The 57,671-nt window shown below is 65.7% G+C and carries 33 protein-coding genes (1 of these 33 only partly in view); 11 read left to right on the top strand and 22 right to left on the bottom strand.

Annotation, left to right across the window (positions count from 1 at the left end):
* The 6 genes from ACQ4WQ_RS05365 to glpD all read right to left on the bottom strand — a co-directional run.
* A protein-coding gene (locus ACQ4WQ_RS05365) for a DUF2160 domain-containing protein (RefSeq protein ID WP_034779613.1) crosses the window boundary here: on the bottom strand, window positions 1-119 show its 5' end (the start). Its footprint begins 157 nt before the window's first position; 119 of the gene's 276 nt are visible here — the first part of the coding sequence; it begins with the start codon at window positions 117-119; its stop codon lies off the left edge, out of view.
* Between the two features lie 31 nt (window positions 120-150).
* On the bottom strand, window positions 151-957 hold the full coding sequence (locus tag ACQ4WQ_RS05360; protein WP_414654679.1) for a carbohydrate ABC transporter permease: 807 nt from the start codon (window positions 955-957) through the stop codon (window positions 151-153).
* A complete protein-coding gene (locus tag ACQ4WQ_RS05355; protein WP_034754965.1) occupies window positions 954-1,838 on the bottom strand; it encodes a carbohydrate ABC transporter permease in 885 nt (294 codons plus the stop codon). Before ACQ4WQ_RS05355 ends, ACQ4WQ_RS05360 begins: the two co-directional genes overlap by 4 nt.
* Window positions 1,838-2,938: an ABC transporter ATP-binding protein gene (locus ACQ4WQ_RS05350; protein WP_326456290.1), complete on the bottom strand. Its 1,101-nt coding sequence runs from the start codon at window positions 2,936-2,938 to the stop codon at window positions 1,838-1,840. The genes ACQ4WQ_RS05355 and ACQ4WQ_RS05350 overlap by 1 nt, the downstream gene beginning before the upstream one ends.
* A 1-nt stretch (window position 2,939) precedes the next feature.
* Window positions 2,940-4,034 (bottom strand): ABC transporter ATP-binding protein, encoded by a 1,095-nt coding sequence (locus tag ACQ4WQ_RS05345; RefSeq protein WP_436495173.1) that lies wholly within the window; start codon window positions 4,032-4,034, stop codon window positions 2,940-2,942.
* A 74-nt stretch (window positions 4,035-4,108) separates the two neighbouring features.
* Window positions 4,109-5,656 (bottom strand): glycerol-3-phosphate dehydrogenase, encoded by a 1,548-nt coding sequence (gene glpD / locus ACQ4WQ_RS05340; protein ID WP_436495171.1) that lies wholly within the window; start codon window positions 5,654-5,656, stop codon window positions 4,109-4,111.
* Between the two features lie 194 nt (window positions 5,657-5,850).
* Here glpD and ACQ4WQ_RS05335 point away from each other — a divergent pair, with 194 nt between their 5' ends.
* Window positions 5,851-6,612 carry a DeoR/GlpR family DNA-binding transcription regulator gene (locus tag ACQ4WQ_RS05335; protein WP_175444698.1) on the top strand — a complete coding sequence of 254 codons (762 nt, stop codon included), beginning with the start codon at window positions 5,851-5,853 and terminating at the stop codon, window positions 6,610-6,612.
* Window positions 6,613-6,634: 22 nt separating this feature from the next.
* Here the strand turns inward: ACQ4WQ_RS05335 and ACQ4WQ_RS05330 are convergent, their stop codons facing one another.
* Window positions 6,635-7,639 carry a zinc-dependent alcohol dehydrogenase family protein gene (locus ACQ4WQ_RS05330; protein ID WP_436495169.1) on the bottom strand — a complete coding sequence of 335 codons (1,005 nt, stop codon included), beginning with the start codon at window positions 7,637-7,639 and terminating at the stop codon, window positions 6,635-6,637.
* Window positions 7,640-7,761: 122 nt separating this feature from the next.
* Here ACQ4WQ_RS05330 and ACQ4WQ_RS05325 point away from each other — a divergent pair, with 122 nt between their 5' ends.
* The 3 genes from ACQ4WQ_RS05325 (at window position 7,762) to ACQ4WQ_RS05315 (ending at window position 10,552) form a co-directional block, all read left to right on the top strand.
* Window positions 7,762-8,640, top strand: coding sequence for a LysR family transcriptional regulator (locus tag ACQ4WQ_RS05325; protein WP_326456286.1), 879 nt, complete (start codon window positions 7,762-7,764; stop codon window positions 8,638-8,640).
* 408 nt (window positions 8,641-9,048) lie between these two features.
* On the top strand, window positions 9,049-9,549 hold the full coding sequence (locus ACQ4WQ_RS05320) for a MarR family winged helix-turn-helix transcriptional regulator (protein WP_326456285.1): 501 nt from the start codon (window positions 9,049-9,051) through the stop codon (window positions 9,547-9,549).
* 85 nt (window positions 9,550-9,634) lie between these two features.
* Complete coding sequence (locus tag ACQ4WQ_RS05315; protein WP_326456284.1) at window positions 9,635-10,552, top strand: pyridoxal-phosphate dependent enzyme; 918 nt, start codon at window positions 9,635-9,637, stop codon at window positions 10,550-10,552.
* A gap of 3 nt (window positions 10,553-10,555) precedes the next feature.
* Here ACQ4WQ_RS05315 and ACQ4WQ_RS05310 read toward each other — a convergent pair whose 3' ends face one another.
* From ACQ4WQ_RS05310 to ACQ4WQ_RS05280, 7 genes are all read right to left on the bottom strand, one after another.
* Complete coding sequence (locus ACQ4WQ_RS05310) at window positions 10,556-12,556, bottom strand: diguanylate cyclase domain-containing protein (protein ID WP_436495166.1); 2,001 nt, start codon at window positions 12,554-12,556, stop codon at window positions 10,556-10,558.
* Window positions 12,556-13,086, bottom strand: a complete 531-nt coding sequence (gene cysC / locus ACQ4WQ_RS05305; protein ID WP_436495164.1) for an adenylyl-sulfate kinase — start codon at window positions 13,084-13,086, stop codon at window positions 12,556-12,558. The genes ACQ4WQ_RS05310 and cysC overlap by 1 nt, the downstream gene beginning before the upstream one ends.
* A 63-nt stretch (window positions 13,087-13,149) precedes the next feature.
* The gene (locus tag ACQ4WQ_RS05300) at window positions 13,150-15,819 is read right to left on the bottom strand and encodes a molybdopterin-dependent oxidoreductase (RefSeq protein WP_436495162.1); all 2,670 of its coding nucleotides are present in this window, start codon (window positions 15,817-15,819) and stop codon (window positions 13,150-13,152) included.
* A gap of 11 nt (window positions 15,820-15,830) precedes the next feature.
* Complete coding sequence (locus ACQ4WQ_RS05295; RefSeq protein ID WP_436495160.1) at window positions 15,831-17,057, bottom strand: NAD(P)/FAD-dependent oxidoreductase; 1,227 nt, start codon at window positions 17,055-17,057, stop codon at window positions 15,831-15,833.
* Entirely contained in the window at window positions 17,054-17,416 is a 363-nt protein-coding gene (gene nirD, locus ACQ4WQ_RS05290) for a nitrite reductase small subunit NirD (RefSeq protein ID WP_436495158.1), read from the bottom strand. Before nirD ends, ACQ4WQ_RS05295 begins: the two co-directional genes overlap by 4 nt.
* Before the next feature lie 3 nt (window positions 17,417-17,419).
* A complete protein-coding gene (gene nirB, locus ACQ4WQ_RS05285) occupies window positions 17,420-19,972 on the bottom strand; it encodes a nitrite reductase large subunit NirB (protein WP_436495156.1) in 2,553 nt (850 codons plus the stop codon).
* Window positions 19,973-19,982: 10 nt separating this feature from the next.
* Window positions 19,983-21,275, bottom strand: a complete 1,293-nt coding sequence (locus ACQ4WQ_RS05280; RefSeq protein ID WP_436495154.1) for an MFS transporter — start codon at window positions 21,273-21,275, stop codon at window positions 19,983-19,985.
* A gap of 335 nt (window positions 21,276-21,610) precedes the next feature.
* Here ACQ4WQ_RS05280 and ACQ4WQ_RS05275 point away from each other — a divergent pair, with 335 nt between their 5' ends.
* Together ACQ4WQ_RS05275 and ACQ4WQ_RS05270 are read left to right on the top strand one after the other, a co-directional pair.
* Entirely contained in the window at window positions 21,611-23,320 is a 1,710-nt protein-coding gene (locus ACQ4WQ_RS05275; RefSeq protein WP_436495152.1) for a CehA/McbA family metallohydrolase, read from the top strand.
* A 214-nt stretch (window positions 23,321-23,534) separates the two neighbouring features.
* On the top strand, window positions 23,535-25,640 hold the full coding sequence (locus tag ACQ4WQ_RS05270) for a prolyl oligopeptidase family serine peptidase (RefSeq protein WP_436495150.1): 2,106 nt from the start codon (window positions 23,535-23,537) through the stop codon (window positions 25,638-25,640).
* 130 nt (window positions 25,641-25,770) lie between these two features.
* Here ACQ4WQ_RS05270 and ACQ4WQ_RS05265 read toward each other — a convergent pair whose 3' ends face one another.
* A complete protein-coding gene (locus ACQ4WQ_RS05265; protein ID WP_326456272.1) occupies window positions 25,771-26,394 on the bottom strand; it encodes a glutathione S-transferase family protein in 624 nt (207 codons plus the stop codon).
* A 254-nt stretch (window positions 26,395-26,648) separates the two neighbouring features.
* Here ACQ4WQ_RS05265 and ACQ4WQ_RS05260 point away from each other — a divergent pair, with 254 nt between their 5' ends.
* Window positions 26,649-29,342, top strand: coding sequence for a M1 family metallopeptidase (locus ACQ4WQ_RS05260; RefSeq protein WP_436495148.1), 2,694 nt, complete (start codon window positions 26,649-26,651; stop codon window positions 29,340-29,342).
* Between the two features lie 500 nt (window positions 29,343-29,842).
* Here the strand turns inward: ACQ4WQ_RS05260 and ACQ4WQ_RS05255 are convergent, their stop codons facing one another.
* On the bottom strand, window positions 29,843-30,721 hold the full coding sequence (locus tag ACQ4WQ_RS05255; RefSeq protein ID WP_436495146.1) for a LysR substrate-binding domain-containing protein: 879 nt from the start codon (window positions 30,719-30,721) through the stop codon (window positions 29,843-29,845).
* Between the two features lie 111 nt (window positions 30,722-30,832).
* On the opposite strand from ACQ4WQ_RS05255, the gene ACQ4WQ_RS05250 reads away from it, so the two are divergent.
* Window positions 30,833-31,735 (top strand): alpha/beta fold hydrolase, encoded by a 903-nt coding sequence (locus ACQ4WQ_RS05250; protein ID WP_436495144.1) that lies wholly within the window; start codon window positions 30,833-30,835, stop codon window positions 31,733-31,735.
* On the opposite strand, the gene ACQ4WQ_RS05245 is transcribed toward ACQ4WQ_RS05250, so the two are convergent.
* The 3 genes from ACQ4WQ_RS05245 to ACQ4WQ_RS05235 are packed head-to-tail and all read right to left on the bottom strand — an operon-like array spanning window position 31,732 to window position 47,802.
* Entirely contained in the window at window positions 31,732-32,769 is a 1,038-nt protein-coding gene (locus tag ACQ4WQ_RS05245; RefSeq protein ID WP_436495142.1) for an OmpA family protein, read from the bottom strand. The genes ACQ4WQ_RS05250 and ACQ4WQ_RS05245 overlap by 4 nt on opposite strands.
* Window positions 32,770-32,810: 41 nt before the next feature.
* Window positions 32,811-36,116 carry a hypothetical protein gene (locus ACQ4WQ_RS05240; RefSeq protein ID WP_436495140.1) on the bottom strand — a complete coding sequence of 1,102 codons (3,306 nt, stop codon included), beginning with the start codon at window positions 36,114-36,116 and terminating at the stop codon, window positions 32,811-32,813.
* 52 nt (window positions 36,117-36,168) lie between these two features.
* On the bottom strand, window positions 36,169-47,802 hold the full coding sequence (locus ACQ4WQ_RS05235) for a hypothetical protein (RefSeq protein ID WP_436495138.1): 11,634 nt from the start codon (window positions 47,800-47,802) through the stop codon (window positions 36,169-36,171).
* A 589-nt stretch (window positions 47,803-48,391) separates the two neighbouring features.
* On the opposite strand from ACQ4WQ_RS05235, the gene ACQ4WQ_RS05230 reads away from it, so the two are divergent.
* A complete protein-coding gene (locus ACQ4WQ_RS05230) occupies window positions 48,392-49,129 on the top strand; it encodes a YceI family protein (RefSeq protein WP_436495136.1) in 738 nt (245 codons plus the stop codon).
* Here ACQ4WQ_RS05230 and ACQ4WQ_RS05225 read toward each other — a convergent pair.
* Window positions 49,092-49,721, bottom strand: a complete 630-nt coding sequence (locus tag ACQ4WQ_RS05225) for a LysE family translocator (protein ID WP_326456293.1) — start codon at window positions 49,719-49,721, stop codon at window positions 49,092-49,094. The genes ACQ4WQ_RS05230 and ACQ4WQ_RS05225 overlap by 38 nt on opposite strands.
* Window positions 49,722-49,960: 239 nt before the next feature.
* Between ACQ4WQ_RS05225 and ACQ4WQ_RS05220 the strand changes: the two genes are divergently transcribed.
* A complete protein-coding gene (locus ACQ4WQ_RS05220; protein WP_436495134.1) occupies window positions 49,961-52,777 on the top strand; it encodes a hybrid sensor histidine kinase/response regulator in 2,817 nt (938 codons plus the stop codon).
* Here ACQ4WQ_RS05220 and ACQ4WQ_RS05215 read toward each other — a convergent pair.
* Together ACQ4WQ_RS05215 and ACQ4WQ_RS05210 are read right to left on the bottom strand one after the other, a co-directional pair.
* Window positions 52,762-53,673, bottom strand: a complete 912-nt coding sequence (locus ACQ4WQ_RS05215; RefSeq protein ID WP_436495132.1) for an alpha/beta hydrolase — start codon at window positions 53,671-53,673, stop codon at window positions 52,762-52,764. The genes ACQ4WQ_RS05220 and ACQ4WQ_RS05215 overlap by 16 nt on opposite strands.
* Window positions 53,674-53,675: 2 nt before the next feature.
* On the bottom strand, window positions 53,676-56,813 hold the full coding sequence (locus tag ACQ4WQ_RS05210) for an NAD(P)-binding protein (protein WP_436495130.1): 3,138 nt from the start codon (window positions 56,811-56,813) through the stop codon (window positions 53,676-53,678).
* Window positions 56,814-57,015: 202 nt separating this feature from the next.
* On the opposite strand from ACQ4WQ_RS05210, the gene ACQ4WQ_RS05205 reads away from it, so the two are divergent.
* Window positions 57,016-57,564, top strand: coding sequence for a phosphohydrolase (locus ACQ4WQ_RS05205; RefSeq protein WP_436495128.1), 549 nt, complete (start codon window positions 57,016-57,018; stop codon window positions 57,562-57,564).
* The last annotated feature ends 107 nt before the right edge of the window (window positions 57,565-57,671 follow it).

The raw sequence follows: 57,671 nt of genomic DNA, 5'->3' as shown, positions 1-57,671 counted from the left end.
AAGCCCTTGCGTTCGATGCTGGGCGAACGGATTTGCCACACCGTCATGCCGGCCAGCATCAAGCCGATGCAGATGAAGAAGATGGCCACTTCCGGCGTCCACGCCATCCAGCCGAACAGGCTGGATGTGCTATCGGTATTATTTTCCATGTCACACCCTCCCCATCGCGAAACCCTTGGCTATGTAATGCCGTACGAACCAGATCACCAGCGCGCCGGGCACGATGGTCAGCACGCCCGCCGCCGCCAGCACACCCCAGTCCATGCCGGCCGCCGAGACGGTGCGCGTCATGGTAGCGGCAATGGGCTTGGCATTGACGGAGGTCAAGGTGCGCGCCAGCAGCAATTCCACCCAACTGAACATGAAGCAGAAGAACGCCGTCACGCCCACGCCCGATTTAATCATCGGCAAGAAAATGCGGATGAAGAAGCGGGGAAAGCTGTAGCCGTCGATATACGCCGTCTCGTCGATTTCCTTAGGCACGCCGGACATGAAACCTTCCAAAATCCACACGGCCAGCGGCACGTTGAAGACCATGTGCGCGAGCGCCACGGCCAGATGCGTATCCATCAGGCCCACCGTCGAATACAGCTGGAAGAACGGTACGAGGAAGACGGCGGGTGGCGTCATGCGGTTGGTCAACAACCAAAAAAATAAATGTTTATCGCCGACAAAGTTGTAGCGGGAAAAAGCGTAGGCTGCCGGCAAGGCGACCGTGACCGACATGACCATGTTCAAGGCCACGTAAATCATGGAATTGATGTAGCCGCTGTACCAGGAACGGTCGGTAAAAATCGTGTGGTAGTTGGCGAACGTCCATTGCTGGGGCCACAGGCTCAAGACCCCCACGATTTCCTCGTTGGTCTTGAGCGACATGTTGAGCATCCAGTAGATGGGCAACAACGACGCCAGCAAGAAGACCACGAGGATGGTGCTGCTCATTTTCTTGTGCATCATTTCTGGTCTCCCGTGCCGACGCGCTGCATCCACGTGTACAGCACAAAGCAGAACAGCAGGATGATCAGGAAGTAAATCAATGAAAACGCCGAGGCCGGCCCCAGGTCGAACTGCCCCACGGCCTTTTGCGTCAGGTATTGCGACAAAAAGGTGGTGGCATTGCCCGGCCCGCCGCCCGTCAGCACGAACGGTTCCGTGTAGATCATGAAACTGTCCATGAAGCGCAGCAAGACGGCGATCATCAGCACATTGCGCAGTTTCGGCAGCTGGATGTAGCGGAACACGGCCAGGCGCGAGGCGCCGTCGATGCGCGCCGCCTGGTAATACGCGTCGGGAATGGCGCGCAAGCCCGCATAGCACAGCAGCACGACCAATGGCGTCCAGTGCCAGATATCCATCACCATCACCGTCAGCCAGGCGTCGAGCGAATTGCCGTTGTAGTTGTAGTCGAATCCCAATTGATTCAGGGTGTAGCCCATCAGGCCGATGTCGCCGCGGCCGAAGATTTGCCAGATGGTGCCCACCACGTTCCAGGGAATCAAGAGGGGCAGCGCGATCAGCACCAGCGCCAGCGATGCCTTCCAGCCATCGGCCGGCATGCACAGGGCGATCAGGATACCCAGCGGAATCTGGATGGCCAGCACGGAGCCGGAAAACAGCAGCTGGCGCAGCAAGGCGCTGTGCAGGTCGCCGTCGAGCATGACCATGCGGAACCACTCGGTGCCCACAAACACCTTTTGCGTGGGGCTCAGGATATCCTGCACGGAATAATTGACCACCGTCATCAGGGGCAGGATGGCGGAAAAGGCCACGCACAGCAGCACGGGCAGGATCAGTAGCCAGGCGCGGCGGTTGTTATCGGTTTTACCGTTATGTATCATCAGGCCACCCGCTTATCGTTGACATAGAAAAGGGTGCGTTGCGGCGGAAAGCGCAGCCGCACAGCATCGCCGGCGACGGCATCGATGGCGCGCAGCTTGGCCGCCACCGTCGCGCCGCCCAGCTGGAATTCCGCCAGGTAATGCGTGCCCATGTTGCGCACGGCCGTCACCGTGGCGTCCAGGCAATGGTCGCTACCCGCGCCGCCCTCGCCCGCCGGCAGGCATTCGACGAATTCCGGCCGCACGCCCAGCGTGATTTTCCCTTGCGCGCCAGCCAGGGCCGCGCGCGCGGCGGCGGACACGGCCAGTAGCTGTCCCGCCACGCGCAAGCCGCCATCGTCCAAGGTGCAATCGAGCAAGTTCATGCCCGGGTTGCCGATGAAATAGCCGACAAACGTGTGCTCGGGTTCCTCGAACAGCGCCTGCGCGCTGCCCGTCTGCACCACTTCGCCCTGCGTCATGACGACCACCTGGTCGGCAAAGGTCAAGGCTTCCACCTGGTCGTGCGTGACGTAGATCAGGGACAGCTTCAGCTCGTGGTGGATTTCCTTGAGTTTCCTGCGCAGCAGCCATTTCAAATGCGGATCGATCACCGTCAGCGGTTCGTCAAACAGCACGGCCGCCACGTCGGGGCGCACGAGACCGCGGCCCAGCGAAATCTTTTGCTTCGCGTCCACGGACAAGCCGCTGGCGCGCAGCTTCAAATCGCCCGTCAGCTCCAGCATCTGCGCCACCTGCTGCACGCGCTTTTTCACCTCGCTCTCTTTCCAGCCGCGATTACGCAGCGGAAACGCCAGGTTGTCGTGCACGGTCATGGTGTCGTAGATGACGGGAAACTGGAACACTTGCGCGATATTCCGCGCCTCGGTCGGCAACTGCGTCACATCCTTGCCGTCGAACAGCACCTTGCCATGCGACGGTTTCACCAGGCCGGAGATGATATTGAGCAAGGTCGTCTTGCCGCAGCCGGACGGCCCCAGCAAGGCATACGCGCCGCCGTCATGCCACTCCATGCTCATGGGCCGCAGCGCATAGTCGGCGGGGGCCGACGGGTTCGGTTTGTAGGCGTGGGCCAGATCCACCAGTTCGATGCGCGCCATGTCAGACTCCTCCCTGCGCAGGAGCGAACAGCAGCCCGCCATCGTCGGCGAACATCAGCAAGGCATGCGGCTGGCAATACACGGTGCAGGCGCTGCCGATCTCCAGATTGTGCACGCCGCCGAGCTGCGCCACCAGGGCCAGGTCGCCGCGGCGCGCATGCACATAGGTTTCCGAGCCGCTGATTTCGGCCAGGTCCACCTGCGCGGCGATGGCCACGTCGCCTTCGGACTGGGGCGATAAATGCAGGCTGTGCGCGCGCACGCCGAGGATCACGTCGCGCCGCTCGCCGAGGCGGGCGCGCTGCGCGCCGCTCAGGTGGATGGCCAGGCCATCGGCCGCCTGCGCCACGCCATCGGCGCTCACGCGGGCGGGGATCAGGTTGATCGGCGGGTCGCTGAAGGTGCGCGCCACGGCTATGGAATTGGGCGCGTTGAAGACCTCCAGGGTCGGCCCCTGCTGCAGCAGGCGTCCCTCGTGCAGCACGGCCACGTGGCCGCCCAGTTGCAGCGCTTCCAGCGGTTCCGTGGTCGCGTACACGACCGTCGTGCTACCGCTGGAAAACAGTTCCGTCAATTCGCGGCGCAATTCCTCGCGCAGTTTGTAGTCGAGGTTGACCAGGGGCTCGTCGAGCAGCAGCAACGATGCATCCTTGATCAGCGCGCGCCCCAGCGCCGTGCGCTGCTGCTGGCCGCCGGACAATTCTCCCGGCGTGCGCTGCAGGTAGGGCGTGATGTGCAGGCGCTCGGCCAGCGCCAGCACTTTCGTGCGGATCTGCTCCTCGGGCACTTTGCGCAAGCGCAAGGGCGAGGCGATATTGTCGTAGACGGTGAAGGCTGGATAATTGATGAATTGCTGGTACACCATGGCCAGGTTGCGTTTGCTAACGGGCACGCCCGTCACGTCGACGCCGTCGGCCGTGACCGTGCCCCCACTGGGCTTGTCCAGCCCCGCCATCACGCGCATCAAGGTCGTCTTGCCGGCACGCGTGGTGCCCAGCAAGACGTTGATGGCGCCCGGCACCAATGCCAGCGACATCGGATATAAAAAGTCGTCAGCCCCCTGCTTCCTGCTGATCTTGTCCAGTACCAGTTGCACGCGCTTCTCCTCCAGTGATGTGTTCTTATTCTTCGCCGCGCCCTCTGCGGGGTGCGGTCGCCAGCACAGTCTTTCTACGGCAATACAGGATGTTGCAACAGCCAGGCATCGAGCTTGCCCGCCGTCTCGCGCGGCAGGTGCAGGCCCAGCTTGGAGCGCCGCCACAGGATGTCGGCCGCGCTGACGGCCCACTCACGGCGCCGCAGATAATCGACTTCCGCCGCGTACAGGCCGGCGGCGATTTCCTCGCCCATGGCCGCCGCGTCCTTCCGCCCGGCCAGCAGCATATGGATGCGCGTGCCGTAGGCGCGTGCATAGCGGGCCACCAGCGCCGCCGGCAGCCAGGCATATTCGCGTTGCAAGCCTTGCACGAACTGGCCGAACTCGCGCACGGACCGGTTCTGCGGCGTGCTGCCGAACACATCGCCGCCGGGCAGGCAGGCGTTGGCCGTCCAGGCCGGCCGCGCATTGCCTAGCACCGGCGCCAGCAAGTCCATCGCTTCCTCGGCCAGCTTGCGGAACGTGGTGATCTTGCCGCCGAAAATACTGAGCAGCGGCGCGCCTTCCTGGTCCAGCTCGAAGCGGTAATCGCGCGTGACGGCCTTGGCGTCGGCCGCCGCGTCTTCCACCAGCGGGCGCACGCCGGCATACGTCCACACCACGTCGGCCGGCACAATGGGCTTGCTGAAATAGTAACTGGAAAGCTCGCACAAGTAACGAATTTCCTCGTCGTCGATTTCCACCTTGCCGCTGTCGCCGTGGTAGTCGAGATCGGTGGTGCCGATCAGGGTGAAATCGTGCTCATACGGAATGGCAAACACGATGCGCCCGTCCGGATGCTGGAAGATGTAGGCATGATCATGCTCGAACAAGCGCTTGACGACGATATGGCTGCCCTTGATCAGGCGCAAATGCCGGCCCTGTCCGCCCGGCGCCGCCTGCTGCAGGAATTCGGCCGTCCACGGCCCGGCCGCATTGACGACGCTGCGCGCGCGCACGGACACCTCGCGCCCGTCACCTTGCAGCAGAGTAGCCTGCCAGCCATTGCCATCGCGCCGCAAGGCCGTGCAGCGCGTCTGCGTCAGGATGGTCGCGCCCTTGTCCGCCGCGTCGATCGCGTTCAGCACCACCAGGCGCGCATCGTCGACCCAGCCGTCGGAATACACGAAGCCGCGCTTGAACTGGGGTTTTAACGGTGTGCCGGCCGCATGGCGCGCCAGGTCGATGCCCTGCGAGCCAGGCAGGATTTCCCGCTTCGCCAGCATGTCGTAAAGGAACAGGCCGGCGCGTATCAGCCAGGCCGGACGCTGGCCCTGCGCATGCGGCATGACGAAGCGCAAGGGCCACATGATGTGCGGCGCCGAGCGCAGCAGCACTTCGCGCTCGATCAGCGCCTTGCGCACGAGGCCGAATTCATAGTATTCGAGGTAGCGCAGGCCGCCGTGTATCAGCTTGGTGGAAGCGGACGAGGTGTGGGCGGCCAGGTCGTCCTTTTCGCACAGCACCACGGACAAGCCCCGCCCGGCCGCGTCGCGCGCAATGCCGGCGCCATTGATGCCGCCGCCGACCACCAGCACGTCGCATGCCATCGTTGTCTCCACACCTTGCTGTGCTGCGGTCATCGGGACTCCGTGTATGTCGGGGAAAGGCCGGCGAGGAAAGACTAGGCATCGCCGGCGACTGTCGTTAAGATCAATACAGATGCATTTCGAATGCAATATGAATAAGGTTACGTCAAAATACGAACCTATAGCAACATATTTTTAGTACTATTTGTTCGTTTTTGTTCGTTTGTGATTTTTAAAGAGACAAGCCCATGATTTTGAATCCCCGCCAGCGCCGCCTGCTCGAAGTGGTGCGCCAGAAGGTCACCATGTCCGTCGAAGAGCTGGCGCAGCAGCTGGACGTGACGCCGCAAACCGTGCGCCGCGACGTCAAGCAGATGGAAGAAGCGCGCCTGCTGGCCCGCTACCACGGCGGAGTCGGCTTGCCCTCGTCCGTGGAAAACATCGATTACAGCCAGCGGCAAGTGTTCAACAGCGACGCCAAGCGGCGCATCGCGGCCGCCGTCGCCGCGCAGGTGCCGCACGGCTGTTCGCTGCTGATCAATATCGGCACGACGACCGAGGAAGTGGCGCGCGCGCTGGGCCGGCATACGGGCTTGCACGTGGTGACGAACAACCTGAACGTGGCCGCCATCCTGGCCGACAACGCCGCCTGCGAAGTCATCGTGGCCGGCGGCGTGGTACGCGGGCGCGACCGCGGCATCGTCGGCGAAGCCACCATCGACTTCATCCGCCAGTTCAAGGTCGACATCGGCATCATCGGCATTTCCAGCATCGACGAAGACGGCAGCCTGCGCGACTTCGACGCGCGCGAGGTCAAAGTGGCGCAAGCGATCATCGAGCAGTCGCGCGAAGTATGGCTGGTGGCCGACCAGCATAAATTCGGCCGCAAGGCGCTGGTGCGCCTGGCCGACCTGGCGCAAGTCGACATCCTGTTTACGGACGCGCCGCCGCCGCCCCGCTTTGCCGAAGTATTGCGCGACGCCAACGTGAAAGTGCACGTCGCCGCCTGACGGCGACAGTGTCCCGGCCGGCTCAGTGCGCGATGGCAAGCTTGCCGAAATGGCGGCCGCCGGCAGCCAGCTGCGCATACGCTTCGGCCGTGTCGCCGAGGCCGAACACATGGTCGATGACGGGCACGATGCCATGCGCGGCGATGGCCTGGGCCGCCTGCGCCAGGTCCGCCACGGAACCGGTGTTGTTGCCGACGATGCGCAAGGCCTTGACGATGACGGGCAGCAAGTCGATGCTGGCGGCCGTGCCGCCGACAAAACCCACCGTGAAGACCGTGCCGCCCACCGCCGCCGCGTTGAGCGAGCGCACGATGGTGGCGCCGCCCACCGTCTCGACCACCAGGTCGGCGCCCCGCCCGCCAGTCAGTTTCAGCACTTCCGCATCCCAGGCCGGGGTGGCCTGGTAGTTGATCAGGTAATCGGCGCCCAGCTGGCGCGCCCGCTCCAGCTTGTCATCGCTGGACGACGCGAGGATCACCGTGGCGCCCGACGCCTTGGCGAACTGCAAGGCAAACAGGCTGACGCCGCCCGTTCCCAACAGCAACACCACCGATCCGGGGCGCACTTGCGCCGAACGCACGGCATTCCACGCCGTCGTGGCCGCAATCGGCAGCGCCGCGCCCTGGACAAAATCGAGGTGGGCCGGCAAGGCGACCAGGCTGGCGGCGGGGACGGCCACGTATTCGGCCAGCGAACCCGGCAAGGTGACACCGCGCATCGCGCCCACGTTGTGCGGCGTGATGGCGCCGCCCTGCCAGCGCGGCATGAAGTGCGGAATGACGCGGTCGCCGACGGCCAGGCCGCTGACGCCCTCGCCCAGCGCCGCCACTTCGCCCGCGCCGTCGGCGACGGGAATCAGCGGAAAGGTCGCGCCGGCAAAGCTGCCGGCCGCAATGGCCACGTCGAGGAAGTTCAGCGTGGCGGCGCGCAGGCGCAGCAGCACCTCGCCCCGGCCGGCCTGCGGCTCGGGCAGCTCGGTCTGGCGAAACGCGGTGAGGGAAGGAGCGGTCAGTTGTATCGCTTGCATGGTCTGTTCTCGGGCAATGTGTCAGGGTGGCCGCGCGCTGGCGGGACAAACAGCAGTGTCATTTAAAATCAATAATAGATAAACTATGGTTTGATTCAATGATTTGACACCAGGGATTGCCAATGGATTTGCTCGACAGCATGAAGGTGTATGTATTGGCCGTGGAAAAAGGCAGCTTGAGCGCTGCCGCGGCCGCCTGCGGAATCTCCGCGACGATGGCCGGCAACCACCTGCGGACGCTGGAAAAGCGCCTGGGCATGCAGTTGCTCCAGCGCACTACCCGGCGCCAGCACTTGACGGCCTTCGGCGAGGATTACTATGCGCGCTGCAAGGAAATCCTCAGGCTGGTGGCCGAAACCGATGTCCAGGCGCAAAACCTGCAACTGGCGCCCGCCGGCAAGCTGCGCATCACGGCGCCCCTCACCTTCGGCGCGGAAGCGCTGATGCCCGCCATGGCCGCGTACCTGGAGCGCTATCCCGATGTGAGCATCGATGTATCGCTGAGCGACCGCGTGGTCGACCTGGTGGAGGAAGGTTTCGAGGCCGCCATCCGCATCGGCCAGTTGCCCGATTCGTCGCTGATCGCCAGGCCGCTGGCCCCCTACCGGCTGATGATCTGCGCCTCGCCCGACTATCTGGCGCGCAGGGGAACGCCGCGCCTGCCGGCCGAGCTGAGCCAGCATGAATGCCTGTCCTTCTCGCCCGCCGCACTGGCGCACTGGCGCCTGACAGGCCAGGACGGCGTCTGCAGCGTGCCCGTCTCGGGCCGCCTGCAAGTCAACCACGGCCAGGCGCTGCGCGTTGCCGCATTGCATGGCATGGGCATCGTGCTGCAACCGGCCTTCCTGCTGGAAACGGACGTGCGGGCGGGCCGCCTGGTCCAGCTGTTTCCCACGCATGCGTTGCCCAGCCGCCCCTTGCACGTGGTCTACCTGCCGGACCGCTATCGCTCGCCCAAGTTGCGCAGCTTCGTCGATTTTCTCGTGGAACGGTTCAGCTAAGAGCCTATCCCAGTAGGGAGCGTCTTTTGCAAGCAGCACATCAGGAGCGCTTGCAAGAGATGTATTCATCTACTGGGATAGGCTCCAAGTAGCGCCGGCAACACAGCTGTGCCTTTCGACACTGATCGCCATTGAAATATTTATCAATTCGGCAAAATTCATGTTACCATTGATGCAACATGAGTTATTTTTTTAATCTTCCTCTCTAGCAATACGATTATTTGCTTGATATTGCTTTTTATCCATATAGAGCAAGAAAAAAGGAAAAACTTTTTGCCGGTAAGTGATTTCCTGTGAAAACAGTGTTAGAAATACCTCAAGCACGACGATAGTTCCCCAACAAACCACTCGACAGCAAGCGTGAAGGCCTTAACCATGCCGGCAACGCCGCCCAGTGAAGGAAGAGAAATGAGCCATAATTTTGAATCGGCCGCCACGCAAGCCGCCCATCCCAACAGCGCCCCCGTCAGCGAGCTGGAAGCCCATCTCGGTTACTGGCTGCGTTTCGTTTCCAACCATGTTTCCCACAGCTTCCAGAAAAAAGCCGAAGCCAATGGCGTGACGGTGTCCGAATGGGTGGTGCTGCGCGAAATGTTCCGCCTGGGCTGCACCTCGCCCACGGTGCTGGCGCAAGTGTCCGGCATGAGCAAGGGCGCCGTGTCGAAACTGATCGACCGCCTGGAAAGCAAGGGTATGGTCAGCAAATCCATCCTGCTGGCCGACCGCCGCCAGCATTCGATCGAACTGACCACGGAAGGCGAGGCGCTGGTGCCCGTGCTGGCCGAGATGGCCGACCAGAACGACGAGGAATTCTTCGGAAAGCTGCCGCGCCAACTGCGCGACGACCTGCTCGAGGCGATGAAGGAAGTGGCGCGCACGCATCAGCTCAAGAGCGCGCCGCTGAACTAGCTGCCGCCATATTCCGGGCAAGGGTGACACGGTGGCGCGGGCGCTTCGGCTATGATGCTGGCCTGACTGTTTACCAGGAACACGCATGGCCCTGCACATCGAAACTCCCTTGCTCAACTCGCGCGCCCTGAGCCTGCACAGCGAACGCGCCATCTGGCTCAAGCTCGAAGCCTTGCAGCCGCCCGGCTCCTTCAAGATCCGCGGCATCGGCCTCGCCTGCGAAGAATACGCGCGGCGCGGCGCCAGCCGCTTCATCTCCTCTTCCGGCGGCAATGCCGGCATCGCCGTCGCCTATGCGGGACGCCAGCTGGGCATCCCCGTCATCGTCGTCGTGCCGGAAACGACGAGCGAACGGGCCAAGGCCCTGATCGCCCAGGAAGGCGCCGAAGTCATTGTGCACGGCGCCGCCTGGCAAGAAGCCAACGCACTGGCGCAATCGATGCTCACGCCGCAAGACGCCTTTCTGCACCCGTTCGACGACCCGCTGCTGTGGCAGGGCCATGCGGGCATGATCGATGAAGTGGCCCGCGCGGGCCTGAAACCGGACGCCGTCGTGCTGTCGGTGGGCGGCGGCGGCCTGTTGGCCGGCGTGGCCGAGGGCTTGCAGCGCAACGGCTGGGATGACGTGGCCCTGGTGGCCGTGGAAACCGAAGGCGCCGCTTCGCTGGCGGCCGCCGTGGCCGCGCGCGAACACGTGGCCCTGCCCGCCGTGAGCAGCATCGCCACCTCGCTGGCCGCGCGCCAGGTCTGCGCGCAGGCATACGCCATTAGCCAGACGCGCCTGCTGCACAGCGTGGTGGTATCGGACCGTGCCGCCGTCGACGCCTGCCAGCGCTTCATCACCGACCAGCGCCTGGTGGTGGAACCGGCCTGCGGCGCGGCGCTGGCGGCCGTCTACGGCAAGGCGCCGGAACTGGCGCCCTACCGCAATGTGCTCGTCATCGTCTGCGGCGGCGTCACGGCCACCACGCAGCAGCTCGACCACTGGAGCGCCACCCTGTAATCGCTACGGCGCCGCCTCGCGCAGCGCCACGCCATCGCGGCCCTGTCCCTTGGCGGCGTACAGGGCCTGGTCGGCCAGGTCCAGCAGCTGCGCCGGCGTCAGCGCACCTTCGCGGAAGATGGCCATGCCGACGCTGGTCGTCACCTGCAGCGGGCCGCCGGCCAGCGCAAACGGCTGGCGGATGGCCTCGACGATCTTGGCGCCGACCTGGCGCACTTCGGCCGCGCCGTTCACGCCTTCGAGAATGATCACGAATTCGTCGCCGGCCAGGCGCGCCACCAGGTCGCTGGCGCGTACACTGCGCACCAGGCGCGCGGCGAACTCCTTGAGCACCTCGTCGCCCGCCTTGTGCCCCAGGCTGTCGTTGATGGCCTTGAAACGGTCGATATCGAGATACGCCAGCGCCATCGGCGCACGCGCGGCCCGCGTGCGCTGCATGCTCAATTCCAGCTGCTCGTCGAAGCGGCGCCGGTTGGCGATGCCCGTCAGGATATCCGTGGCGGCGGCGAACTGCAGCGCCGTATGCACGGCCCTGGTCTTGGTGATTTCGTGGATCAGGCCATACACGCCTTCCACCGCGCCGCTCTCGCCCACATCAGGCACGTAACTGGTCTGGAAGGCGCGCTGGCCAGCGTCTCCGTCGCCGCCAATGGTGAATTCATAGTCGACCTCCTCGCCCGCGAAGGCGCGCCGCAGGTATTGCTCGCGCAGCTGGTAGGCTTCCTCGCCCAGCACCTCGCGCATCGACTGCATCATGCTTTCCTGCTGCGACCTGCCGAACCATTTTTCAAACGTCGCATTGATGAACTGGTAGCGGTGCTCGCGGTCGATGTAGACGATCACCACGGGCACGTGGTCCGTCAGCAGTTTCAGGCGCCGCTCGCTGTCGCGCGTCTGCGCCTCGGCGATTTCGCGCTCGGCCACCAGCGAGTAAAAATCGCGGCTCAAGTCGCCGATCTCGTCGCGCCGCCCGATCTGCAGCGCCTCGATGCCCAGGCGCTGGCGGCGGATTTCATGCACATGGCGGCGCAGCCGCTCCAAAGGCTGCAGCAGGCGCAGCACCACGCGCCAGCCGGCCAGGCCCGCCAGCGCCGCCAGCAGCACGGCGGCCAGCAGGATCTTGCTGCGGATGGCGTGCAGCGGCGCGAACGCGTCGCGCATGGGATACACGGACGCCAGTATCCAGCCCGTCGAGGCGATGCGGTGGTAGGCAAACAGCGCATCGACGCCCTGCGTGGTGGTGCCCGTCAGCCAGCCCTCGAACCCCTGCAAGGCGCGCCGCGTGGGCACGCTGATGGGGCCATGCGCCTCGATATGCTGCATGATGCGCGACTTGTCGGGATGCTCGACGATGATGCCTTCGCCGGTCATGATGTACAGGTAGCCGCCCGTGCCCGGCTTGAGGGCGCCCAGGCGGCCCAGGAAATCGGGCTGGCGCAGGTTGACGCTGGCCGCCAGCACATAGCGCATGGCGCCCTGCGCGTCGAACACGGGCTGCGTCACCACCACCAGGGGCATGCCGGAAATGCTGCCGTTGAGCGGCGCCGAGATCACGGAACGCCGGTTCGCCAGCGTCTGTTCAAAGTAAGGACGCCCCTTCACGTTCAGCCCCGCCTGCGGCTTGAAGGGACCCACGCTGGCCAGCACGGCTCCGTCGATGCCCAGCACGCCGGCCGTATAGAATTCCTTGCCCAGCACCGTTTGCGCGGCCAGGAAACGCTGCAGGCTGGCACCGTCGTGCGCGCCGCTGGCCGCCAGGCTGTCGGCGATGGCGCGCAGCACATTGCGCTTCGCGTCGAGCTCTTCATCGATGAAGACGGCGGCGCTGGCCAGCGACACGTACTGCTGGCGTCCCGTCACGTCGCGCATGCCGCGCTCGGCCACGGACAGGGTGGCCAGCGCCAGCGAAGCCACGGCAGCGAGCACGAGCAGGAAGACGACCACGCTCATGCGCGCCTTCAGGCTGGCCGGCAGGCGCCGGCGCAGCCGATTTCGCCAGTTCATCACTGGCGCAGCTGCAAAAGCCGGCAAATGCGCGCAACCGACTCGTCCAGCGCCACGGTGCCCGTGTCCAGGGTCAGCGCGGCCGCCAGCGGCGCTTCATAGGGCGCGGAAATGCCTGTGAATTGCGTCAGCTGCCCTGCCCGCGCCTTTTCATACAGGCCCTTCGGGTCGCGTGCCTCGCACACGGCCAGCGGCGTGCTGACGTGGACCTCAATGAAATGCGCCGCGCCGATGATGGCAGAGGCCATGGCCCGGTCTGCGCGGTAGGGAGAAATGAAGGCGGCGATGACGGTCAAGCCCGCCCCGTTCATCAGGCGCGCCACTTCGGCCACGCGGCGGATATTTTCATGCCGGTCTTCGGGCGTAAAACCCAGGTCGCGGTTCAAGCCATGGCGCAGCTGGTCGCCGTCGAGCACCGCCACGGCGCGGCCCTGCGCCTTGAGCCGGTGCGCCAGCGCGTCGGCGATGCTGGACTTGCCGGCGCCGCTCAAGCCCGTCAGCCAGACCGTGTCGTATTGTCCTGCCGTCATCACATTGCCTCCCTTCTTGTAGAGCTGGCAATATAACAAAGCCGCGCAGGAAAGGACAGATTATCAGGCCGCGCTGCGCGCCTCAAGCAGCAACTGTCGTATCTCCGGCACGCAGGAGCCGCAATTGCCGCCCGCCTTGACGCAGGCCGTCACCTGCGCCGTCGTCGTCAGCTTCTGCTCCACGATGGCCGCGCAAATGGTGTTGCGCCCCACGCCATAGCACGAGCACACGGTGGGCCCCGCATCGACGCCCTTGCCGATGGGCTGGCCCAGCAGCACGCCGGCGCGATCAGGCGCATCCATTTGCGCGTGCGCAAACAGGCTGGCCAGCCAGCTGCGCGACGGCAGGTCGGGACGGGGCGAGACATACACGCATTGCGCGATGCGCCCCTCGTCCAGGTGCACGGCGCGGTACACGCCGGCGCTGGCGTCCGCGTAATCGAGCCAGTCGGCATCGCGATCTGTCACGCCGAGCAGCGCGCGCGCCCAGGCGCCCAGGTCGGCGATGCGCTGGCGGCCCGCCAGTTCGTAACGCAGGAATTGCTCGCCCTGCACGCGCGTCCAGTGCGCCACGCCGTCCAGGGCCAAGGGCGTGCGGCTCAGGACAAACGCATGCCACTGCACGCGGAATTGCTCGATGCGCACAGGCGTGTGCTTGAATTCCGGCTCGCCCGAGACAGGGTCGACGACCGGATTGACGACGGCGCCCACGCGCGCGTCGGACGCATTCGCGTCGCTCCAGTGGATGGGCACGAAGACCTGGCCGCGCGCGATGCCGCCGCCATGCACGACGCGGGCCACCATCGCGCCCCAGGCGCTGGAAATGCGCGCCAGCTCGCCCTCGCGCACGCTGTACAGCAGCGCATCCTGCGGGTGGATGTCGATGAACGCTTCGGCGACGTGGCCCGACAATTTGGCCGCCTTGCCCGTGCGCGTCATCGTATGCCACTGGTCGCGCACCCGGCCCGTGTTCAGGATCAGCGGATAATCCTCGTCGGGCATGTTGCGCGGCGCGCGCGGCGCCGTCGGCACGAAGCGCGCACGCCCGTCCGCATGCGCGAAGCGGCCGTCGCCGAACAGCCGCGCCCGGCCCTGCGGCCACTGCTGCGGCGCCAGGGCGTCGTACTGCGCGGCGCCCATCGCCACCAGGTGCGACAGGTTGAACAGCCGCGCCGTTTCCGCCCCGTTGCGAAAGGCGGACAGGCGCGCGTGTTCATCAAAAATCGTTTGCGGCGTGCTGAAGTCGAAGCCGGCAAAACCCATGCGGCGCGCCACGTCGCACAGCACGTCCCAGTCGGCGCGCGCCTCGCCTGGCGCCGGCAAGAAGGCGCGCTGGCGGGAGATGCGGCGCTCGGAATTGGTCACTGTGCCATCCTTCTCGCCCCAGCCCAGGGCCGGCAGCAGCACATCGGCATGGGCATTCGTGTCCGACTGCGCGCTGATGTCCGACACCACCACCAGCTCGCACTTGCCCAGCGCGCGGCGCACCTGATCGGCGTCCGGCATGCTGACCAGCGGATTGGTGGCGATGATCCACACGGCTTTGACCTTGCCCGCCTCGATCGCGTGGAACAGGTCCACCGCCTTCAAGCCCGGTTTGGCGGCGATGCGCGGCGAGTTCCAGAAGGTTTGCACGGTGTCGCGGTGCAGCGGGTTGTCGAGATCGAGATGCGCCGCCAGCATGTTGGCCAGGCCGCCCACTTCCCGCCCGCCCATGGCGTTCGGCTGGCCCGTGAGCGAAAACGGTCCCATGCCGGGCTGGCCGATGCGCCCCGTCGCCAGGTGGCAGTTGATGATGCTGTTGACCTTGTCCGTGCCGGAGGACGACTGGTTCACGCCCTGCGAAAAGGCCGTGACGACCTTGCGCGTGGCGGCAAACGCCTGGTAAAACGCCAGCAGGGCTTGCGGGTCGACCTTGCAGATGCGCGCCACCTGCAGCGGGTCGCCGCAGTCCACGTGGGCGGCCGCCAGCGTCTCATCGAGGCCGCGGCTGTGGCGCGTGACAAAATCGCCGGCGATCGCGCCCTCCTTCGCCAGGTAGCACAGCAAGCCGTTGAACAGCCACACGTCGGTGCCCGGTTTCACGGGCAGGTGCAGGTCGGCCAGCTCGCAGGTGGCCGTGCGGCGCGGGTCGATCACCACCAGTTTTACCTCCGGCCGGGTTTCGCGGATGCGGGCAATGCGCTGGAATAAAATCGGGTGGCACCAGGCCGTGTTCGAGCCCACCAGCACGACCATGTCGGCCAGCTCCAGGTCTTCATAGCAGCCGGGCACGATATCTTCGCCGAACGCGCGCTTGTGGCCGGCGACGGCCGACGACATGCACAGGCGCGAATTGGTGTCGATGTTCGCGCTGCCCACGTAGCCCTTCATGAATTTATTCGCGATGTAATAGTCTTCCGTCAGCAGCTGGCCCGAGACATACAGTGCCACGGCGTCGGAGCCGTGCTCGTCGATGATGGCGCGCAGGCCGCCGGCCACCTGGTCCAGCGCGGCATCCCAGGAAGCGCGCCGCAGCACGCCATCGGTGCGCACCTGCGGGGACAACAGGCGCTGGTCGAGGTCCAGGGTGTCGCCCAGCGCCGAGCCTTTCACGCACAGCTTGCCCAGGTTGGCCGGATGCGTTGTATCGCCGGCGATGCGGATGGCCCCGTCGGGCAGGCGTGTCGCTTCCACGCCGCAGCCGACGCCGCAGTACGGGCAAGTGGTTTTTACGGGCGGGCAACTGGTCATGGAATGTCCTGTCAGGCGGCCTGGGCGCACAGCGCCTGACCAAACAATAAATGGGCGCGCAGCTGGCTGATGTCGCGGCGCTGCTGGATCAGGTCGAAGTACCAGGGACCGTCCTGCACGTCGCCATACAGCACGGCGCCGGCCAGGCGGCTGCCCTGCACCACGAGGCGCTTGTAGACGCCGCGCCTCGGATCGCGCAGCACCAGGTCTTCGCTGCCCTCGCCGCCGAGGATGTCGCCGGCCGAATACAGGTCGATGCCCGTCACTTTCAATTTGGTGGCGCTGGCTTGCTGCACGTAGCGGCGGTGCCCGGCGCCGGCCAGGTGCGCGCCGCACACGCGCGCCTGCTCCCAGATGGGAGCCACCAGGCCGAAGGTGGCGCGCCGGTGCTGCACGCATTCGCCCACGGCGTACACGCGCGGGTCGTAGCTTTGCAGGCAGTCGTCGACGACGATGGCCCGTTCGCAGTGCAGGCCAGCCGCTTGCGCCAGCGCGATATTCGGGCGCACGCCGGCCGTCATTACCACCAGGTCGGCGGGGATCGACGTACCATCGGCAAAGCGGACTGCCTGCACGCGGTCGGTGCCGAGGATTTCCGCCGTTTGCGCCTGCATCAAAAACCGCAGGCCGCGCGCTTCCAGCGCCGATTTCAGCAGCATCGATGCGGGCGCGTCGAGCTGCTGGTTCATCAGGGCGCCGCTCATGTGCACCACGGTCACATCCATGCCCTGGCGCTGCAGGCCGTTGGCCGCTTCCAGCCCCAGCAAGCCGCCGCCGATGACGACCGCGTGGCGGTGCTGGCGCGCCGCCCGCAGCATGGTGTCGACATCGTCGATGTCGCGAAAACCGATCACGCCGGGCAGCGCATGGCCCGGCACGGGCACGATGAAGGGCGTGGAACCGGTGGCCAGCAGCAGGCGGTCATAGCGCATCTCGATGCCCGACAGCGCCTGCACCGTGCGCGCCTGGCGGTCGATGCCCACCACGGGGTCGCCCGCGTGCAAGGTGATGCCGTTTTGGGCATACCAGTCGCGCGTGTGCAGCATGATGTCGTCCACCGTCTTTTCGCCGGCCAGCACGGGAGACAGCAGGATGCGGTTGTAATTGCCGTGCGGTTCGGCGCCGAACACGGTGATGTCGTACAGGTCCGGCGCGAGTTTCAGCAATTCCTCGACCGTGCGCATGCCGGCCATGCCATTGCCGACCACGACTAAAGACGGCCGTGCGGCGGTGTTCATATGGCCACCCACACCATGCCGCCGAACACGCGCGCGGGCCAGGCGGAGACGGAATGCTCGGGCGCTTCGATGCACTCGCCGCTGGCCAGGTCGAAGTGCTGCTTGTAGATGGGCGACGCCACCACGACGCGCTCGCCGATGCTGCCCACCAGCCCGCGCGAGAGCACAGAAGCACCCGCGTTCGGGTCGACATTGTCGATGGCGTACACGCGCGGCGCGGCATCGCCGATACGGAATACGGCCACGTGCCGGCCGCCCAGCAGCGCGCACACGCCCGTGTCGGGCACGATGTCGGCCAGGGGGCAGATCGCCGTCCAGTTGTCGGCGCTGGCGCTGTTCAATTCATTCATCGCATTCATGGCTCACGCCTCCACGGCAAGGATGGGGATCACGGTGCTGCGCCGTTCATCTGGCGTGGCGGGCCGGATCTGGCCCCGCTCCTCGACGAACACGACGTTCTCATCGTTCTTCCCGCTGTTGACGAAATGGCGGAAACGCTGGCGCACGGCGGGATTCGAGACGGCTTCCTTCCACTCGCAGGCATAGGTGTCGACCACGTGCTGCATGTCCGCTTCCAGCTCGGCGCCCAGGCCCAGGCTGTCGTCGATGATGACGCGCTTGAGGTAATCGAGCCCGCCTTCCAGGTTGTCGCGCCACACGCTGGTGCGCTGCAGGCGGTCGGCCGTGCGCACGTAGAACATCAGGAAGCGGTCGACATAGCGCACCAGGGTCGCTTCATCGAGGTCGGATGCCAGCAATTCCGCGTGGCGCGGCTTCATGCCGCCGTTGCCGCACACGTACAGATTCCAGCCCTTTTCCGTGGCGATCAGACCGATGTCCTTGCCCTGCGCCTCGGCGCATTCGCGCGTGCAGCCGGAGACGCCGAACTTGATCTTGTGCGGCGTGCGCAAGCCCTTGTAGCGGTTTTCCAGTTGAATGGCGAAACCCACGCTGTCGGCCACGCCGTAGCGGCACCAGGTGGAGCCGACGCACGATTTCACGGTGCGCAAGGATTTGCCGTAGGCGTGGCCCGACTCGAAGCCGGCCGCGATCAGCTCTTCCCAGATGGCCGGCAACTGGTCCACGCGCGCGCCGAACAGGTCGACCCGCTGTCCGCCCGTGATCTTCGTATAGAGACCGTATTTTTTCGCCACCATGCCCACGGCGATCAGGCCGTCGGCCGTCACCTCGCCGCCCGGCATGCGGGGCACGACGGAATACGTGCCATCCTTCTGGATATTACCGAGAAAATAATCGTTACTGTCCTGCAGGCTGGCGTGCACGGGCGACAGCACGAAATCGTTCCAGCAAGACGCCAGGATATTCGCCGCCACGGGCTTGCACACGTCGCAGCCCAGGCCCTGTCCATGCGCGGACAGCAGTTCGCCGAAGCTGCGGATCTTGCCCACGCGGACCAGGTGGTGCAATTCCTGGCGCGAGTAGGCAAAATGTTCGCACACGTGGTTGTTCACCATCAGGCCCTGCTTCTGCATTTCCGCCTTCATGATCTGCGTCACCAGGGGCACGCAGCCGCCGCAGGCCGTGCCGGCTTTCGTGCAGGATTTTAATGCGCCGATGGTGGTGGCGCCATCGGCGACGGCCGCGCACAACGCGCCTTTCGACACGTCGTTGCACGAGCAGATTTGCGCCGCATCGGGCAAGGCGTCCACGCCCATGCCGACTTTTTGCTGGCCGTCGGCCTGCGGCAGGATGAGGAATTCAGGGAACTCGGGCAGCTCGATTTTATTGAGCATCATCTGCAGCAGGGTGCCGTATTCGCTGGCGTCGCCCACCATCACGCCTCCCAAGAGATACTTGCCGCAATCGGAAACGACGATCTTCTTGTAGATCTGCTTGCGCTCGTCCATGAACTGGTAGGAGCGGCTGCCCGGTGCATTGCCGTGCGGGTCGCCCAGGCTGGCCACGTCCACGCCCATCAGTTTGAGCTTGGTGCTCATGTCGGCGCCCTTGAACGAGGCTTCACCCTCCTCCTGCAACAGGTGGCGGGCAGCGATGCGGGCCATCTCGTAGCCGGGCGCCACCAGGCCGAAGACCAGGCCGCCCCACAGCGCGCATTCGCCGATGGCATAGATGTCCGGGTCGGAGGTGAGGCAGCTGTCGTCGATGGCGATGCCGCCGCGCGGCCCCACGTCCAGGCCGCAGGCGCGCGCCAGTTCGTCGCGCGGGCGGATGCCGGCCGAGAAGACGATCATGTCCGCTTCCAGGTGGCTGCCGTCGGCGAACTGCATGCGGTGCGTGGCAGATTCGCCGTCAACGATGGCCAGCGTATTCTTTTGCGTGTGCACGGTCACGCCCAGTTCCTCGATCTTGCGGCGCAGGACGCGCGCGCCGCCCTCGTCCACCTGCACGGCCATCAGGCGCGGCGCGAATTCCACCACGTGGGTGTCGAGCTTCAGGTCGCGCAAGGCTTTCGCGCATTCGAGGCCCAGCAAGCCGCCGCCGATGACCACGCCCGTTTTGGAGGTGGCACCCCAGGCCAGCATGGCTTCCAGGTCTTCGATGGTGCGGTAGACGAAGCAGCCATCGCGCTCCTTGCCAGGCAGCGGCGGCACGAACGGCGTCGAGCCGGTGGCGAATACGAGTTTGTCATAGGCCAGCACTTCACCCGTGCTGGCCGTGACGGTCTTCGCCGCGCGGTCGATGGACACGGCGCGCGCATTGAGCTTCAGCACGACGTTGCCCTTGTCGAAAAAGCCGGGCGCCACCAGCGACAGGTCGTCGGCCGATTTGCCGCTGAAAAATTCGGACAGGTGCACCCGGTCGTAGGCGGGGCGCGGCTCTTCGCACAAGACCGTCACGGACAGGTGCGGCGCGTTGTCCAATGCCAGGCGTTCGAGGAATTTGTGCCCGACCATGCCATGGCCAAGGACGACGATGTTCAAGGGGTGGTTCATTGCGCTCTCCTCAGGCCGCGGCCATGGTCGGTTCGGCCGCCAGGCCCGTGAAACGGGCGGCGATGGCGCACAGGGCCGAGATCACCACCAGTGCGCTGAGGATGATCAAGGTCTGGCGGATGTCGCCCGTGCCCTTCATCAGGAAACCGGCCGCCACGGCACCCACGTTGCCGCCGGCGCCGATGATGCCGGCCACGCCGCCCAGCGCGCGGCTGTCGATGAAGGGCACCAGCGCGTAGGTGGCGCCGCACGCCATGTGGGTGAACAGGCCGAAGACCAGCATGGCGATGACGGCCCAGGTGACGCTGTCGACCTTGGCAAACCACAGCAGGCCCACGCCTTCGCCGATCATCAGCATGAACAGCAGGGTCACGCGGCTGTTCAGGTTGCCGCGCAGGGCCAGTTTGTCGGACAGCCAGCCGCCCAAAGCGCGGGCGAACAGGGCCAGCAGGCCGAAGCTGCCGGCGGCCAGGCCGGCCGATTTCAAGGACAGGCCGAAATGGTCGACGTAGTACACGGCGGCGATGTTGTGGATGAAGATTTCGATGCCGAAGCAGGCGCCGTAGGTGACGAACAGCAGCCACACGCGATAATTGCCGCTGGCAGCCTTGAAGCTGGCCCAGCCGCCCTTTTTTCCGTCGATGGCCACGCCGGCGGCGCGCAAATCCGAGTAATTACCTTCCGGGCAATCCTGCGTATAGCGCCAGTACAGGGCGGCCATGACCAGCATCAGCACGCCCGGCACCAGCAGCGCGATGCGCCAGCCCAGCGATTCGGACACGCCCAGCATCAGCACGGCACCGAGCAGCAGCGGCATCAGCGCCTGCGCCGCGCCGCCGCCCGCATTGCCCCAGCCGGCGGCGGCCGCATTCGCCGTGCCGACAACACGCGGAGCGAACATCACGGAGGTGTGATATTGCGTGATGACAAAGCTGGCGCCGACGGCGCCGATGCCCAGGCGGAAGAACAGGAAACTTTCGTAGCTTTGCGACGCGGCCACGCCCAGCACGGGAATGGCGCCCAGCAGCAGCAAGCCCGTGTAGGTCTTGCGGGGGCCGTAGCGGTCGCACAAGGGGCCCACGATCAGGCGCACGAGGATGGTGATGGCGACGGCGGCGATATTGATGTTCGCCACTTGCGCCAGGGACAGGCCGAACTCGCCCTTGATGACCGGCATCAGCGGCGCGCAGGCGAACCAGGCGAAGAAACACACGAAAAATGCCATCCACGTCAGGTGGAATGCGCGCATGGGCGGCGTGGCGAGGGAGAAGAGCGCGATGCTTGTTGCTTTTTGGCTGGCCATGATGGTTTCCCGAAGTATCCCGAAAATAACAAAGATGCAAACAAAAACGGCGCCCGCCCCCGCCGATGAAAAATCAGCCAGAGCGGACGCCGTTGTCCAGGTGGTCCCTCGTTGGACCGTTGTGCGTTGATTCAGGGGATCGCCGTTGATCCGTCCCTTTTGTTTAGCAAGCGCCGTGCCAGGCCCATCCCAGGGGGAAGTCTGCCTATTTGCACGGACTTTGCGCCAGGTCATGGCCAATGGCGGTGCAGGCACGCCTCTTCTTGGTGCGCAAAGGAACTCGAACGTGGCAATGATTATCTAATTATTATTGAGTTCATGAAGCGGAGGCCGGCATGGACGGGCAACTGCGGCAGCGGCGGCGCGGCATGGCGCGTGCGCTGGCATGCGTCTGCGTGGGTGCGCTCCTGATCGCCTGGAGTAACACTGCCGCAGCGCAAGATCGCTCTCCCGCACCGAGGGAGCACAGCGAACTGGACGCGACCGTCTTCGCACCGTTCCACGCGGCGCGCGGCGAGCGGGTCGCGCAGGCGCGCACATTCGTCGTGCGCCTCACGTATCCGGACGAAGGCCGCCCGCATGCCGTGCGCTGGACCTTGACCTTGTCCGGCCCCGGTCCGCAAGGCGCCGTGCTGCGGCGCTGGTCGGGCACGGAACAAGTCGATGCGGGCGGCAAGAGCGTGAACTTGCCCTGGGATGGCCGCGCCGATGCCGATGCGCGCGAACGGCGCATGCTGGCGCCGGACGGTTTGTACGAACTGCGCCTGCTGGCCGTGGCCGATGCCGGCACGCCGCACGAAGCGCAGGTGGAACAGCAATGGCAAATCGCGGTGCAACGGGGCGCCAGCACGGCACCCAGGGTGCCCACCTTCCAGGCCGGCTTGCAACAACTGCCCGGCCTGGAAGGCCAGCCCGGCTACCGCATCGTCTACGCCAACCTGCACAGCCAGACGCGCCACAGCGACGGCGGCGCCGCGCTCGACGCCTGCCATGGCGCGCAGGAGCCGCAAACGGCGCCGTTCGGCCCTATCGATGCCTATAAGTATGCGCAGGATCACGGCCTGGATGCCCTGCTGACGTCCGAGCACAACCATATGTATGACGGCTCGGACGGCACCAACAGCGCGGCCGTGCCAGCCGAAGCGAAGGCCCTGTATCAGACGGGGCTGGCCGAAGCGGCAGCCTATACAAACGCCCACCCGGGTTTCCTGGCCCTGTACGGCATGGAATGGGGCGTCATCAACAAGGGCGGCCACCTGAACATCTTCAATAGCGACCAATTGCTGGGCTGGGAAAGGAATGCCCAAGGCGAATTGCTGGCCGACCTGGAAACGCCGAAAAGCGACTACGCCGCCCTGTACGCGCTGATGCGCGAACGGGGCTGGATCGGCCAGTTCAACCACCCTGCCTATGCGGGCCAGTTTCTCGTCGAGGGCCAGCCGCTCGGCTACACGCCGGACGGCGACGCGGCCATGGTGCTGTGCGAAGTGATGAACACGTCCGCCTTTTCCACCAACGACCAGGAAACGGAAACGCGACGCAGCAATTACGAGGCGGCCTGCAACCGGGCCCTGGCGGCCGGCTACCACGTGGCCTTCAGCAGCAACCAGGACAACCACTGCGCCAACTGGGGCGCGGCCTACGGCAACCGCACGGCCGTGCTGGTGATCGCCGATGCGGCCAACGCACCGCTGTCGCGCGAGCAACTATTTGAGGCCCTGCGCGCGCGCCGCGTGTTTGCCACCATGGACAAGCACGCGCAGCTGCTGTTCACGGCGAATGGCAAGTTGATGGGCGAGCGTTTCGATAACCACGGCCCACTGCAGCTGGCCACCCATTTCAGCAACAGCGACGGGCGGCAGGCGGCGGCCGTCGCCATCTTCCACGGCGTGCCGGGCGGTAACGGCTCCGTCACGCAGGTATCGGACCAGGCCGAGCTCACCGTCACGCCCGCACCCGGCCCCCATTTCTATTACGCGCGCTTGACGCAGGACGACGGCAATATCGTCTGGTCGGCGCCTGTGTGGGTCAATCAGCTGCCGTGAACGCCGCGCATCAGGGCACGGCAACGGCACGGACTGGTACACCAAGTGCCGCAGATTCTACGGCCCGACTCTTTTCCAGCAAACAATATTGGAAAAGTAACTATTTTTTCAGGTAGCCGTCCATAGACACTGGTTCCTCACAGCAATCCATGGCACCATGGCTGCGCCGTTTTGCCTGCAACGCGGCCTCCACCGGACCAACCAGGAACCTTACATGTCGTCATATCGCACTCTCGCCGGCAGCATGCTGCTCGGCATGGCCGCAGCGGGCCTCGCCCATGCGCAAGCCCCCGCCCCTGCCGCCGCCAACACCGATCCCCATTTGTGGCTGGAAGACGTCCTCGGCGACAAGCCGCTGGCCTGGGTCAAGCAGCACAATGCCGTCACCGTCAAGGAACTGGAGAGCCAGCCCGGCTTCGCGGCCCTGCAGGCGCGCCTGAAAACCATCCTCAACTCGAAAGAGCGCATTCCCTACGTCAGCAAGGAAGGCGAGTTTTACTACAATTTCTGGCGCGACGCCCAGCACGTGCGCGGCATCTGGCGCCGCACCACCCTGGCGCAGTACCAATTGGCCGAACCCGCGTGGGAAACCGTGATCGACCTCGACCAGCTGGCCGCCGGCGAGCATGAAAACTGGGTCTGGGGCGGCGCCTCCTGCCTGTATCCGAAGGGCGAACGCTGCCTCATTTCCCTGTCGCGCGGCGGCGGCGACGCCAAGGTGGTGCGCGAATACGACGTGGCCAAGCGCGCCTTCGTCGACGGCGGCTTCACCCTGCCCGAAGCGAAGGGCAGCGCCAGCTGGATCGACGCCGATACCCTGTTCGTCTCCACCGATTTCGGCCCCGGCTCGATGACCAGCTCCGGCTACCCGCGCATCATCAAACAGTGGCAGCGCGGCACGCCGCTGGCGCAGGCGCACACCTTGTATGAAGCCAAACCCGACGACCTGAGCGCGGGCGCCTACAAGGACTTCACGCCCGGCCACGAACACCAGTTCATCGAGCGGCAAATCGATTTCTACAGCGGCGAAACCTTCCTGCGCGACGGCGCGAATCTGACCAAAGTGCCGAAGCCGGACGACGCGACGGCCTTCACCGTGCGCGATCAATTGATCATCACCCTGCGCTCGGACTGGAAAGTGAACGGCAAGACCTACGTGCAAGGCTCGCTGCTGGCGTCCGACTTCAAGGCTTTCATGCAGGGAAAGCAGGAGCTGGAAGTGCTGTACGCGCCCACGGCCACCTCGTCGCTGGACAATGTCACGGCCACCAAATCGGCCATCCTCGTCACCACCCTGGACAAGGTCAAGAACCGCCTGACGGAACTGCGCCACGTGAACGGCAAGTGGCAGCGCCGCGCCGTCGATGCGCCGAAGCTGGGCACCCTGGCCGTCAGCGCGCTCGACCCGGTCGACTCGGACCAGTATTTCCTGACGGTGACCGACTTCCTCAATCCGACCACCCTGTATCTAGCCACGGCGCAAAGCGACCAGCGCACGAAAATCAAGTCGCTGCCCGCCTACTACGATGCGGCACCGTACAAGGTGGAGCAGTTCGAATCGACGTCGAAGGACGGCACCAGGGTGCCCTACTTCGCCATCATGAGCAAGAAGACGAAGTTCGACGGCAGCAACCCCACCGTGCTGTATGGCTATGGCGGCTTCGAAGTGTCGCTCAAACCGAGCTACAGCGGCACCACGGGCGTGGCCTGGCTGGAAAAAGGCGGCGTGTACGTGCTGGCGAATATCCGCGGCGGCGGCGAATTCGGCCCCCGCTGGCACCAGGCGGCATTGAAGGAAAACCGCCAGCGCGCGTATGACGATTTCATCTCGGTGGCGCAGGATCTGATCAAGCGCAAGGTCACCAGCCCGCGCCACCTGGGCATCATGGGCGGCAGCAATGGCGGCCTGCTGACGGGTGCCGTGCTGGTGCAGCGCCCCGATTTGTTCAACGCCGTCGTCAGCCAGGTGCCGCTGCTCGACATGCGCCGCTATAACAAGATGCTGGCGGGCGCTTCGTGGATGGGAGAATACGGCGATCCGGACGTGCCGGAACAATGGGCTTACATCAGCAAGTACTCGCCGTATCAGAACGTCTTCAAGGACAAGAAATATCCGCGCGTGCTGTTTACCACCTCGACGCGCGACGACCGGGTCCACCCCGGCCATGCGCGCAAGATGGTGGCGAAGATGGAAGAGCAAGGCCACGACGTGCTGTACTGGGAAAACACGGAAGGCGGCCACGCGGGCGCGGCCAACAACGACCAGCAGGCGCTGATGTGGGCGCTGACCTACACCTTCCTGCACGAGCAGCTGAAGTAAGTGGTGATGTCGGATGACGCGTTCCGCTAATCCGACCTACCGGGCTGTCGGTAGACGTAGGTCGGCGTAGGTCGGCTTAGCCCAACGGGCGTAAGCCGACAACATCGTTGAAGCGGGCCGCACGCATTGCCTACTTCGCCTGCGCGCTGGGGCGTTCGGCGATGCGGTCGCGGTAGGCCTGCAGGTTGGATAAACCTTCCGCGCCGGGACGGTACTTCATCAGGCCGCGCGCAAATTCCAGCGCGCAGAAGGCCGTGATGTCGGCAATCGTAAACCGCTCGCCGGCGATGTAGGGCTGGTGGGCCAGCACCTGGTCCAGCCATTGCGCCGTCTCGCGCAGCTTGCCCGCCTGCGCCGTGGCGAAATCGGGAAACTGCGGGTTTTCCAGCGCCACCAGGGCCGGATGGCCGTGGCGCACCCAGTTGGCGGCGGCGCTGAACAGATGCAGTTCCACGCGGCGGTCGGCCATCTCGATGAAGGCGCGCTCCTCGAATCCCTCGCCCATCAGGTTCGGCTGCGGCTGCAAGCCTTCCAGGTAGGTGCAGATGGCGCGCGTCTCGGTCAGCACGCGCCCGTCGTCCAGTTCCAGCACGGGCACGCGGCCCAGCGGGTTTTTCGCCAGGAAGGCGGGATCGCGGTGCTGGCCCGCCATCAGGTCGAGCGCCACTTCCTCGATGCCGGTAATGCCCTTCTCGGCGATGAACATGGTGACGCGGCGCGGATTGGGCGTGCGGGGGCTGATAATCAGTTTCATGTGCTTGGGTCTCGTCTCGTTATGGTGGCGGCCAATCCGCTGCGGGACTGGCCTGTGGCAGTACGGTCAGGCGTCCATCATACCAGCGCACCGTCATGGTGCGGCGCCCCCGGCGCGTTGACTTTGCCCCCGTTTCGCCTTAGATTGCTGTAAGGGAACGCTGGCCGCCAGTTCCAGCGATGTCCCCCACACGTCATCGACGCCCGCAGCCTATCCGGCTGGCGGGCGTTTTATCCATGAACCAAGGGCATACCATGCATCGCACACCGACTCCGCGCTTCCGGCGCAGCCAACTGGCCGCCGCCGTCCTGGCACTGGCTTCCATCACCGCAGCCCATGCGGACAACGCTGCTCCCGCCGCCAGGTACGTCTCGGCCAGCCATGCGTCCGGCACCACCACGCAGTTGCCGCGCGGCGTCACGCCTTTGCACTATATTGTGTCGATCACGCCAGACGCCGCCGCCTCTACCTTCAAGGGCGAGGCCGCCATCAAGGTGGCCGTCGACGCGCCGACCGCCAGCATCACCTTCAATGCCTTGAACCTGACGTTTGCGGCCGCCGCCATCGAAGGCGCGGGCGGCAGCAAGCAGGTGACGCGCAAGATCGAGTTCGATGCGGACAAACAGACAGCCACCGTGCATTTTGCCGAACCCGTGGCCAAGGGCGAGTACTTGCTGCGCATCGATTACAGCGGCAAGATCGGCACGCAGGCCACAGGCCTGTTCTCGCTCGACTACGACACGCCGCAGGGCCGCCAGCGCGCGCTGTACACGCAGTTCGAAAATTCCGATGCGCGCAGCATGCTGCCGTCGTGGGATGAACCGGACTACAAGGCCACCTTCGATCTCAACGTGGTCGTGCCGAGCAACCAGATGGCCGTCGGCAACATGCCGATCATCAGCAGCGAGGAGCTGGGCAATGGCATGAAGCACGTGTACTTCGCCACGACGCCGCGCATGTCGACGTATCTGCTGTTCTTCGGCCTCGGCGACTTCGAACGGGCCACGGCCATGAGCGACGGCACGGAGATCGGCGTCATCACGAAGAAAGGCGCGCTGGCGCAAAGCCGCTTCGCGCTCGACGAGTCGGCCGCCCTGCTGCGCGAATACAACGATTATTTCGGCGTGCGCTACCCTCTGCCCAAGCTCGACAACATCGCCGCGCCGGGCCGCAGCCAGTTCTTCGGTGCCATGGAAAACTGGGGCGCCGTCTTCACCTTCGAATACGGCCTGCTGCTCGACCCGGCCATCTCGACCCAGTCGGACAAGGAAAACATCTACACCACTCTGTCGCATGAAATGGCGCACCAGTGGTTCGGCGACCTGGTCACCATGCGCTGGTGGGACGACCTGTGGCTCAACGAAGGTTTTGCGTCGTGGATGGAAAGCCGCACCACGGAGCGTTTGCACCCCGAGTGGAACACGGCCCTGTCCAACGTGGGCGGGCGCGAGTCGGCCATGAGCCAGGACGCGCTGCGCACCACGCACCCGGTGGTGCAGCGCATCGCCACCGTGGAGCAAGCCAGCCAGGCCTTCGACGGCATCACCTATCAAAAGGGCGAAGCGGTGATCCGCATGCTCGAAGCGTATGTCGGTGCCGACACTTGGCGCACGGCCGTGCGCAGCTACATGCGCAAGCATGCGTATGGCAATACCGTCTCCGACGACCTGTGGCGCGAAGTCGATGCCGCCGCCGGCAAGCCCGTCAGCGCCATCGCCCATGATTTCACCTTGCAGCCGGGCGTGCCGATGATCACGGTGGGCGAGGCCGTGTGCAGGAACGGCAATACGCGCGTGCGCCTGACGCAGACGGAATTTTCCAAGGACCAGCCGGACAAGAAACCGCTGTCGTGGAAAGTGCCCGTCATCGCCTCGACGGTCGGCAACGGCAAGCTGGCCACGGTGCTGGTCAGGGATGGCAAGGCGACCCTGAACGTGCCCGGCTGCGGCGCCCTGCTGGTGAACGCGGGCCAGAGCGGCTACTACCGCACCGTGTACGCGCCTGCCAACACGCGCGCGCTGGCGCACAGTTTCGCGCGCCTGGCGCCGATCGACCAACTGGGCTTGCTGGCGGACAGCCAGTCGCTGGGCCTGGCGGGCGCGCAAAACCTGGCCGACTTTCTGGAACTGGTGAAAGCGACGCCGCTGTCGGCCGATCCGCAGGTGCTGGGCAAGGTGGCCGCCTCGCTGGGCAGCCTGTATGAGCAGTACGCCGGCGACCCCGCGCGCCAGCAGGCCTTCGGCCGCTTTGCCGTGGCGCGCCTGGCGCCGATGATGGCGCAGACGGGCTGGGAAGCGCGCGCGGGCGAAGCCTCGAGCGTGGCGACCCTGCGCGGCCATCTGATCGCCATCCTCGGCGACATGGGCGAACCGGGCGTGCTGGCCGAGGCGCGCCGCCGCTACGCGGCCAGCGAGCAAGACCCCGCCGCCATGCCCGCGCCCCTGCGCCGCACCATCCTGGGCGTGGTGGCGCAGCATGCGGACGCCGCCACCTGGGAGCAGCTGCACGCCCGCGCGCAGCAGGAAAAGACGCCGCTGGTCAAGAATCAGCTATACGACCTGCTGGCCTCGAGCGACGATCCCGCCCTGGCGCAGCGCGCGCTGGCACTGGCGCTGACGGATGAACCGGGCGTGACCAACAGCCCGGCCATGATCTCGCGCGTGTCGCGCACGCATCCGGAACTGGCCTTCGACTTTGCGCTGGCGCACCTGGAGCAAGTCAATGCGCGCATCGACGCCAGCTCGCGCAGCCGCTACTTCCCGCGCCTGGCCGCCGCGTCGGCGCAGCCGGACATGATCGCCAAGCTGGAAGCGTACGCGCAGGCGCACCTGCCGGCCGGCGCGCGCGGCGACGCCGACAGCTCCGTGGCCGGCATCAAGTACCGCATCAAGCTGCGCGCCGAGCGGCTGCCGGCCGTCGATGCATGGCTGGCGAAACAGGCGGGCTAATTGGCTTTCCCGGCGCCGCGGCGCCGGGAACGGATGAAAACGCAGGCAAAAAAAACCGGCTTCGCAAGGTGCGGTAGCCGGTTGAAACGCTGTTTCAGAGCGCAGGGATAAAACGGGAAACACATGAAAACGTGGAAATCGTGCCGGTCATTGAGGTGTCCGGCAACCTTGCGCTCGGGGTTTCCGTGCGCCATGTATCCACTATGCCAGCCCTGCCCTGAGACAGGCTTAGGACTTCATTAAATCCCCGGCCGATTCCTGCATTTCCCCTGCCCCGCCCTGCGAGTATTGCTATAAAACAAGTTTTACATGTCTGGTGCCGATGGTTGAGCTCACCGGCTAAGCTGTTGAGTCATGCCTGCATCCTATCGCTCCCGGAGCGTAGTGATCTGCGCAATGCATGCTGTGTGCCAACAAAAGCATCATAACAGCGGCATATGACCGCCTTATGACGCAGGCTAAACTTTCATACTTTCATCGGCATTTCAGCGCCGCCGGCATCATGCGCGAAACTGCTGCCGCTGTCCCGCGCCGCGCACGGCGTCCACCAGCGCCAGCACGGCCGGCGTATTGTTGCGTGGAAAGGCATAAAAACGGGCATCGGGTAATGGCGGCAAGCCCTCTTCCGCTCCCAGGATGCGCAAGCCGTCGCGCAACTGGCTGCGCGCCACGGGCGTCACGGCAAAGCCGGCCAGCGCCGCCGCCACGCAGCCGGCCATGCTGCCGCTGTCAAATGCCAGCCGCCAGGCGCGGCCCGCCTGCGCCAATGCGGCCAGCGCCGCTTCGCGGTACACGCACGGCGAGGGAAACAGCGCCAGCGGCACGGGCAGTTGCGCATCGGGCAGGCGGCCGGCCGCATATGCCCACACCAGCGGCTCGGCCCACAGCAATTCGCCGGCCCCTTCCGTGCGGCTGCATTGCTTGCCGAAAATGACATCGATCTGCTCGTGCGTCTGGCGCCGCAGCAGGTCGGCCGTGATGCCCACCTTCAATTCGATCGACGCTTGCGGATGCCAGCGCTGGAACGTCTGCAGCACTTGCGGCAGCCACGTGCCCGCGAAATCTTCCGACGCACCGAGGACCAGCCGCCCCTGCACCGATGCACCGCTGAGCCTGGCCCGCGCCTCGCGTTCCAGGTCGACGATATTGCGCGCATACATGTACAGCAGTTCGCCGGCCGCCGTCAGCTCCAGGCTGCGCGTCGTGCGCGTCAACAACTGTTTGCCGGCGCTGTGTTCCAGGCGCTTGATATGCCCGCTGACAGCCGACGGCGTCAACGCCAGGTTTTGCGCGGCCAGCGCGAAGCCGCCCGTATCGACCACTTCCAGCAGGCTGCGCAGGAGGACGATGTCCAGGGTCATTGCCGGCAAGGCGTGCATGATAGGCTCCAATTCATCAAGATATGCTCATAATATCGATGAATTCCTCACGAATCAAATGCATTGCCGGCGCTACCATGCAGTTCTCCACTCACCTTCGTCAGGAATGCCATGCAAGACTATCACTACATCGCCACCCCGCTGCTGGACGTGGCCTACCTGGAATGGAACCCGTCCGGCAACCGCTGCGCCGTGCTGGTACACGGCTGGCCCGACAGCCCGGAAAGCTGGGCCAAAACGGCGACGGCGCTGGCCGCCGCTGGCTACCGCGTGCTGGCGCCCGCCCTGCGCGGCTTCGCGCCCACGCGCTTTCGCCATGCGGACACGCCGCGCAGCGGCCAGCTGGCCGCGCTGGGACGCGACTTGCTCGACTTTATCGATGCCATGCAACTGGATCGGCCCTTGCTGGTGGGCCATGACTGGGGCGCGCGCGCCGCCGCCAATGCCTGCGGCTTGCGCCACGACGCGGCGTCCGGCCTCGTCATGCTGTCGGTAGGCTATGGCACGAATGACCCGAGGCAAGAACTGACTTACCAGCAGGCGCGCAACTACTGGTACCACTGGTTCATGGCCACGCCGCGGGGCCAGCATGCCGTCGAGCATGACCGCCATGCGTTTGCCCGCATGATGTGGGACAGCTGGTCGCCCGCCGGCTGGTATGGCGAAGCCGATTTCGCGCAGGCCAGCCGCGCTTTCGACGGTCCCGACTGGGCCGAGGTGGTGCTGCATTCCTACCGTCACCGCTGGGCGTTTGCCGGGGGCGACCCCGCGTACGCGGCCGACGAAGCGCGGCTGCACCCGGCGCCCGTCTTGCCGGTGCCCACCCTGGTGCTGCATGGCGCGGCCGACACCTGCAACCATCCGGACAGCTCGGCCGGGCGCGAACGCCATTTCAGCGGCGCCTACCAGCGCGTGTTGCTCGAAGGCATCGGCCACTTCCCGCAACGCGAGGCGCCGCAGGCCGTGGCGGGCGCCATCCTCATGTTTGTCGATGGCCAGATAGGATCGCTCTAATCCTTGCCCACGCGCTTGATGCCCGTCAGCTCGATCTCCACGCGGCGGTTCGGCTGCAGACAGGCGATCAGGGCCGCGCGCGGCGCCGCCTTGTCGCAGGCGACGACGGGCTCGGCCTTGCCCTTGCCATACGCGCTGATGACGTTGGCGATGCCTTGCTCGCGCAACAACTGTTTCACCGTCAGCGCGCGCTTCTCGGACAAGGCCTGGTTGTAGCTGTCACTGCCGAGCCGGTCGGTGTGGCCCGTCACGGACAGCGTATCGATCTGCACATAGCCCTGCTTCAGGCGCGCCGCCAGTTCGCGGATCTTGTCGACGCCCTGCGGCAGCACGTCGGCCGGACCGGCCTTGTCGAAGCGGAACAGGGCATCCATGTCGAGCGTGAGGCGTTCGTGCTCGATGCGCGGCGGCAGGATTTCGGGCTGCGGGTCAGGCTTGGGCTGGTCGGCCGGGCACGCCGCAGCGGCGGACTGGGCCGCCGCTTGGCCATCCTCGGCCAGCTGCACGTACGGGTTCGCGTGGCGCCAGCCCAGCTGCTTGTATTCGTTGCCCGCATGCACCAATTCCACTTCGCCGCACGCCACCTTTTGCGCCGCGCAGGCGAAACCGGGCGATGCGCGCAGCTTCCCAAAGCTGGCCCACAGATCGTCGCGCAAGCGCGTGGCGTCGTTCACCAGCGGCGTGGCGTCGCCGGGATTGGGCGTGCTGCCGTCTTCCAGCGCGGCAACGATCTTCGCCGATTCCTGCAGCGCCTGCAGGGGAAAGGCCGAGCGGTCGTTGCGCGTGTACTCGTGGAAGGACACGTCGAGCCAGCATTGCGCCTTGGACAGGTAATAATCGCCCACGCGCACGCCGCCGTCGTTGAGCTTCTTGATGCGTTCCTGCAGCAGGCGGTAGGCTTGCTGGTCGGCGGAAACGGCCTGGTCGCTGATGCGCAGCTGGGGCATGGCCAGCGGCGCCGTTGACAGGGTCGGCGTGGCCGCCTGGGCCAGGCCCATGGCCAGCAGGCTGGCCAGCGGCAGGAGTGTCATCATCGGTTTCATCATCGGTGTCATTGTGGGTGTCATGGTAGTTTTCATGGCCGGACCAGGGTACGGTTGATGGTGGCGTCTTTGCCTTTGAACAGGTTTTCATCGAACTTGAAGCGCAGGCGCACATACGGGCCGCGCGCCGTGTAGTCGGCGCCCGTCAGGTCGCGGTCGGAAAAGCCCGACCAGTTGTGGCCGGCCGACAGCCACAGGTTTTGCGCCAGCAGATAGCCCACTTCGACGCCGTTGGCCCACTGGCGGCTGCCCCCTTGCGGGCTGCCCATCACGGCCGCCAGCACGCCGATATCCCAGTTCTTGCTGATGTCATACACGGTGCGCCCGGAAAACAGCCACGCCGTGTATTTCTCTTGCCCGGCAGGCAGGTTCTTGTCGTTGTTGTGCTTGGCGGCGACCCGGCCCGTGAACCACCAGGGACGGCTGGGGTGGTAGTCGAGGTGCGTGGAAACGATGTGCGCGCGGTAATTGTCGCCATCGATCTGCGACTGGTCGCGCACCGTCTTGTACTCGTAGCGGGCCAGGCCGTTGAAACGGTTGTCGTCCACGGGGCGCCAGGCAAAGCCCAGCTGTGCCCGGTCCTGCAGCACGTTGCCGACAGGCGCGCCGCTGGCGTCGTCGTGGTTGCGCGTGTACAGCAAATAATTGCGCGCGAGCAAAGTCCAATCGCGGCTCAGCTTGCGCGCCCAGGCGATGGTATTGAGCCATTGGTCCTGGCGCTGGTCGCCCGGCGCGATTTTGCTGTCGAACAGGCGCCGGTACTCGAGCTTGACGGAGCCGCGCCACAGCGGATTGACCGAGTAGTCGAAGCCTGCCGCCACGGCCACGGCTTGCTGTTGCTGGCCGTTCATGACTTTCAGGTACTCGACATTCGTGTTCGCCGCCAGCCCCTCGCCCAGGTTCCACGTGTTGCGCAAGCCGGACGCCAGCTGCAAGTCGCGCTGGTTGCTCAGGCTGTAATCCATGGCGTCGCGCATGCGGTACTCGCCAAACACGGTGCCGCCCGGCATGTAGCCCGTATCCGCGCCCGCGACAAAGCTGGTGCTGCGGTCGGCCGGATTGAGCGAATACGCGGACGCCAGCCCCGACTGATTTTCATAGCGCGCGTACAGCCGGCTGCGTTCGGCCAGCTGGTATTGCGCGCCCAGGCCGTAGCGGTGCTGGTCCGCGTCGGCGATGCTTTTTTCCACGTCGCCATTCAGGGTCCAGCGGTCCGTGGCCTTGTATTGCACGCCCAGCCGGACGGTGGTGGCGTTCAGCGGCACCGTCGTGCCCGCGCCCGCGCCCGGATTGACGGGTGCAAACGTGGTGATGCTGCCGCCCGTGACGGGGTCGATGGCCGTATTCGCCGTGCCGTTGCCGAAGAAGCCGCCCGTGGGATTCAAGCCCGTGCCCAGCGGCGAAGTGTTCGGCGCGATGCCGGCCGTCGACGGCATGCCGCCGCTCTCCTTCATGTGCTGCACGGAAATGTCGAGCAGCCAGTGTTCGCTGGCGTTCCATGCCACGCCCAGGCGCTGCGCATCGCGGCGCGCATCCGTGCTGCGCTCGTCGCTGCGGATGGCCTCGCCGTACACGGTGATGGCGGGACTGAGCTTGTAGCCGGCCTTCAGTCCCGCTTCACCGCGCCCGCCCGTGATGCCGGCCGCCGTGTTGTTGAAATCCTGGTCCGAGCGGCTCCAAAAGGCTTTCGCGTCCAGCTTGTCATCCTTGTGCTGCAGCTCGACCCTGGCCGCGTTGCCGCTGACTTCATCGCGCAGCTCGCCCGCCTGGCCCGACGGCGTCGTGTAGATATTGCCGCCCGCGCTGTAGCTGGTGGACGTGGTGCGCGCCACCTCGAACACGAGCAAGCTGTGCTCGCCCAGGCGCAGGCCAGCGTTGACGCTGTGCAATTTGTAAGGCGACAAGGGATTCCGGTCTTCCACGGCCGAGCCGCCAATCGAGACCATCTTGCCCAGCTGCACTTGCCCATCCACGCCCACGGTCCAGAATTTCTCGCCGCCCTGGTCCACCTCGTAGCTGATGCGGATCGATTGCGGGTCGCCATTCGGCGTCAGCGCGGGAATCGCTTGCTTGAACAGGATGCGCCCGCTGAACGGCTCGAAGCTGTAATCCTCGAAGCGGCGCAGTTGCGTCACTTGCACGATATTGCCGTTCTGGTTCTTGTCGCGCACCACGATCTCGATCTTTTCCGAGTTTTCGATGGCGTTGTTGTTGCGCACGGCGAACGGTCCCGAGGTGCCATTGGCCCGGTATTCCTCGACAACCTGCTTCAGGCTGTCGTTGATGGCAAACGCATTGGCGACGATGCCGTCCTTTTCGTAATGGCCGCGCCCGCCGGTCGCCGTGCGGTTGTACTGGCCCAATTTTCTCTGCTGCAAGTTGGCCACGGCGCCGCCGCCCGTCATCTGGCTGAAGCCGTCGCCGGTGGCGAAATCGCCATACAGCACATAGCTTTTCTGCTGGTCGATGCGCACGTACAGGCGGTCGCTGGAGCGGGCATCGAAATTGCGCACGGAACTGTCGCCGTACACGGGATAGAACTCTTCCGGATTGACGTCGCGCAAGAGACGCGCGCGCGTATCCTTGTCCGAGTCGTAGGCGGCCGTCAGCAAGGCGTCGCCACGGATGGTGCCTTTCAGGAACATCGCCGCGCGGCCCGCCACATTGGCCTTGCCGTTGTTGAAGGCCCGGCTCCAGCGCTGGATATCGCGTTCGAAGCCGTCATTGAAGCGCGACGGCGCAATGTCGCTGCTCGACAGGCTGCGCTTGCTGATGATGCCGTCGATCAAGCCCACGGCCAGCATGTCGCGCAGTTCCGGCAGGAAACTGATCGTGCCCTGCGCCGCCACGGCACCGGCCGACACGCGCAGCAGCACGTCCTGCGGCGTGGCCGGGGCCAGCAGGCTGAAGCTCGCCTCGCCGTTTTCCACCGTCAGCTGCGTGCCGGGCGTGACCTTGTCCACGTCGCGCCGTTCCGGGCCCAGTTCATCGGTGCGGGCGCCGGGCAGCAGGAGACGCCCCCCGCTGGCCTCGATGGTGAGCAGGGCCGTGCCCGTCAACGGCTTGCCCTGCTCGTCAAACAGTGTCACCGTCACCTTGACGGGGCTCTGGCCATCGGCCGGCGCGTCGCTGCGGTCCGTTGCGACGACGATGCGCGCCACGCCCCGGTTGATGGCGTAGTCGGCAGCGCCCACCTTGCCAGCAAAGAACGATGGCGCCGCCACGGCGGAACCTGCCGCACGGTCCGGCAAGGGCAGTTGCGCCAGGCCGGCCGCCGGGAATGCCAGCAGCGCCAGCGCGGCGGCCATGCGCCGGGGCGCGGGGGGATGTTTCTTCATGACCTGTTTCTCTTTGGCTGCAATGGCTGGCGGCAAGTGATTGAAAGGAGGCTTATTGCGCATGGCTGCCTCCTGCGGCTGGCGTAACCACGCGGGGTGCGACGACAGGCTGGTTGGCGCTGTCCGTCGCCTGGGCCGGTGCGGCGGCCGGCTGGCTGCTGAAACTCAGTCCCGGCCCCCTGCCCTCCGTTTCCACGCTGCGCACTTCGCCCTGGGCACGGCGCGCCTTGACTTGCTCGAGCACGGGATTCGAACACGACCCCTCGATGAAGTCGGCGCGCAGCAGTTCGCCGTTCTTGGTATCGAGGAACAGGCTGTGCGGATCGCCCAGGTTACGGTTCGACGCTTCCATCATGCGGCTGGCGCGCGGCAAGGTGGCGCCATCGACCTTGATCACATGGCTGTTCGGCGTGATGCCGCAATAGCTGTACTTGCCTTCCACGTCGGTGGTGAAGTTCGTGCCATCCTCCATGTACAGGCGCACGCCCGGAATGCCCAGCTCCTCGTCATCCTGCACGTGGTTGTTGTTGCAGTCGACGAAGACCTTGCCGGCGATGCAGGCATCCGTGGTGAACACGCCGCCCGTCACTTTCACCTTGGCGCGCGCCTCGTTCGAGGGCGGGCCGTTGGTGGTCGTTGCCTGGGCGCGGTTGACGCCGTCGCCCTGCAGCGAGCCCACGCCCACGCGCAGGCGGTAGCGGAAGCTGGCGCTGGCGTTCGGCGCCAGCGATTCCAGCTTGAAGCTCAGCTGCGGCCCCGGCTTGCCGGACGGATCGGGCTGCACCACGTTGTTGCGCGTGGTGGTGCCGTCGATGTAGCGGAAACCGGCCGGCAGTTTATCGAGCACGCTGACGCCGAATGCCGTCGCCACGCCCGTGTTTTTCACCTCGATCGTGTACTGCAGGCTGTCACCGATCTCCGCCTGGGCCTTGTTGACGCTCTTGCTGATCAACAGCATCGGCTTGTCCTTCGTGTTGAACACGACGGGCGTAAAGCTCGGCGGCGTGGCGCCCGGCGTGGCCGGCAGCAGCAAGGTGTCGGCCGAACTGGCCAGGGCCAGCACGCTGGCGGGCGCCACCGGCGTCGTCGACGTGCCCGTGCCGCTGTAGCTGTGGCCGACGTTCATGCCGCCCCCGTTCGTGCCCAGCATGGTGCTGGCGTAGACCTGGTTCAGTTGCGGCACGGTGGGAATCGCCGCCACGCTGCCGAAGTCGACCAGCACCGTGAAGACGATGTTGCAGCTTTCCTGCGGCTGCAAGTCGCCCTTGCCGTTCAGCAAGCCAAACACCGTGACGCCATTGAAATCGGCATTCGCGACGCAAGCCGTGGCACCGGCGGGCCGCGCCGTGACGGCCAGGCTGCCCGGTTTGAAGGTGACGCTGGTAGCCGTCGGGAAGACGGCCTTCAGGTTTTCCGCCACCTGCACCATGGTCGAAGTCGGGTAGCCGGCCGGATAGCGGTTGGCCGCCTGCACCGTGTAGCTGATCTCGAACTTGCTGGCATCGACTTGCTGCTGGGCAGAAACAGCCTTGATGACATCGACCACCTGGCGCAGCAAGACCACGGGCGTGGGCGTGTCTTCGCCCGTGAACGGCACGCCGCCCACGGTTTCCGACGCGTTGCCGTTGCGGTTAGGGTCGGCCTTTTCCGCCAGCGCGGCCACCTCGGCCGCCGTCGCCACGGCGCCCGCATACGCGCCGCCATTGTTGGAAGCGTCAAACACGAGGCTGCCCGCCGGCGGCGTGTAGCCCGGGTTGGCGGCGATGGCGCCGGCCGCCGGCGCTGCCGGCACGCTGATGCTGCCGCCCGCGTTGGCGACGTTACCGCCCAGCACGCTGGCAAACACGCTGTTGTTGTACTGCGGCGCGCTGCTGTCTTGCACGGTAATTTCCACCGTGAACGTAATAACGCTCAGTTCGCCTTCGGCCAGGGCCGCATCGCCGCTGAGCAAACGCAGATCGCTGCCGCCGCAACCGCCCGTGAAGCCCGGGTTGACGGCCAGCTGCTTGCTGCCGGCTATGGCCGGGGCGGCCGGCGGCGCGACGATGCGGCACGCCACCGGCTCGGGGAAGGCGGCGCGCAGGCTGTCGAGCGCCTGCACGTTCGATGCCGTGCCCTTGCCCACATTCCTGATCACCACCGTATAGGGCACGGAGAAGACCTTGGCCGACAGCTGCGTCACCTTGCCCACGCCCAGCGCGGCGCCGATGGCCGGATTCGCCACTTCCGTGACGGCCGTGCAATCGGAGGCTTGCGCGCAGCGCGGCAAGTCCGTGCCGGTCGGCACGATGGTATTGCTCAAGCTGCCGCTGGCGGCCACTTTCGCGCTGACGGTAACGGCGGCCACGGCATTGGGCGCCAGGCCGGCCGGCACCGTGCACACCAGTTTATTGGCCGCCAGCGGTGCGCACACGGTGGGAGCCGCTGGCGTCACGGCGATGTCCGTCAGGCTGGCGGCCAGGTCATCCGTCAGGACGATGGCGGCCGTGGTGGCGCCGCTGCCGCTGTTGGTGGCCGTGATGGTCCAGCTGACGGTGTCGCCGATGCTGGCATTGGCCTTGTCCGCCACCTTTTTGACCATCACGCTGGGACTGGTGACGTTGGTGGTGGTCTGGCAATCGCTTGGGGTCAGGCACAGCGGCGTATCGGGACCCGACGGCACGACGCTGTTGCGCGCCGCCCCAGGCTGGGTAACGGTGGCCGACACTTCCACGCTGGCTTCGCCGCCATTGCCGATCAGTCCGGCAGGCACGCTGCAGGTCAGCACATTGCCCGCCACGGGCGCGCAGGTGGCGCGCAGCGGCGTCACCACCACATGCGTCAAGCCGGCCGGCAAAGTGTCGACCAGGGTCATGGCGGCGCGCGTGGGACCGCTGCCCGTATTGCTGGCCGTGATGGTCCACACCACGGTGTCGCCCACGTTGGCGCTGGCGCGGTTGGCGATTTTCTTCACGGCCACTTTCGGCCCCGTCAGCACCACGCTCGATTCGCAGCTGCTGGCCTGCGCGCAGGCCGGATTATCGGGACCGCTCGGCAAGACCCGGTTCGACAGATTACCTTCCAGGGTACCGGTGGCGGTGACGCGCACGCTGCGCGCGCCATTCACGGCAGCCAGTTGGCCTGCCGCAATGCGGCAGCTTTGCACGCTGTTCGCCACCCAGCTGGCCAGCGGCGGACAGGTCACGCCCGCGTCGGCATTGACCGCCAGTACCGTCAGGTTACCCGGCAGGATATCGGCCAGGGTCACGATGCCCGCATTGGCCACGCCGCCGCTGTTGACGGCCGTGATGGTCCAGACGATGCTGTCGCCCACGTTGGCATTGACCGTGCTGGTACTCTTGCTGACGCGGATCACGGGACCCGGCATGGTCACCGTTGCCGTATTCGGCAAGTCATTCGCCACTTCCGTGGAACTGGTGGCGATGATGCTGACGATGGTCGACACATTGCTGGCCGGCTGGATATATGACAGGCCAAAGCTGTGCACGTCGTTTGGCACCAGGCTGGACGGCAAACCCTGCACCGTCAGCATGCCGCTGACGGCGTCATAGTTGCCCACGGCGCCGCTCAAGGTCACGCCCATCAGGCCCTGCGCCAGTTTCAGGCTGTAGCTCACGTTTTCGGCCGTGCCCGGGCCCGCATTGCTGAAACTCACGATGCCGTTGATCTGGTCGCCCGCATTGGTGGTGCCGGGGAAACCGTTCAAGGTGGTGGTCACGTCGACCAGCAGCTTGATGGCCGTGGTGCTGGTGCTGCAATCGGCCGGCTGGACGCACACAGGATTGTCGGGGCCGGCTGGCAGCACCGTGTTTTGCAGCACGCCGGCGGCAGCTGCCGTGGCGCGCAGCACGACTTGCGCCTGCCCGCCCGGCGCCAGGCCGGCCGTCACGCTGCACGTGACGATATTGCCGGCCACGGGTGCGCAGCTGGCCAGTTGCGTGGACAGCACTTGCACGCCGCTCACGCCCGCAGGCAGGTTGTCCGTCAATACGATGGCGGACTTGGTGGCGCCCGTGCCGCCATTGCTGGCGGTAATGGTCCAGGTCAGCAAGTCGCCCACGCTGACGTTGCTCTTGTCGACACTCTTGCGTACCGTCACCTGTGGCGCCACCAGGGTGGTGGTGGCCTGGCAGGCGCTGGCCGTGTCGCAGGCGGGATTGTCGGCGCCGCCGGGTACGACACGATTGGACAGGTTGCCGCCCAGAGTGCCGCGCCCCGTGACGACGATCTTGCGGCTGCCATTGCTGGCGGCCAGTTGACCTGCCGCAATCGTGCACGCCTGCACGCTGCCCGGCGCCCAGCTGGCGGCCGGCGGACAGGTCACGCCCGCATCGGGCGTCACGCCGAGAATGACTACATTGGCCGGCAACACATCGCGGACGACGACAGGAGCCTGGTTGGCCAGGTTGCCCGTATTCGTTGCGGTAATGCTCCAGGTCAAAATATCGCCCACGGCCGCATTGTTCCTGTCGACCGTCTTGCTTACGCGCACGACGGGACCCGGCAGATTCGTCGTCGCCGTGTTCGGCAAGTCATTGACGATTTCCGTGGAACTGGTGCCCACCACGCTGACGATGCGCGAACTGTTGCTGGCCGGCTGCGTGTAGAACAGGTTGAAGCTGGCGCTTTGCCCGCTGATCAGGGTGGCCGGCAAGCCGCTCAGCACGAACTGGCCCGTGGCGCTGTTGTAGACGCCGCTGATGCCTGGCGCGCCGCTGACGGGGCTCAGCGACACGCCGGCCAGGCCCGTTTCCAGCTGCAGGCTGTAGCTGACATTCTCGGCCACGCCGGGACCCGAATTGGCGAACGTCACCACGCCACGGATGGCATCGCCCGCATTGCTGCTGGCGGGGAAACCGTTCAAGGTGGTGGTCACGTCGACCAGCAATTTCGACACCACCGTGGTGGTCTGGCAATCGCCGGGCACGGCGCAAGCGGGGTTGTCCCCGCCGCCCGGCACCAGCGCATTGACGAGGCTGCCCGACAGGGTGGCCGTGGCGCTCAGTTTGACGCTGGCGGCGCTGCCTGCCGCCAGGCCTGCCGGCACGCTGCAGGTGACGACATTGCCCGCCGGTACCGCGCAGGTGGCGGGCGCCACCGGCGTGACCAGCACGTTCGCCAGGCCCGCGGGCAAGGTATCGCCCAGGGTGGCGATGGCCGTGCTGGGTCCCGTGCCGGTATTGCGCAAGGTCAAGGTCCACGTCAGGGTGTCGCCCACGTTGGCCACCGTCTTGTCGACGGTTTTACTGGCCGTCAGCAGGGGCGAGCTGACCGTGCTGGTGGTGCCGCAATCGCCGGCCTGCAGGCAAACGGGGGTATCCGGACCGCTGACGCTGACGCTGTTGGCCAGACTGCCTGCGGCGACGGCGCGCGCCGTCACCTGCACCGTGGCGGCGCTGCCTGCGGCCAGGCCGGCCGGCACGCTGCATGTCAGAACATTGCCGGCCAGCGGTGCGCAAGTGACGGGCGCGGCGGGCGTGACGGCGATATTCGCCAGGCCGGCCGGCAAGGTGTCGGTGATGCTGGCAACGGCCGTGCTGGCGCCCGTGCCCGTGTTGGCCAGGGTGATGGTCCAGCTCAGGCTATCGCCGATATTCAGCGCCGTCTTGTCGACGGTCTTCTTCAGCGCCAGGGCCGGGCTGGTGATGGTCGTCGTGGTCTGGCAAGTGCTGGCCTGGAAACAGGCGGGATTGTCCGGCCCGCTCGGCATGAGCTGGTTGGCCAGGGTGCCGCCCGCGCTGGCCTTGCCGGTCAGCACGATCTGGCGCTGGCCATTGCCCGCCGCCAGCTGGCCGATGGCCACGCTGCAGCTCTGGCTGCTGTTGGCGACCCAGCTGGCCAGCGGCGGACACGTCACGCCGCTGTCGGGCGTCACGGCCGTGATGACAATATTTGGCGGCAGCAAGTCCGTCAAGACCACGGCGCCCTGGTTGGCCAGGCTGCCCGTGTTGCTGGCCGTAATGGTCCAGATGATTTCCTCGCCCACGTTCGCCACGGCCTTGTTGGCCGTCTTGCTGACGCGGATGATGGAGCCAGGCATGGTGACGGTCGCCACGTTCGGCTGGTCGTTCGCCACTTCCGTCGAGGTGGTGGCGATGCGGCTGACCACGGTCGACAGATTGCTGGCCGGCTGGATATAGCCGAGCTGGAAGCTGAAGCCCTGCCCCGGCGCCAGGGTGGCGGGCACGCCGGTGAATGTCGCCAGTCCGGTGCCCGCATTGTAGCTGCCCGTCACGCCGTTGAAGGTGACGCCGGCCAGGCCGGGCGCCAGTTGCAAACTGTAGGTCACGCCTTCGGCCGCGCCGGGGCCGATATTGCTGAAAGTCACCGTGCCGCTGATATTGTCGCCCGCATGCGTGCTGCCGGGGAAACCGTTCAGCGTGGTGGTCACGTCGACCAGCAGCTTGACGGCCGTGCTGGTGGTGCTGCAATCGCCTGCCTGCAGGCAGGCCGGGTTGTCCGGACCGCTCGGCACTACCGTGTTGACAAAGGCGCCAGCCGCCGTGGCCAGGCCCTTGACGATGATATTCAAGGTGGAACCTGCCGCCATGCCGGCGGGAATCGCGCAGACGAGCTGGTTGCCATTCGGCACGGCGCAGGTGGCGGGCGCCGACGGCAGCACCTGCCATACGGTCAGGTTGGCCGGCAAGGTATCGGTCAGGGTGATGACGCCGCGCGTCGCGCCCGTGCCCGTATTGGCCACGGCAATGGTCCAGGTCAGCGCATCGCCGACATTGATGTTGCTCTTGTCGACCGTCTTGCGCACGGCCACTTGCGGGCTGAGGATGGTGGTGGTGGTCTGGCACGATGCGGCCTGCGCGCAGGCCGGATGATCGGGGCCGCCCGGCAGCACTTTATTACCGAGGCTGCCGCCTGCCGTGCCCGCGGCGCTGATGGTGATGCTGCGGCTGCCGTTCACGGCGGCCAATTGGCCGGGAGCAATGGTGCACGCTTGCGCGCTGTTGGCCAGCCAGCTGGCCAGCGGCGGACATGTCACGCCCGCGCCCGGCGTCACGGACAGCACCGTCACGTTGGCGGGCAGGATATCCGTCAGGGTCACCACGCCCAGGTTGCCCAGGCTGCCCGTGTTCGTCGCCGTGATGGTCCACGTCACCGTCTCGCCCACGTTGGCCGTCGTCTTGTCGGCCAGTTTCGTCACGCGGATGATGGGACCGGGCACCGTCGCCATGGCCATGTTCGGCAAGTCATTCGCTACTTCCACCGAGGTGGTGGCGATCGTCGACGTCACCATCGACAGGTTGTCGGCCGGCTGCGTGTAGCCGATATTGAAGCTCGTGCTCTGGCCATTCGCCAGGGTCACGGGCAAGCCGGACAGCGTCACCAGGCCCGTGGCCGGGTTGTAGCTGCCCACGGCACCGGTCAAGGTGACGTTCGCCAGGCCCGGCGTCAGTTGCAGGGTGTAGGTCACGCCTTCGGCGGGACCGGGCCCCACGTTGGCATACGTGACGATGCCGGAAATGCTGTCGCCGGCCAGGGTGTTCGGCGGGAAATTGTTCAAGGTGGTGGTGACGTCGACCAGCAGCTTGACCACCGTGGTGGTGGTGCCGCAATCGCCGGGCAGCACGCAGGCGGGATTATCGGGACCGCCCGGCACCACGCTGTTGACGGCGGCGCCGGCCAGGGTCGCCGTGGCGCTGACGAAGATGCGCACGGAAGCGCCGGCGGCCAGGCCGGCCGGCACGCTGCACGTCAGGGTCGCGCCGGCCAGCGGCGCGCAAGTGGCGGGCGACTGCGGGCTGATCACGACATTCGTCAAGCCGGCCGGCAAGGTGTCGCTCAGGGTCACGCTGCCCGTGCTGGCGCCCGTGCCGCTATTGCTGACGCTCAAGGTCCAGGTAATCGTCTCGCCCACGTTGACCGTGGCCTTGTCGACGGTTTTCTTCACCGCCACGTTCGGGCTGGTGACGGTGGTCGTCGTCTGGCACGCGCCCGGCGTGGCGCAGACGGGATTGTCGGGGCCGGACGGCAGCAGGCTGTTGGCCACCGTGCCCGGCGCATTGGCCACAGCTTTCACGACGATGCTCGCTTCCGTGTTGGCGGCCAGGCCGGCCGGCACGCTGCACGTCAAGGTGGTGCCGGCCGGCACGCCGCACGAGGCTGGCGCGACGGGCAATATCTGCAGCGCGCCCACGTTGGCGGGCAGGCTGTCCGTCAGGGTGATGACGGCATTCGTCGGACCGCTGCCGTTGTTGCGCGCCTTCAAGGTCCAGGTGATGGTGTCGCCCAGGTTGACGGTGCTCTTGTCGACGCTTTTCGTCACGGCCACGCTGGGGCTGGTCACCGTGCTGGTGGTGGCGCAATCGCCGGCGGTGGCGCACGCCGGGTTGTCGGGGCCGGACGGCACGACGCTATTGGCATAGGTGCCGGCAGCGGCGGGCTGGGCCGTGACGGTAAAACCGCCAATGCCGCCGTTCGCGGCCAGGCCGGCCGGCACGGTGCAGGTGAGGATATTGCCCACCGGCACTGCGCAGGTGGCGCCGCCGACCAGCGTCACGTTCAGATTCAGCAGATTGGCCGGCAAGGTATCGGTAAGGGTGATGGCCGCGGTGCTCACCCCGTCGCCGCTGTTCGTCGCCGTCACGCTCCAGCTCAGGGTGGCGCCAATATTGATGCTGGCATGGTCGACGGTTTTCTTCACCGCCACTTTCGGGCTGGTGATGGTGCTGGTGGTCTGGCACACGCCGGCCGAGCTGCAGGCCGGATTGTCCGGACCGCTGGGCATGATGCGGTTCGACAGGCTGCCGCCCGCCGTCGCGTGCGCCGTGATGGTGACCGTGCGGCTGCCGTTCACGGCGGCCAGCTGGCCGGCGGCAACGGTACACGTCTGCGTGCTCGACGCCACCCAGCTGGCCAGCGGCGGGCACGTCACGCCCGGCGCGGCGACCACGTTCGTCACCACCAGATTCGGCGGCAGCAAGTCGGCCAGGCTGACGACGGCCTGGTTGGCGATACTGCCCGTGTTGCTGGCCGTGATCGTCCAGATGATGTCTTCGCCCACATTGGCCGTGGCCTTGTTGGCCGTCTTGGTGACGCGCACGTTCGGCCCCGGCACCGTCACCGTGGCCCGGTTCGGATGATCGTTCGCCACCTCCGTCGAGGTGGTGGCGATGACGCTGGTCACGGAGGAAATATTGCTGCCAGGCTGGGTGTATGACAGATTGAAACTGAAGGTCTCGCCCGGCGCCAGGATCACGGGCAAGCCCGTGAACGTGATCAGGCCCGTGCCCGCGTTATAGCTGCCGCTCACGCCCGTGACCGACACGCCCGCCAGGCCCGTGGCCAGCTGCAGGCTGTACGTGACGCCTTCGGCCGCGCCTGGGCCCAGGTTGGCGTAGGTCACCACGCCGCTGATGGCGTCGCCCGCGTTCGAGGTGCCGGGGAAACCGTTCAAGGTCGTGGTCACGTCGACCAGCGGCTTGCTGACGACGGTGGTGGTCTGGCAGGCGGCAGGCGTGGCGCAGCTGGCGCCATTGCCGCCCGACGGCAGTACGCTGTTGACAAAGTTGCCCGATGCGGTGGGGCTGGCGCTGATGCTCACCTGGGCGCCGGCGCCCGGCGCCAGGCCGGCCGGCACCGTGCAGGTCAGCGTATTGCCGGCCAGCGCCGCGCAGGTGGCGGGTGCCGTCGGCGTGACGACGATGCCTGCCAGATTGGCCGGCAAGGTATCGGTCAGGGTCAGCGCCGCCGTGGTGGCGCCCGTGCCGGTGTTCGCGACGCTCAAGGTCCATTGCACCGTGTCGCCCACCGTGGCGGCCGCCTTGTCGACGGTTTTCTGCACGCGCACGAGGGGGCTGACGATGCCCAGCGGCTCGCTGTCGACGTTATTCGCGGGCACCGGGTCCACGGTGGTGCTGCCCGCCGTGGTAGTGACCGTCAAGCTGCCGCTGGCGGGCAGGTTGAAGGTGGCAGTGCAATTGATGCGCGAGCCGGGAATGAACGGCGAGACGGGCGCGCTGCAGCTGGGCGTGGTACCGGCCGGCAAGCCGCTCATGACGCAGGTGGGCGCGGCCGCGTTGTCGGGGCCATTATTCGTGCACACGCCCGTGACGGTGATGGCAGTGCCCGCATTGTAGGGGCCGGGCGGCACGGTGGTGACGGCCTGCATGTCCGCCTGCAGGCGGCGGTTGCTGATGGTGCACGTGACCGGTGCGTCGGGCATGGTGACATTGCCCGAGGTGGCCGCGCCGCTGGCGATGACGGCCGCCGTATCCGTGCGCACGCAACTGTAGCTGCTCTGGTACTGCGCCAGGACGGTGCCCGTGCCCGCGCTTTCCGCAAACGTCACGAGATTGCCCACGCGCGCCACCGCGCTGGCTGTGGCGCCGTTGCCGCCCTGCGCGCCAGCGGTGCCGTTGGCATTCATGATGAACAGGCCGCTGTCGCTGGCGGGCACCAGCGTCTTGACCACCGTCAGGGTATTCGTCCTGGCCGTGGCCGTGGTGCTGCTGCTGTTGTTGCTGAGATCGCTATCCGTTTCGTTGGGCGAGACGGTGACCGTGGCCGTATTCACGATGCTGGCGGCGTCGCCCGGCGTGGCCGTGACCGTCACCGTCAGGTAGGAGCCCGTGGAGGGATCGCTGACGGCCGCATTCACGGGCAGGTTGCCCATGACAATACTCACGCTGTTGCTGCCCGCACCCGAGGTCTTCGTGCCGCAGGACGCGCTGCCGCTGGCGGCGCAAGTCCAGCTGACATTGCTCAGGCTGGCTGGCAGCACATCGCCGAAGGTGGCGCCGGCGCTGAGAGCCGGGCCCCGGTTCCAGACCTTCATGGTGTAGCTCAAGGGCTTGCCCACGGAAAACTGCGCCGGCCCCACCTTGCTGACGGCCAGGTCCGTCTTGCTATTGGTGCAATCGGCATAGGAACTGGCCAGGCTGGGATCGCGCAATTGCGCAGCGGGAATAATTTCCGTCACATTGTCAGGACGCGTCCAGCGCATGTGCAAATAATTGATGCCGCCCACGTTATTCCACAGCACGCGGGCCAGATAACAGCCGCCCGGCGTGGCGCTATTGAAATTGCCGGCCAAATTCTGGAAATCCGTTTCATTATTCGAATATTCGGCCACGCTGCCCACGGCCACGTTGTACACGGTATTGCGGTAATTGGTCGAATACTGGGTCGAGAAATCCACCTTCACGTCGTCATCGTGCGCGACGCTGAATTTGTAATTGCCCGCCTGCGGAAAGACCACCAGCGTGTACATCACGCGGCCCATGATCCACGCCCGGCAGGCAGCCGATGTCTGCTGCGTATCGAAGTTGCATAGCTGCGCGGGATTGGCGGCCGTGCCATTGGCCCAGTCCAGCTGCCCCGACGTTCCCGTGCGCGCCGCATTGGCGGCGGGATTGGCGGCCAGCGCCGCCAAACTGACGAGCCGGGCCGTGCTGCCCGCGTTGAAACTGTTGTCGTAATTGGGCGTCGCCGGATTGGCCGGCACCCGCGAAATGCCGCGGTAATCCTCCCACAACACCTGTGCGGCGGCGGGCGCGGCAATGCCCAGCAGCAGGAAAGCGAGCGACAGCGGTGCAACATGCGACTTGAAAAGATGAGGTAAACGGGCGCGGCCGATAATCGCGGCCAGCATCCCCATGTAGCGTCCGGCGGAAGAAAAAGCTGCATGGCGGCCGGAACGGCCTGCCGTTTCCTGTAGTGTTTTGATCATGTTGTTCGCTAAGAAATGTACCGCTGCAAGATGCAGGCCGATATAAAAATGACATTTATTTGTCATGATTATATGAACGAGTGACAGTTCAAGAGTACGACAACAGTGGTTTTTTTGTTACCAACAAAGAAATTAAATTATCTCGTTGATATTTCACAACACATTCATCAAATTAATCGCGTAATGCCGCTGGAGTGCTATCTTCTATCGCATACTGATTAGCTGCACATAATATTTAAATTATCATTTACATAATCATGCGAAACTATCAAACACATAGTTTGTTTTTTAAAAGAAATTATTAATGCTCATTATCAGCATTTATTTCAGCATGCCTTTTCATTTCATGGCCAGCGCTCGCGCAATGCGATTTTTTGCTGCAGCATATTGATTTTCCAGTGCCTGCCATTAATACCAATTTCCTGCCATTCACGTGTTCCGTCCTGCAAGACATGGCGTGCGGCACCATGAATTGGTCTTGCAAAAGCGAGGGCGCACGCGAACTGACTATCGCGCCGGTGCCCGGATCGCTTACCATCGCCCCATTGCGCCCCGCGCCATCGCCATCCCTTTGCAAGAGGAGTCCTCATTGACGCCACACGCCCACCGCCGCACGCTGCTGGCCTGCGCCTGCGCCTTGCTCGCGGCCTGCACCCCGTTCGCTCCGCCACCCGCCGCCCCGCTCCCCGCCGCGCCAGTAGCGGCGCCAGCCATGCCCGCGCCCGCGTGGCAGCGGCAAGGCGTGCAGCTGCTGCACATCGTGCCCGACGAGTCCCTGCTGACCATCACCGTGCGCCGTGGCGGCGCGCTGGCGCGGCTCGGGCATGACCATGTGGTGGCCAGCCATACCCTGCAGGGCGTGGTGGCGCCCGCGCCGGGACGCGCGCAGTTCCGCTTCCGGCTCGACGAGATGCGTGTGGATGAAGAAAGCCTGCGCCAGGCGGCGGGCCTGACGACGACGCCGTCGGCCGATGCCATCGCCGGCACGCGCCACAACATGCTGGGACGCGTGCTCGAGGCGGAACGCTATCCGTGGGTCAGCATCGAGGCGCGCCGCACGGGCGACAAGCAGGTGTTTGATGCGGACATCACCCTGCATGGCGTGACGCGCACGGTGCAGTTGCCGGTGCGCGTCGAGCAAGCGGCCGATGGGCGCCGCCTGCAGGCCAGCGGCAGCCTGCTGCTGAAACAGAGCGACTTCGGCATCGTGCCGTTCGCCATCCTGGGCGGCGCCATGGCCGTGCAGGACCAGATGGAACTGGCGTTCCGCATCACCGCCCGGCAGGACGTCAGCGCGCCAGGATCAGGCGCAAGCCCAGGCCGATGAAGATGGTGCCGGCCACGCGGTCGAGCCACAGGCCGGCGCGCGGGCGGCGGTTCAGCCACAGGCCGACGGCGCCGGAAAAATAGCCGAGCAGGCCGAACAGCACGCACGCCTGCGCCGTGAAGACCAGGCCCAGCTGCGCCGTCTGCCAGCTGGCACTGCCCTGGCCCGCGACGATGAACTGCGGCAGGAACGACAGGAAAAACAGCACGACTTTCGGATTGATACTGTTGGCAAACAGTCCCTTGCCGAACAGGCGCAGCAAGGATTCGTCGGGCAAGGCGGCCGCGCCATCGACCCTGGCGCCGCCACGGCTGCGCAGGGCGCCGATGCCCAGCCACACGAGGTACAGCCCGCCGGCCACTTTCAGCGCCGTAAAGGCCGTGGGCGAAGCGGCCAGCAGGGCCGACACGCCGATGGTCGCCAGCACGGTGTGCGTGAGGCAGCCGAGGGCGCAGCCCAGGCCGAACGCCATGCCCTGGCGGCGCCCGCGCGACATGCCCACGCCCAGCACCATCAGGTTGTCGGGGCCGGGACTGGCGGTGATCAAGACGGCGGCGGCCAGGAAGGCCAGGAACTGGTCGGGACTGAGCATGAAGATCTCGCGGGCAAAAGGCGCCATGATACCGGAGCGGGCGCCATGCGGGCAGGACATGAAATTGTCCGTGCGTCACCGAGAGTCGATTAAAATGAGGGCTCCACAGCAAACGGCGCTGCCGCCAGTTCCCGCGACCATCACCCAAGCCATCGATGCCAGTCCACCCGCCCCCCTCCCGCCACCGCGCTCGCGCTTTCAGCGCCCGCGTCAGCGCCTGGCTATGCGGCTGGCCGCTCGTGCTCGGCGTGCTCTTCGGCCTGCTGCTCCTGGCGGGCGCGGCGCAGGCGGCGCCCATGCCCCTGAGCAAGCAAGGCATCGCTCACCTGGGCAAGGGCGGACGACTATTTCTCGCTGAAAATGACGCCGCGCCTGCCGATGCCGCCGCCCTGCCCGCCTGGCTGGCGCGCCAGCGCCCGGCAGACCAGGTCGACCTGTTCGGCGGCGCCTACTGGCTGCATGCGCAGGTGCGCAACGACAGCAGCGAAACGGCCTGGGTCATCGACCCGAACGACACCCTGATCGACCTGGTCGACATCTACGTGTATGGCCCGGAGCCGCACGCGGCGGCGCAGACCTTGCTCACGGGCTACCAGCGCCCGCACGAGTATTTGCTGCACTACGGCATGAACGTGCTGCTGGCGCCGGGCGCCACGTATGACATCCTGATCCGCTTTTCCAGCCCCTACTACGCGCGCGCGCCCCTGTTCGGCGTGCAGACGCAGCAGGCTTACCGCAAGCTGGTGGGCAAGGAAAACTTCCTGATGGTGGCGTCGATCGGCGCCCTGCTGGCGCTGGGCCTGTTCAATTTCTTCATCTTTTCCATCACCCTGGAAAAGGCGTCGGCTTATTACGCGCTGTACGTGCTGACCTATGGCCTGGCCTGGGCCATGACCTTCCACGTCTTTGCCGACCTGTTCGACTGGCACCAGCTGCAGCTGCACTACGTGCCGTTTTTCCTGCTGCCCGTCTTCAGCACCCTGTTCTACATGCATTTCCTGCGCCTGCGCGACTACTCTCTGCTGCTGTACCGCCTCAGCAAGGTCAACCTGGCGCTGCCCCTGCTGCTCCTGCCCAGCTGCTTTTTCGCCCTGTCGTATGCGCACACGCTGGCCACCATCGCCATCAGCATCTGGATGCTGCTGGCGCTGGTCTGCGGCATCGTCGTCTGGCGCCGCGGCTACCAGCCGGCGCGCTTCTTCGTGCTGGCCTTCGTCGCGCTGATGCTGCCCGGCTTTCTGATCCTGCCGGCCAACCTGGGCCTGATGCCGGCCATGGTGGCCAACGCCCAGCTGGTGACCCTGCTGGGCGGCACCTTCGACGGCCTGCTGCTGGCCTTTGCCCTGGCTGACCAGATCCGCCTGCTGCGCAACAACCTGGAACAGCGCGTGCAGGAACGCACCCTGGCGCTCACCCTCAGCAACGACGCCCTGCTGAAGGCCAAGGAGCACGCGGAAGTGGTCAGCCGCCACCGCATCGATTTTCTGTCCGCCATGAGCCACGACATCCGCACGCCGCTGGCCGGCGTGATCGGCATGCTGAAATTCGCCCTGCGCGACCAGTCCGTCAAGGGCCGCACGCAGGAATACCTGCGCATCGGCCTGCACAATGGCGTGTCGCTCCTGACCATCCTCAATGACATCCTCGACTTTTCCAAGATCGACGCGGGCAAGCTGACCCTGGAAACGGTGGACTTCGACCTGCTGGCGCTGATCGGCGACGCGGCCGGCATCGTGCAGGGCCAGGCCGACGCCAAGAGCCTGCTGCTGCGCCGCGAACTTGCGCTGGACCTGCCCCGCTACGTGCGCGCCGATCCCACGCGCCTGCGGCAAATCCTCATCAACCTGCTGGGCAACGCGCTGAAATTCACGGCCAATGGCGAGGTGCTGCTGGAAGTGCGGCGCGCCCGCACGCCGCCGCGCGGCGATGGCCGCAGCGACATCGAATTCATCATCAGCGATACGGGCCCCGGCATCGACGCGGACACCTTGCCGCGCCTGTTCCAGAAATTCGAGCAGGCCGACCACTCCACCACGCGCCGCTACGGCGGCACGGGCCTGGGCCTGGCCATCTGCAAGGAACTGGTCGAACTGATGCAAGGCACGATCGGCGTGGAAAGCCGGGTCGGCATCGGCTCGCGCTTCCATTTCACCTTGCCGCTGACGCCCGGCAGCGCGCCGGCGGCCGATGCGCGCCGGCCGGTGCGCCAGGCGCGCCATGCCTGCCGCCTGCGCATCCTGTGCGCCGAAGACGTGCGCACCAACCAGATCATCATCGGCACTCTGCTCGAAAGCATGGGCCATGACGTGACCATCGTGGAAAACGGCGAACAGGCGCTGCGCGCGCTGGGATCGGGCCCCTACGACTGCGTGCTGATGGATGGCCGCATGCCGGAAATGGATGGCGAACAGGCCGCGCGCCTGATCCGCGACGGCGGCAATGCCCAATTCCCCATTCCCGACGCGCACATCCCCATCCTCGCGCTGACGGCCAACGCCAGCGAACATGACCGGCAACGCTACCTGGCCGCCGGCATGGACGACTTCCTCAGCAAGCCCGTCGACGAAACGCTGCTGTTCGAGAAAATCGACGCCATCATCGACCTGCTGCTGGCGCGCGGTCACGCGCTGCCGCAGGCCGCGCCCATCGACGACGACACCCTGGCGCGCCAGTTCGGCCTGGCCGACGACGCGCAGGCGCAAACGCCGGCACCGCCCGATCCCATGACGGCGCCCGTGCACATCCTGCCGCTGGCAGGCCTGTCGCCGCAGCACTTGCAGCGCATCGCGCAAGCGTTCTTGACGGAAGCGCCGCGGCGCCTGGACCTGGCTTGCCACGCCGTGCGCGATGGCAATGCCAGCGCCGCGGCCGCCGCCTTCCACGCCTTGAAAGGCAGCGCCGGCTACCTGAGCCGCCCCACCCTGCACGGCCTGTGCCACCAGATGGAAACCCTGGCCTCGAACGGCCAGCTCGATAACGTGGAGCAATTCCTGCCGCAGCTGCAGACGGCGCTGGACGTGGCGCGGCGCGACCTGGAAAATCAACCGGGAGCTTGAGGCATCCAGCCATGCGATTGCAGCCACGCCATCAGCAGTTGCGGCCACGCGGCCGGCTCGCTGCCCGGCTTGCCCAGGCCCCAGCCATGGCCGCCGCGCCGGAACTGGTGCAATTCAACAGGCACGCCCGCGCGGCGCAAGGCCGCCGCCATCAATGTACTGTTCTCGGGCGGAGAAATGGGATCGTCCAGTGCCTGCGCGATGAAGGCGGGCGGCGTGCGCGCATCGACCTGCCATTCCACCGACAGCGCATCGCGCGCCGCCTGCGTGGGGTGGCTTCCCAGCAGCTCTTTCTTCGCATGCGTCGTATCGAACGGCGGCTGCATGGTGAGCACGGGGTATAGCAGCACGACGAAATCGGGCCGCGCGGAGACGCCATCGATCGCATCGACGGGCACATACAGGGCGGCGTCCGGCTGCACGGCCGTCATGCCGGCCAAGTGCGCGCCGGCGGAAAAACCGAGCATGCCGATGCGCGCCGGGTCGATGCCCCACTCGGCGGCGCGCGCGCGGATCACGCGCATGGCCCGCTGGCCATCCTGGAACGGCGCGCTGGCGCCACCGCCTTCCTGCGGCAGACGGTACACGAGTTCAAACGCCGTGACGCCCTGCGTTTGCAGCCAGGCGGCGGCGGGGCCGCTTTCCTTGCCCGCCTCGATATGCGCATAGCCGCCGCCGCTGACCAGCAGGATCGCCGTGCCGTCCGGCCGCGCCGGCCGGTGCGCGATCAGGTAAGGCTGCGCCACCTGCGTGATGGAGCCCTTGGCGCTGTCGCGCTCCGGACCCGGCGCCGCGCCGCCGGGCGGCGCGCCCGGCCACAGCACAATGGCGCCCGGCGGCGCGGCGCCCGCGTGCAGGTGGATCAGGACAAGGCACAGCAGCATCAGGCCTCGCATGCCTAAAAATCCGTCTCGCCCTGGATCACGGCCGGATAGCCCGTCATGGCGCGCGAGGTCTGCATGCCGGCCATCACGGCCGCCTCCACGCAGCCCGCGTTCAAGCCCGTCCTGATCCAGTCGCCCGTGAGGAACAGGTTGCTGAAGCCCGACTGGTCGGTCGCCAGCCGGTACTGCGTGCTGCCCACCACCGACATCACGTAGCGCTCGGACGGGTCGACGTTGGCGCGCCAGTACTGGCTGTCGAAGCGCGCCGGCCCCGTACCCTCCTTCGCATCGACCAGCCATTGCCACGGGAACGCGCCGGGCGCGCCTGCCTCGGGCCACAGCGCGCCGATTTCGCGTTCCAGCTGGTGCTGCGCGCCCTGTTTCGCCCTGTCCGCGCAGCGGGCGGGAAAAGCCGTGTCGGTGACGGGCGGGTAGCTGTCGACGGGGAAGGCGCTGCAAAAATACGAGACATTTTTCGGTTCCAGCCCCGCCGGCCAGTCTTCGTGCGCCAATAACTGGTCCATCGGCGCCCACGTGTCGTACGGCTCCGTGAAGGCCGACAGCACCGGTTGCTGGCCCTTCGGCTGCGTGGTCCAGCCCATCTGAGACAAATCCTTGTTGAGCCACACCTGGTAAGCCTGCGTGGCCACCGTTTTCACCTTGTCGGCCGCCAGTTGCAGAGCAGGGCTTTGCGCCAGCAGTTGCGGGCACAGGGCTTGCAGCGAGCCGATGGAAATGCCGAACACCACCTTGTCGAAATCGACGCCCTTCTTCAATACCGTGGCGGGCAGCGCGCGGCCGAACGCCTGCGCATACTGCTGCGGCCAGTCGCTCCAGTACGATTCCAGGTTGACTTCCTGCGCCTGCAGCAGCGCCGCCTGGGCCGGTTCGATCTGCGCGTAATCGGGCGCGCTGGGCCAGCACGCGAGGCCTTTGACGTCCACCAGCGGCGCATAGCCGGCGGCCGGGTCCTTCAATTGCACCTGCTGCGTGATGCGGATGCTGTCGATGTCGCCCGCGCCCGGCACCAGTTCTTCCACGCGCTGGAAGAACCTGAATTCCACGCCGCGCTTGCGCAGCACTTCGTACAGCGGCGTGAAGATGGTGTCGCCCATGCCGGCCTGCATCTTGAACATGATGCCGCCCTTGTAGGCCAGGCCGATGCGCGCCATCGAGCGCAGCAAGGTGCCCGCCTCGATGTTCGGCTTGGAAAAATCGCCGCCCTCGTAGGCGAACACCAGGTCGTAAAAGCCGCGCACGGGCGCCGAATTGACGCTGAACTGCTCGTCGCCGCCATGCTTGCGCAGCCAGGCACGGAAATCGATGTCGTTGATGACGTCAAAGCCGTTCTTGAACACGCCATCCTCGAACATGCCCTTCATGACCGTGATGCCCAGGTCCAGGCAAGTGAACAGGCGGCGCAATTCATCATCGCCATCGATCAGGGCGCGGTAGCGCAGGCGCAGCCAGGCGCGGATGCCGTTCAAGGTGCTGGCCAGCAGCTGGTGGCGGGCCTGGTCGTGGCGCGTGGAGTCCGGCGCCAGGTCGGTCACCAGGGCCACCAGCGCGCCCACGGACAGGCCCACGTCGAGCCCCAGTTCATCGGCCTGGCCCACCACTTCGTCGGCCAGGCGGCGCAGCCAGCCCGGCCATACACCCTCGCCCTGCGATGCGCTGGCACGCACGATGCGCGCATCGGCGTCCGCCACCTGGCGGATCTGGCGTATCCACTGCTCGATCCAGCCCACCATGGCGATGGCCATCTGCCACAGCGTGACGTCTTCGCCGCCCTCGCCCGGTTCGCCCGGCAAGGTGGGAAAGATGATGGACCAGTTGCGCCATTGTCCCTTGACGTCTTCCGACAGGGCCACGTAATCGTGTTGTTTAAAAGCGTCGCGCCAGGTGGCCAGCGGTGCGCCGGGCGGGCGTTCCAGGCTGGCGTAGGCTTCCTTGATCATCCTGAAGGCGTTCGCGTAGAAGCCGAACCAGATGTGCAGGCCATGCTCCTCGATGCGCTGGCCCGCCTGCGCATTGCGCCCGCTGGCGCCCTTGCCGCCCAGGCGCCAGCCCAGCTGGTAGACGGTGATGGCGTGCCGGTTTTGCCAGCCCGGCTGGTTCGTCAGATAATACGCGGTGGTCATGGCCGCCACGCCGCCGCCAAGGATGGCGATCTTTTCCGGCGCGATGCGGGAATTGTCGATCAGTTCCTCGCCCGGCATGGCCGTGAAGTCGAAGTTCACATTGAAGGGCAAAATGGCCGCCTGCGGTCCCAGCTGCAAGCCCAGGGTCTGGTCCAGCGGGAAGCTGTCGAAGGCGTGCACCGTGCATTCGTATTCATAGCCGAGCAGGCGCGCGCTGTGCAGGCGGTTGATCTCGGCGGGTGCGGCCACCAGGGCCTGGTACACGGCTTTCACGCCCGCGCTGTCGGGAAATTGCTTGAGGAATATCTGGTCGATGCGCGGGTTGCGCAGCAGCGACAGGATGTCGGCCCAGCCGGCCTGGTCCATGTCGAAAAAGTCGGGAATGGACAGGAAAATCTGGAATGCCTGCTCGATGAGTTCCAGGAAACTGTTGACGGTTTTGTGCGGCCCCGTCTGCACGGTGGCGTTGACTTCCAGCAACGGGTGCAGGGCCAGTTTCGTTTCCGGCGAAAAATGCTGGAAACCCTTGGCGGCGACGGAACAGCGCAGCGGTTCGCTGCCGGCGGCGGGAATCTCGTAGTCGCACAGGTATTTCGGATAACCGAACAGTTCGCGCCCGTTGATCAGGGCCATGGCGTCATCGACGAAGATGTGGCACGGATACCAGTAGATATGCGCGAGCTTGCCGTGTTCATCCATCTGGCCGACCATGATCCAGGTGACGATGTCGACTTCCGTGATCCAGCCCTTGGCCTGGTCGACGGGATTGGCCGAGTCCGCATGGTTGACGCGCGTAAACGTCAACATCACATACGGCGACAGCGCTTTCAATGTCATCTTGCTGCCCGCCACCTGGTTCAGCGTGGTATTCACGGTGGCCTGCAGCTTGGCCAGGTCGCCCCTGACGAAATAGCCGTACATTTCCGACTGTTTCAATTGCAGCGGCGAGTGCATCATCACCGAACCGCCCTGATAGATATACGAAGGTCTTGCCGAAGGTATCGCCGTCATTGCCCTGCCCCTAAATGAAGTTTCAGACAAACAAGATTGCTATAGTGTATTTGAGAAAGAACAATGAATGATATGAAATAAATTAAAGGCTTTGCCAAGATGCATAGGCTCAGCGGGGAAAGCCGCTTGTGCACGGCAGCCGGGGCAAGCGCCTGCCATCGGGTGTACGATGAAGTATCTTGAGCGTTCCGAGCACCATGCCATGGCAATGATTACCACCGACTACGTTTCCACCTATTCAGGCAACCGTTTTTATCCCTTGCGCCCGCATATCGACAAGGTAGCCATTGAAGACATTGCCCACGGCCTCGCGTACCAGTGCCGCTTCAATGGACAGACGCAGGTGTTTTACTCGGTCGCCCAGCACAGCCTGATCGTTGCCGAACTGGTGCCGCCCCATTTGCGCCTGGCCGCCCTGCTGCACGACGCGGCCGAAGCCTACCTGGGCGACATGGTGAAGCCCTTGAAAGTGTTGCTGCCGGAATTTGCCATGCTGGAAGACAAGGTCAGCGCCATCATCGCCGCCACGTATGGGCTGGATTTTTCCGATTACGCGCCGATCAAGCGGGCCGACCTGATCGCGCTGGCCACGGAAAAGCGCGACCTGATGCCGCACTCGGCCGAACGCTGGGCTTACCTTGACGGCATCGCCCCCCTGCCCGGTATAATCGAGGCCATGGGCCCGGCCGAAGCCAAGCAGCGCTTCCTGCATGCCTTTGCCCGGCTGAGCGGGCTCGGGCTGGCCGCATGACCGGGCGCTAAGCCCCTGTTTTTGCACGGCTTTTTCAGATATCCACAGCAACTGTGGATAAAGTTGTTGATAAGCCCCTCTTGACAAGCCGCAACACCAGTATTGAT

It is taken from the genome of Janthinobacterium goodfellowi (genome assembly GCF_051380695.1).
Classification (GTDB): Bacteria; Pseudomonadota; Gammaproteobacteria; order Burkholderiales; family Burkholderiaceae_D; genus Janthinobacterium.
The sequence above is the reverse complement of the archived record's forward strand: the minus strand, read 5'-3'. Positions and strand labels throughout refer to the sequence as shown.

Excerpts from the sequence above, each read along its gene's own strand:
- glpD (WP_436495171.1), bottom strand. The coding sequence starts at position 5,656 with ATGACCGCAGCACAGCAAGGTGTGGAGACAACGATGGCATGCGACGTG.
- ACQ4WQ_RS05205 (WP_436495128.1), top strand. The coding sequence starts at position 57,016 with ATGGCAATGATTACCACCGACTACGTTTCCACCTATTCAGGCAACCGT.
- ACQ4WQ_RS05320 (WP_326456285.1), top strand. The coding sequence starts at position 9,049 with ATGAGCCATAATTTTGAATCGGCCGCCACGCAAGCCGCCCATCCCAAC.
- ACQ4WQ_RS05260 (WP_436495148.1), top strand. The coding sequence starts at position 26,649 with ATGCATCGCACACCGACTCCGCGCTTCCGGCGCAGCCAACTGGCCGCC.
- ACQ4WQ_RS05275 (WP_436495152.1), top strand. The coding sequence starts at position 21,611 with ATGGACGGGCAACTGCGGCAGCGGCGGCGCGGCATGGCGCGTGCGCTG.
- ACQ4WQ_RS05215 (WP_436495132.1), bottom strand. The coding sequence starts at position 53,673 with ATGCGAGGCCTGATGCTGCTGTGCCTTGTCCTGATCCACCTGCACGCG.
- ACQ4WQ_RS05240 (WP_436495140.1), bottom strand. The coding sequence starts at position 36,116 with ATGAAGAAACATCCCCCCGCGCCCCGGCGCATGGCCGCCGCGCTGGCG.
- ACQ4WQ_RS05245 (WP_436495142.1), bottom strand. The coding sequence starts at position 32,769 with ATGATGACACTCCTGCCGCTGGCCAGCCTGCTGGCCATGGGCCTGGCC.
- ACQ4WQ_RS05360 (WP_414654679.1), bottom strand. The coding sequence starts at position 957 with ATGATGCACAAGAAAATGAGCAGCACCATCCTCGTGGTCTTCTTGCTG.
- ACQ4WQ_RS05300 (WP_436495162.1), bottom strand. The coding sequence starts at position 15,819 with ATGACCAGTTGCCCGCCCGTAAAAACCACTTGCCCGTACTGCGGCGTC.
- ACQ4WQ_RS05265 (WP_326456272.1), bottom strand. The coding sequence starts at position 26,394 with ATGAAACTGATTATCAGCCCCCGCACGCCCAATCCGCGCCGCGTCACC.
- ACQ4WQ_RS05210 (WP_436495130.1), bottom strand. The coding sequence starts at position 56,813 with ATGACGGCGATACCTTCGGCAAGACCTTCGTATATCTATCAGGGCGGT.
- ACQ4WQ_RS05335 (WP_175444698.1), top strand. The coding sequence starts at position 5,851 with ATGATTTTGAATCCCCGCCAGCGCCGCCTGCTCGAAGTGGTGCGCCAG.
- ACQ4WQ_RS05280 (WP_436495154.1), bottom strand. The coding sequence starts at position 21,275 with ATGGCCAGCCAAAAAGCAACAAGCATCGCGCTCTTCTCCCTCGCCACG.
- nirB (WP_436495156.1), bottom strand. The coding sequence starts at position 19,972 with ATGAACCACCCCTTGAACATCGTCGTCCTTGGCCATGGCATGGTCGGG.
- cysC (WP_436495164.1), bottom strand. The coding sequence starts at position 13,086 with ATGACGGCAGGACAATACGACACGGTCTGGCTGACGGGCTTGAGCGGC.
- ACQ4WQ_RS05325 (WP_326456286.1), top strand. The coding sequence starts at position 7,762 with ATGGATTTGCTCGACAGCATGAAGGTGTATGTATTGGCCGTGGAAAAA.
- ACQ4WQ_RS05315 (WP_326456284.1), top strand. The coding sequence starts at position 9,635 with ATGGCCCTGCACATCGAAACTCCCTTGCTCAACTCGCGCGCCCTGAGC.
- ACQ4WQ_RS05255 (WP_436495146.1), bottom strand. The coding sequence starts at position 30,721 with ATGCACGCCTTGCCGGCAATGACCCTGGACATCGTCCTCCTGCGCAGC.
- ACQ4WQ_RS05310 (WP_436495166.1), bottom strand. The coding sequence starts at position 12,556 with ATGAACTGGCGAAATCGGCTGCGCCGGCGCCTGCCGGCCAGCCTGAAG.
- ACQ4WQ_RS05225 (WP_326456293.1), bottom strand. The coding sequence starts at position 49,721 with ATGCTCAGTCCCGACCAGTTCCTGGCCTTCCTGGCCGCCGCCGTCTTG.
- ACQ4WQ_RS05235 (WP_436495138.1), bottom strand. The coding sequence starts at position 47,802 with ATGATCAAAACACTACAGGAAACGGCAGGCCGTTCCGGCCGCCATGCA.
- ACQ4WQ_RS05350 (WP_326456290.1), bottom strand. The coding sequence starts at position 2,938 with ATGGCGCGCATCGAACTGGTGGATCTGGCCCACGCCTACAAACCGAAC.
- ACQ4WQ_RS05330 (WP_436495169.1), bottom strand. The coding sequence starts at position 7,639 with ATGCAAGCGATACAACTGACCGCTCCTTCCCTCACCGCGTTTCGCCAG.
- nirD (WP_436495158.1), bottom strand. The coding sequence starts at position 17,416 with ATGAATGCGATGAATGAATTGAACAGCGCCAGCGCCGACAACTGGACG.
- ACQ4WQ_RS05250 (WP_436495144.1), top strand. The coding sequence starts at position 30,833 with ATGCAAGACTATCACTACATCGCCACCCCGCTGCTGGACGTGGCCTAC.
- ACQ4WQ_RS05295 (WP_436495160.1), bottom strand. The coding sequence starts at position 17,057 with ATGAACACCGCCGCACGGCCGTCTTTAGTCGTGGTCGGCAATGGCATG.
- ACQ4WQ_RS05270 (WP_436495150.1), top strand. The coding sequence starts at position 23,535 with ATGTCGTCATATCGCACTCTCGCCGGCAGCATGCTGCTCGGCATGGCC.
- ACQ4WQ_RS05355 (WP_034754965.1), bottom strand. The coding sequence starts at position 1,838 with ATGATACATAACGGTAAAACCGATAACAACCGCCGCGCCTGGCTACTG.